The sequence below is a fragment of the Paraburkholderia pallida genome (assembly GCF_004524855.1).
GTDB classification, from domain to species: domain Bacteria; phylum Pseudomonadota; class Gammaproteobacteria; order Burkholderiales; family Burkholderiaceae; genus Paraburkholderia; species Paraburkholderia oxyphila.
The window spans coordinates 1326447-1382913 of record NZ_CP038149.1 but is presented as its reverse complement, the minus strand read 5'-3'; the positions used below and the strand labels follow the sequence as shown (position 1 = coordinate 1382913).

Annotated in this window: 52 protein-coding genes (1 of these 52 running past the window's edge); 29 read left to right on the top strand and 23 right to left on the bottom strand. The window is 64.8% G+C overall.

The genetic code is table 11. From position 1 onward, the window contains the following. Positions 1-76, bottom strand: the 5' portion of a protein-coding gene (locus E1956_RS47400; RefSeq protein WP_256377775.1) for a hypothetical protein. 47 nt of this gene lie to the left of the window's left edge; only the first 76 of its 123 coding nucleotides appear in the window; the start codon lies at positions 74-76; its stop codon lies beyond the left edge, outside the window. 29 nt (positions 77-105) lie between these two features. On the opposite strand from E1956_RS47400, the gene E1956_RS21375 reads away from it, so the two are divergent. Further along, on the top strand, positions 106-684 hold the full coding sequence (locus E1956_RS21375; RefSeq protein ID WP_134752687.1) for an NnrU family protein: 579 nt from the start codon (positions 106-108) through the stop codon (positions 682-684). Positions 685-867: 183 nt separating this feature from the next. On the opposite strand, the gene pcaG is transcribed toward E1956_RS21375, so the two are convergent. Together pcaG and pcaH are read right to left on the bottom strand one after the other, a co-directional pair. Beyond that, positions 868-1458: a protocatechuate 3,4-dioxygenase subunit alpha gene (gene pcaG / locus E1956_RS21370; protein WP_134754704.1), complete on the bottom strand. Its 591-nt coding sequence runs from the start codon at positions 1456-1458 to the stop codon at positions 868-870. Continuing rightward, positions 1458-2162 (bottom strand): protocatechuate 3,4-dioxygenase subunit beta, encoded by a 705-nt coding sequence (gene pcaH, locus E1956_RS21365; protein WP_134752685.1) that lies wholly within the window; start codon positions 2160-2162, stop codon positions 1458-1460. The genes pcaG and pcaH overlap by 1 nt, the downstream gene beginning before the upstream one ends. 132 nt (positions 2163-2294) lie before the next feature. On the opposite strand from pcaH, the gene pcaQ reads away from it, so the two are divergent. Further along, positions 2295-3341 carry a pca operon transcription factor PcaQ gene (gene pcaQ / locus E1956_RS21360; RefSeq protein WP_134752683.1) on the top strand — a complete coding sequence of 349 codons (1047 nt, stop codon included), beginning with the start codon at positions 2295-2297 and terminating at the stop codon, positions 3339-3341. 16 nt (positions 3342-3357) lie between these two features. On the opposite strand, the gene E1956_RS21355 is transcribed toward pcaQ, so the two are convergent. Beyond that, positions 3358-4032 (bottom strand): helix-turn-helix domain-containing protein, encoded by a 675-nt coding sequence (locus E1956_RS21355; RefSeq protein WP_134752681.1) that lies wholly within the window; start codon positions 4030-4032, stop codon positions 3358-3360. 332 nt (positions 4033-4364) lie between these two features. Between E1956_RS21355 and E1956_RS21350 the strand changes: the two genes are divergently transcribed. Together E1956_RS21350 and amaB are read left to right on the top strand one after the other, a co-directional pair. Next, entirely contained in the window at positions 4365-4568 is a 204-nt protein-coding gene (locus tag E1956_RS21350) for a DUF6900 domain-containing protein (RefSeq protein ID WP_134752679.1), read from the top strand. A 282-nt stretch (positions 4569-4850) separates the two neighbouring features. Further along, complete coding sequence (amaB, locus tag E1956_RS21345) at positions 4851-6350, top strand: L-piperidine-6-carboxylate dehydrogenase (protein ID WP_134752677.1); 1500 nt, start codon at positions 4851-4853, stop codon at positions 6348-6350. A gap of 211 nt (positions 6351-6561) precedes the next feature. Here the strand turns inward: amaB and E1956_RS21340 are convergent, their stop codons facing one another. The 4 genes from E1956_RS21340 to E1956_RS21325 form a co-directional block, all read right to left on the bottom strand. Continuing rightward, positions 6562-7068, bottom strand: coding sequence for a metal-dependent hydrolase (locus E1956_RS21340; RefSeq protein WP_134752675.1), 507 nt, complete (start codon positions 7066-7068; stop codon positions 6562-6564). A 105-nt stretch (positions 7069-7173) separates the two neighbouring features. Next, positions 7174-7527 carry a sugar ABC transporter ATPase gene (locus tag E1956_RS21335; RefSeq protein WP_134752673.1) on the bottom strand — a complete coding sequence of 118 codons (354 nt, stop codon included), beginning with the start codon at positions 7525-7527 and terminating at the stop codon, positions 7174-7176. Positions 7528-7914: 387 nt separating this feature from the next. Continuing rightward, positions 7915-9078 carry a porin gene (locus E1956_RS21330; protein ID WP_134752671.1) on the bottom strand — a complete coding sequence of 388 codons (1164 nt, stop codon included), beginning with the start codon at positions 9076-9078 and terminating at the stop codon, positions 7915-7917. Between the two features lie 382 nt (positions 9079-9460). Continuing rightward, on the bottom strand, positions 9461-9817 hold the full coding sequence (locus tag E1956_RS21325) for a hypothetical protein (protein ID WP_134752669.1): 357 nt from the start codon (positions 9815-9817) through the stop codon (positions 9461-9463). Between E1956_RS21325 and E1956_RS21320 the strand changes: the two genes are divergently transcribed. Continuing rightward, positions 9816-10340 (top strand): hypothetical protein, encoded by a 525-nt coding sequence (locus E1956_RS21320; RefSeq protein WP_134752667.1) that lies wholly within the window; start codon positions 9816-9818, stop codon positions 10338-10340. The two genes, E1956_RS21325 and E1956_RS21320, sit on opposite strands and share 2 nt — an antisense overlap. A gap of 67 nt (positions 10341-10407) precedes the next feature. Here E1956_RS21320 and E1956_RS21315 read toward each other — a convergent pair whose 3' ends face one another. Continuing rightward, the gene (locus E1956_RS21315) at positions 10408-10842 is read right to left on the bottom strand and encodes a hypothetical protein (protein WP_134752665.1); all 435 of its coding nucleotides are present in this window, start codon (positions 10840-10842) and stop codon (positions 10408-10410) included. Positions 10843-11072: 230 nt separating this feature from the next. On the opposite strand from E1956_RS21315, the gene E1956_RS21310 reads away from it, so the two are divergent. The 7 genes from E1956_RS21310 to E1956_RS47490 all read left to right on the top strand — a co-directional run bounded on the left by E1956_RS21310 (position 11073) and on the right by E1956_RS47490 (position 19218). Further along, complete coding sequence (locus tag E1956_RS21310; RefSeq protein WP_134752663.1) at positions 11073-11783, top strand: CDP-alcohol phosphatidyltransferase family protein; 711 nt, start codon at positions 11073-11075, stop codon at positions 11781-11783. Beyond that, complete coding sequence (locus E1956_RS21305; RefSeq protein ID WP_134752661.1) at positions 11780-12616, top strand: HalD/BesD family halogenase; 837 nt, start codon at positions 11780-11782, stop codon at positions 12614-12616. Before E1956_RS21310 ends, E1956_RS21305 begins: the two co-directional genes overlap by 4 nt. Further along, entirely contained in the window at positions 12613-13623 is a 1011-nt protein-coding gene (locus E1956_RS21300) for a flippase-like domain-containing protein (protein ID WP_134752659.1), read from the top strand. The genes E1956_RS21305 and E1956_RS21300 overlap by 4 nt, the downstream gene beginning before the upstream one ends. Before the next feature lie 21 nt (positions 13624-13644). Continuing rightward, positions 13645-14424: a phosphocholine cytidylyltransferase family protein gene (locus E1956_RS21295; RefSeq protein WP_134752657.1), complete on the top strand. Its 780-nt coding sequence runs from the start codon at positions 13645-13647 to the stop codon at positions 14422-14424. Positions 14425-14643: 219 nt separating this feature from the next. After that, positions 14644-16047, top strand: a complete 1404-nt coding sequence (locus E1956_RS21290) for an MFS transporter (RefSeq protein WP_134752655.1) — start codon at positions 14644-14646, stop codon at positions 16045-16047. Positions 16048-16214: 167 nt separating this feature from the next. Then, positions 16215-17981 (top strand): gamma-glutamyltransferase, encoded by a 1767-nt coding sequence (gene ggt, locus E1956_RS21285; RefSeq protein ID WP_134752653.1) that lies wholly within the window; start codon positions 16215-16217, stop codon positions 17979-17981. 448 nt (positions 17982-18429) lie between these two features. After that, positions 18430-19218, top strand: a complete 789-nt coding sequence (locus E1956_RS47490) for a helix-turn-helix transcriptional regulator (RefSeq protein WP_134752651.1) — start codon at positions 18430-18432, stop codon at positions 19216-19218. A 72-nt stretch (positions 19219-19290) separates the two neighbouring features. Here E1956_RS47490 and E1956_RS21275 read toward each other — a convergent pair whose 3' ends face one another. From E1956_RS21275 to E1956_RS21265, 3 genes are all read right to left on the bottom strand, one after another. Further along, the gene (locus E1956_RS21275) at positions 19291-19476 is read right to left on the bottom strand and encodes a hypothetical protein (RefSeq protein ID WP_134752649.1); all 186 of its coding nucleotides are present in this window, start codon (positions 19474-19476) and stop codon (positions 19291-19293) included. A gap of 51 nt (positions 19477-19527) precedes the next feature. Next, the gene (locus tag E1956_RS21270) at positions 19528-21231 is read right to left on the bottom strand and encodes an FAD-dependent oxidoreductase (protein WP_134752647.1); all 1704 of its coding nucleotides are present in this window, start codon (positions 21229-21231) and stop codon (positions 19528-19530) included. Between the two features lie 264 nt (positions 21232-21495). Next, positions 21496-22314: a helix-turn-helix transcriptional regulator gene (locus tag E1956_RS21265; protein ID WP_134752645.1), complete on the bottom strand. Its 819-nt coding sequence runs from the start codon at positions 22312-22314 to the stop codon at positions 21496-21498. 258 nt (positions 22315-22572) lie between these two features. Between E1956_RS21265 and E1956_RS21260 the strand changes: the two genes are divergently transcribed. Next, a complete protein-coding gene (locus E1956_RS21260; RefSeq protein ID WP_134752642.1) occupies positions 22573-23598 on the top strand; it encodes a VTT domain-containing protein in 1026 nt (341 codons plus the stop codon). A 78-nt stretch (positions 23599-23676) separates the two neighbouring features. On the opposite strand, the gene E1956_RS21255 is transcribed toward E1956_RS21260, so the two are convergent. The 4 genes from E1956_RS21255 to E1956_RS21245 all read right to left on the bottom strand — a co-directional run bounded on the left by E1956_RS21255 (position 23677) and on the right by E1956_RS21245 (position 28663). Next, positions 23677-25116, bottom strand: coding sequence for an MFS transporter (locus tag E1956_RS21255; protein WP_134752640.1), 1440 nt, complete (start codon positions 25114-25116; stop codon positions 23677-23679). Positions 25117-25392: 276 nt separating this feature from the next. Further along, a complete protein-coding gene (locus E1956_RS46205; protein WP_167760086.1) occupies positions 25393-25569 on the bottom strand; it encodes a hypothetical protein in 177 nt (58 codons plus the stop codon). Between the two features lie 542 nt (positions 25570-26111). Continuing rightward, a complete protein-coding gene (locus tag E1956_RS21250) occupies positions 26112-26813 on the bottom strand; it encodes a carbonic anhydrase (protein ID WP_134752638.1) in 702 nt (233 codons plus the stop codon). Positions 26814-27418: 605 nt separating this feature from the next. Continuing rightward, positions 27419-28663, bottom strand: a complete 1245-nt coding sequence (locus E1956_RS21245; RefSeq protein ID WP_134752636.1) for an MFS transporter — start codon at positions 28661-28663, stop codon at positions 27419-27421. A gap of 114 nt (positions 28664-28777) precedes the next feature. Between E1956_RS21245 and E1956_RS21240 the strand changes: the two genes are divergently transcribed. After that, entirely contained in the window at positions 28778-29659 is an 882-nt protein-coding gene (locus E1956_RS21240) for a LysR substrate-binding domain-containing protein (RefSeq protein WP_134752634.1), read from the top strand. A gap of 562 nt (positions 29660-30221) precedes the next feature. Continuing rightward, on the top strand, positions 30222-30605 hold the full coding sequence (locus tag E1956_RS21235) for a BON domain-containing protein (RefSeq protein WP_134752632.1): 384 nt from the start codon (positions 30222-30224) through the stop codon (positions 30603-30605). A 198-nt stretch (positions 30606-30803) separates the two neighbouring features. Here E1956_RS21235 and E1956_RS21230 read toward each other — a convergent pair whose 3' ends face one another. Beyond that, positions 30804-31757, bottom strand: coding sequence for a LysR family transcriptional regulator (locus E1956_RS21230; RefSeq protein WP_134752630.1), 954 nt, complete (start codon positions 31755-31757; stop codon positions 30804-30806). A 282-nt stretch (positions 31758-32039) separates the two neighbouring features. On the opposite strand from E1956_RS21230, the gene E1956_RS21225 reads away from it, so the two are divergent. Continuing rightward, a complete protein-coding gene (locus tag E1956_RS21225) occupies positions 32040-33566 on the top strand; it encodes a CoA-acylating methylmalonate-semialdehyde dehydrogenase (RefSeq protein WP_134752628.1) in 1527 nt (508 codons plus the stop codon). Positions 33567-33607: 41 nt separating this feature from the next. Next, on the top strand, positions 33608-34498 hold the full coding sequence (gene mmsB, locus E1956_RS21220) for a 3-hydroxyisobutyrate dehydrogenase (protein WP_134752626.1): 891 nt from the start codon (positions 33608-33610) through the stop codon (positions 34496-34498). A gap of 57 nt (positions 34499-34555) precedes the next feature. Here mmsB and E1956_RS21215 read toward each other — a convergent pair whose 3' ends face one another. Further along, positions 34556-35659 (bottom strand): phytoene/squalene synthase family protein, encoded by a 1104-nt coding sequence (locus E1956_RS21215; RefSeq protein WP_134752624.1) that lies wholly within the window; start codon positions 35657-35659, stop codon positions 34556-34558. A gap of 58 nt (positions 35660-35717) precedes the next feature. Here E1956_RS21215 and E1956_RS21210 point away from each other — a divergent pair, with 58 nt between their 5' ends. The 3 genes from E1956_RS21210 (at position 35718) to bamA (ending at position 39633) form a co-directional block, all read left to right on the top strand. Further along, complete coding sequence (locus tag E1956_RS21210; protein WP_134752622.1) at positions 35718-36467, top strand: hypothetical protein; 750 nt, start codon at positions 35718-35720, stop codon at positions 36465-36467. Positions 36468-36796: 329 nt separating this feature from the next. Beyond that, entirely contained in the window at positions 36797-37195 is a 399-nt protein-coding gene (locus E1956_RS21205) for a hypothetical protein (protein ID WP_134752620.1), read from the top strand. Positions 37196-37383: 188 nt separating this feature from the next. After that, positions 37384-39633 (top strand): outer membrane protein assembly factor BamA, encoded by a 2250-nt coding sequence (gene bamA / locus E1956_RS21200; RefSeq protein ID WP_134754702.1) that lies wholly within the window; start codon positions 37384-37386, stop codon positions 39631-39633. Positions 39634-39661: 28 nt separating this feature from the next. Here bamA and E1956_RS21195 read toward each other — a convergent pair whose 3' ends face one another. Next, entirely contained in the window at positions 39662-40612 is a 951-nt protein-coding gene (locus tag E1956_RS21195; RefSeq protein WP_134752618.1) for a LysR substrate-binding domain-containing protein, read from the bottom strand. A gap of 122 nt (positions 40613-40734) precedes the next feature. Here E1956_RS21195 and E1956_RS21190 point away from each other — a divergent pair, with 122 nt between their 5' ends. From E1956_RS21190 to E1956_RS21165, 6 genes are all read left to right on the top strand, one after another. Further along, positions 40735-41910 (top strand): M20 aminoacylase family protein, encoded by a 1176-nt coding sequence (locus E1956_RS21190; protein WP_134752616.1) that lies wholly within the window; start codon positions 40735-40737, stop codon positions 41908-41910. Between the two features lie 94 nt (positions 41911-42004). Beyond that, a complete protein-coding gene (locus E1956_RS21185; RefSeq protein ID WP_134752614.1) occupies positions 42005-43333 on the top strand; it encodes an MFS transporter in 1329 nt (442 codons plus the stop codon). 297 nt (positions 43334-43630) lie between these two features. Continuing rightward, complete coding sequence (locus tag E1956_RS21180) at positions 43631-43984, top strand: hypothetical protein (protein WP_134752612.1); 354 nt, start codon at positions 43631-43633, stop codon at positions 43982-43984. Between the two features lie 384 nt (positions 43985-44368). Continuing rightward, complete coding sequence (locus tag E1956_RS47545; protein ID WP_335929951.1) at positions 44369-45931, top strand: efflux RND transporter periplasmic adaptor subunit; 1563 nt, start codon at positions 44369-44371, stop codon at positions 45929-45931. A 3-nt stretch (positions 45932-45934) separates the two neighbouring features. Beyond that, complete coding sequence (locus E1956_RS21170; RefSeq protein ID WP_134752608.1) at positions 45935-49096, top strand: efflux RND transporter permease subunit; 3162 nt, start codon at positions 45935-45937, stop codon at positions 49094-49096. A 4-nt stretch (positions 49097-49100) separates the two neighbouring features. Next, the gene (locus tag E1956_RS21165) at positions 49101-50546 is read left to right on the top strand and encodes an efflux transporter outer membrane subunit (protein ID WP_232071497.1); all 1446 of its coding nucleotides are present in this window, start codon (positions 49101-49103) and stop codon (positions 50544-50546) included. 9 nt (positions 50547-50555) lie between these two features. On the opposite strand, the gene E1956_RS21160 is transcribed toward E1956_RS21165, so the two are convergent. The 3 genes from E1956_RS21160 to E1956_RS21150 form a co-directional block, all read right to left on the bottom strand. Further along, entirely contained in the window at positions 50556-50921 is a 366-nt protein-coding gene (locus tag E1956_RS21160; RefSeq protein WP_134752606.1) for a hypothetical protein, read from the bottom strand. A gap of 346 nt (positions 50922-51267) precedes the next feature. Continuing rightward, on the bottom strand, positions 51268-51801 hold the full coding sequence (locus tag E1956_RS21155; RefSeq protein WP_134752604.1) for an ankyrin repeat domain-containing protein: 534 nt from the start codon (positions 51799-51801) through the stop codon (positions 51268-51270). Positions 51802-51910: 109 nt separating this feature from the next. Beyond that, a complete protein-coding gene (locus tag E1956_RS21150; RefSeq protein ID WP_134752602.1) occupies positions 51911-53317 on the bottom strand; it encodes a TIGR00366 family protein in 1407 nt (468 codons plus the stop codon). A gap of 326 nt (positions 53318-53643) precedes the next feature. Here E1956_RS21150 and E1956_RS21145 point away from each other — a divergent pair, with 326 nt between their 5' ends. Beyond that, positions 53644-54300, top strand: a complete 657-nt coding sequence (locus E1956_RS21145) for a peroxiredoxin (RefSeq protein ID WP_134752600.1) — start codon at positions 53644-53646, stop codon at positions 54298-54300. 227 nt (positions 54301-54527) lie between these two features. Then, positions 54528-54704 (top strand): hypothetical protein, encoded by a 177-nt coding sequence (locus tag E1956_RS21140; RefSeq protein WP_197732845.1) that lies wholly within the window; start codon positions 54528-54530, stop codon positions 54702-54704. A gap of 60 nt (positions 54705-54764) precedes the next feature. On the opposite strand, the gene E1956_RS21135 is transcribed toward E1956_RS21140, so the two are convergent. Next, the gene (locus E1956_RS21135) at positions 54765-55385 is read right to left on the bottom strand and encodes an alpha/beta fold hydrolase (RefSeq protein ID WP_134752598.1); all 621 of its coding nucleotides are present in this window, start codon (positions 55383-55385) and stop codon (positions 54765-54767) included. Positions 55386-55698: 313 nt separating this feature from the next. On the opposite strand from E1956_RS21135, the gene hutC reads away from it, so the two are divergent. Further along, positions 55699-56421 (top strand): histidine utilization repressor, encoded by a 723-nt coding sequence (hutC, locus tag E1956_RS21130; RefSeq protein WP_134752596.1) that lies wholly within the window; start codon positions 55699-55701, stop codon positions 56419-56421. The last annotated feature ends 46 nt before the right edge of the window (positions 56422-56467 follow it).

Here is a 56467-nt window from a genome sequence, read left to right as displayed (position 1 = left end):
AAAGCGCAGATTCGTCGGAAGATCGTTGATCTTGCCGATTGGCCATGCCGTCCAGTTGCGCCACAATACCGGCCATTGCGCTTATGCCGTGTCCAGGGGGCGAATATGGCGTTACTGGTGCTGGGCCTTGCAATCTTCATTGCCATGCATTCGATCCGCGCCGTAGCCGCGCCATGGCGCGAGGCGCAAATCGAGCGCTTCGGCATGCCGGCATGGCGGGGCTTCTTCGCGCTGTTCTCGCTCCTCGGCCTGTTTTTCATCGTCCGGGGCTACGGGCTCGCGCGGCGCTATCCCGTGCCAATCTGGCTGCCGCCGTCCGGCATGGTGCACGTCACTGCGCTCCTCACCGCGATTGCCTTCGTGATGATTGTGGCCGCCTGCATACCGGGCAATCACATCAAGCGCGCGTTGGGCCAGCCATTCATGTGCGGCGTGGCGCTCTGGGCGTTCGCGCATCTGCTCGCCAACGGCACGCTTCACGCCATCGTCCTGTTCGCCGCATTGCTGGTCTGGGCGCTGCTCAAGCTGCGTGCGGACCGTCGGCGCGATCGCGAGGCCGGCGTCGTCTACGCCCAGGGGACGTTGGCGCGCGATGCGCTGGTCGTCGTGATCGGGCTCATCGCGTGGGACCTGTTTGCGTTCTGGCTGCACGGCATGCTGATCGGGGTGCACCCGCTCGGCTGACGCGATCCGCAAACGCTAAAAAAGAAGCCTGCTCGAGGCAGGCTTCGTCAAGGTACAGCTCGGAGTTCCGCGATCAGATCGCAGTGGTTGCGATCTTAGGGTCCGTTCATGAAAGCTGCGTGAAAGTCGGCGCCAGGCGGGCTGTAGCTGGACCGGCTACATGCGCCGCTGCGCCGCCACGCATCACAGATCGAAGAACACCGTTTCGCGTTCGCCCTGCATGCAGATATCGAAGTGATAGACGATGCTCCCTGCCTGCTCGCTGCGGCGCGCGACCAGCGTGCCGCGACGCGCTTCGGGCACCGCGGAGAGCACCGGGTCGGCGGCATTCGCGGCGGCTTCGTCGTCGAAATAAATGCGCGTGAACGTGTGCGTGAGCATGCCGCGCATCATGACGATCACGTTGATATGCGGTGCTTCGTCTGCCTGCTCGCGTCCCGGCTTCACCGTGCGCACGATGAAGCGCTGCTCCGGATCCGTGCCGGTGCCCACGCGTGCGAAGCCGCGGAAGCCGTTTTCGGCGACCTGTGCGCGTGATGCGGGATAGTGGCCGTTGGCGTCGACCTGCGAGAGCTCCAGCATGGCGTCGAAGACCGGCTTGCCGTCGCCGTCGATCACGCGGCCGATCAGCGTGATGTGCTCGCCGGGCGTTTGCGGGCCGGCCATCTCGGGCGTGAAGAGGCTCTTGAAATCGAAGTCGTATTGCTGCGGGCACAGGCCGTAGGCGAAGTACGGGCCGACGGTTTGCGAAGGCGTTTCTTTGAGTGCCATGATCAACGCTCCGTAGGAGTCTGGTTCGGGCCGCGCAGCACGATGTCGAATTCGTAGCCGAGTGCAAAGCCTTCTTCGGTGGTGTCGAGCGCGAAGCGCGAGATCATGCGATCGCGGGCCTGTTCGGGCGTGCCCTGGAAGATCGGGTCGTAGGCAAGCAGCGGATCGCCGGGGAAATACATCTGCGTGACGAGGCGCGAGCCGAAGTAATCGCCGAACAGCGAGAAGTGAATGTGATTCGGCCGCCACGCGTTGGGGTGATTGCCCCACGGGTACGCACCCGGCTTGATCGTGAGGAAGCGATAACGTCCTTCGTTGTCGGTCAGGCAGCGCCCCGCACCGAGAAAGTTCGGGTCGAGCGGCGCGTCATGCTGGTCCTGCTTGTGAACGTAGCGTCCGGCCGCATTGGCCTGCCAGATTTCGACGAGCGTATTGCGCACCGGCTTGCCGCCGTCGTCCAGCACGCGGCCCGTGACGATGATGCGCTCGCCGAGCGGCTCGCCATTGCGCGCCGCGTTGCGCGTGAGATCGTGGTCGAGCGCGCCGAGATCTTCCGCGCCGTACACGGGTGCACGCAGATTGCGCAATTTTTCCTTTAGTGGAATCAGCGGCAGCGTCGGGCCACGTTTGACCGACGAGCGATACGGCGGATAGACATACGCCGGATGCGAGTCGAAATCGCGCGGCGACAGGAAGGACTCGTCCATGGGGGTGTCTCCTGGCAGGATTGTGAGGGTAGCGGCGCGGCGGACGGTCGCAGCGCACGCATGCCGCCACTTTATCCAAGGCGAAAAGTTATGCAAAATGACGTTTTCTCGCGCTTCGTATAACCAACCGTTATGCAAAACCGGCTTGCGGACTCACGCGTCAAATTTCGCCATCTCCAGTGCTTTCTCGCGGTTGCGCAGTTCGGCAGCGTGCAGCAGGCGGCCGAGAGCCTTTCGATTACCCAGCCGGCGGTTTCGAAGACGATTGCCGAGCTCGAGTCGGCGCTCGGCGTGAAGCTGTTCGAGCGCGGGCGGCACGGAGCGGTCCCCACGCGGGAGGGGCAGCTTTTCATGCCGCACGCGAGCGCGTGTGTGAGCGCGCTGCGCCAGGGCGTTGCGCTGCTTGCGCGCGAAGAGGGGGCGGTGGCGGCAACGCTCGACATCGGCGTGTTGCCGACCGTGGCGACCGCGCTCGTGCCGACTGCGTTGCGGCACTTCGCAGGCGAGTGGCCGCGCGTGAGCGTGCGTCTCATGACGGCGGCCAATGCGGAATTGCTCGAGCGCCTGAAAGCGGGGGCGATCAGTTTCGCGGTCGGGCGGCTCGCGGATCCGGAGCGCATGGTGGGCCTCAGTTTCGAGCAGCTCTACAACGAGCCGATGGCCGTGGTCGTGCGCGCGGGTCATCCGCTCGCGCAAGAGGCCGGATCGGCGCCGCCGCTGGCGCAATTTCCCACCCAGTTTCCGCTCGTGCTGCCGCCGTTCGGGACGCTGATCCGCCAGGCCGCGGACAGTCTGCTGGCGGCGTGGGGAGCGCCGCCGCTCACCTCGTTCGTCGAATTGCTCTCGGTTTCGGTGGGGCGGGCGCTGGCGCTCGAGAACGACGCGGTCTGGTTCGTGCCGTCGGGGGCGGTCGAATACGATCTGCGCGCGGGCACGCTGGTGCGCCTGCCGCTACCGAGCGCGGGCGGCGAGGAGCCCGTCGGCCTGATCCAGCGTACCGACACGCAACCGACGGCCGCCGGGCGTGCGTTGATCGATGCGGTGAGACAGGCGGCGCGCGAGCGCGACGCGGCGATGCATGCGAAACCGGCAGCGAGGCGCGCGCGCCGTCGTCCGGACGCGGCGGCCGTTACCAAGCCCAAGGGGCGGAAAGGGCGCTCAGGTGACACCGAAGCCTGACGCAGCGGCCCGCGCCTCAGGCTGCCGGAAGTTTCTTTTTGGAACGGGGCGGTTTGCTGGGGGGCGGCGCCGGTTCGGCGGCTTCGAACGTGCCCGGCACCGCGGCGCCCGTCGACATCCAGAGCACCACCGCGTCCTCCTTGCTGGTGGAAACGGCAAAGTGGCCGGTGCGGCTGTCGAAGTAGAGGCTGTCACCGGCCCCGAGATGCGTGGGCGTGTAGAGCTCGGTGTGCAGACAGATGCTGCCGCTGATCACATAGATGAATTCTTCGCCCTCGTGGCGCCCCCAGTCGTCGAACGCGTCCACCGAATGGGCCGTGATGCGCACGAGAAACGGCAGCATGGCCTTGTGCGCGAGCTCCGTGGCGAGCAACTCCATCTCGTAGCCGCGATATGCGTGCGGCTTGCCCGCACCGTGGCGCGTGAGCGCACGGCGGCCGCCAAAGTCGAGCTTCGGCGTCGAGCCAAACAGCTCGCCCAGATCGATCTTCAGTCCGGCAACGATTTTCTGCAGGACGTCGAAGGTGGGCGACATCAGCCCGTTTTCGATTTTGGAAAGCGTGGAACGCGACACGCCGCACACGTGGCTCGCGTGCTCGAGCGTCAGGTCGAGGGCAAGGCGGGCGGCGCGGACGCGGCGGCCGAGGTCTGCGGACGACGAAGCCGCCGATTGCGTAAGCGTGGTGTCCATGAGCGTTAGAAGGGCAGGATCGAGTGTTCTGGCACGTTTCCGATCATAGCAAATCGTCGCCTTTAGGAAACATCGGCCAGATGGCTAACGTTCGCGGTCTGCATGCCGAAGCCGTGAAAACGCGTGGGCTCGAATTTCTTCGATTCGAACCATTCAGGGAACCGAATTAACCATCTTTGAAGATTTTCGTGGATCTTGTCGTCGCAGAATCTGTCTTTCAATACAGTAAGAATTCGAATAGAGCCTCGATATGCGTCGCGCGGTCACGCGACGAACCGTATGGCGATCCTTACTATTTGATTTGATGACATACATCAAGTTTGGAGAAGAAAATGCGCGACGAACGTCTCGAACTATTGTTAGCCATATCGCGGAGAACGCTCGGTATCGAAGACTTCGAGTTGACTGGCAAGCCGACCGTGGACTACCACCTGGTGAGTGTGGAAGACGTTGGCCGTGCGCTTGAAGCTGCGTATGACGCGGGGCTGATCGTTGGTCACCGCGTGGGCCGTGCCGAATGCCTCGAAGAGTCCTGAGTGCGGCAAACGGGCGCGAACACTACCGACACGCGTGACTTCCCGCATCGTCACGCGAGTGCCTCACCGTTCCGAATTCCTCAGTCAATGTTTCCGATCGGAAATTCCGGTTCCCGGGCTTTCGCCCAGTGCGCGATAGCACAAAACTGCGACGCGGCGCCCGCCGCCATCGTGTCATGTGGCATGAGGGGCGCGCCGCCTCCTTCGCCTTGCTGCACCATTTTCCCCCGTGTATAGTCAGTCCACCACAGTTTGTTTCTTATCGGAAATAAAGGAACGGTCATGGACGCAGCGCGCATTCTTGCCGATCTCGGCATTTCAGAAGCAGCCAGGTCGGGTGAGATCGAGGTGAGATCGCCGATATCGGGCGAGGTGATCGGGCGGGTGGCAAGCCACTCGGCCGCGGACGTCGATGCCGCGCTGGCCCGCGCACAGGCGGCATTTCTTCAGTGGCGCAATGTGCCGGCACCGCGCCGCGGCGAGCTGGTGCGCTTGCTGGGCGAGCGTCTGCGCGCGCGCAAGGAGGCGCTCGGCAGCCTGGTATCGCTGGAGGCCGGCAAAATCCTTCAGGAGGGGCTGGGCGAAGTCCAAGAGATGATCGACATCTGCGACTTCGCCGTTGGCTTGTCGCGGCAGCTCTATGGTCTGACCATCGCGTCGGAGCGCCCGGGGCATCGCATGGCTGAGAGCTGGCACCCGATGGGCGTGTGCGCCATCATCTCCGCGTTCAATTTTCCCGTCGCCGTCTGGTCCTGGAATGCCGCGCTTGCACTGGTCTGCGGTAATCCCGTGATCTGGAAACCCTCGGAGAAAACGCCGCTCACCGCGCTTGCGGTGCAGAAAATCATGGGCGATGCCGTGCTGGCGTTCGGCGACGCGCCGCAAGGGCTCGTCTCGCTCGTGGTGGGCGGGCGTGACGTTGGCGCGAAGCTCGTGGCCGATCCGCGGGCCGCCATCGTCAGCGCCACCGGCAGCACGGAAATGGGCCGTGCAGTGGGCGTGGCAGTCGCCCAGCGCTTCGGACGCGCGATTCTCGAGCTCGGCGGCAACAACGCAGGGATCGTGACGCCAAGCGCCGACCGCGAACTGGCTTTGCGCGCAATTCTGTTCTCCGCAGTCGGCACGGCCGGGCAGCGCTGCACGTCGCTGCGGCGCCTGTTCGTGCACGAGAGCATCTATGACGCAACGCTCGAGCGGCTCAAGCAGCTCTATGCGAAGGTGCCGATCGGAAATCCGCTCACGGCGGGCACCCTGATGGGGCCGCTCATCGACGCTCACGCGTTCGAGCGCATGCAGGCCGCGCTGGAGCGCGCGCGGGCCGAAGGCGGGGTTGTCACGGGAGGCGAGCGCGTGGCCGTCGATGGCTTGCCAAACGGCTATTACGTGCGGCCCGCGCTGGCGGAGATGCCGGCGCAAAGCGAGATTGTCGTAAAGGAAACCTTTGCGCCGATTCTCTACGTCATGAAATATCGCGACTTCGACGAAGCCGTAGCAGCGAACAATGCGGCCGCGCACGGCTTGTCCTCGTGCGTGTTCACGACGGATCTGCGCGAAGCCGAGCGTTTCCTTTCGGCATCGGGCAGCGATTGCGGTATCGCGAACGTCAATATCGGGCCGAGCGGCGCGGAAATCGGCGGCGCATTCGGCGGCGAGAAGGAAACGGGCGGCGGCCGCGAGTCGGGTTCGGATGCGTGGAAGGGCTATATGCGGCGCGCGACCAATACCGTCAACTATTCGTCGGCACTGCCGCTGGCGCAGGGCATCGATTTTTCGCTCGATTGAGTGCCGCGTCCCGGGCGGTGGCGCGGCACTCGCGCTGTTGCCCGATCCGAAGAATCCGCATCAGGTCGTCACGCATCTCGACAGCCATACCAAAGCGAGGCGCCCCTCATCCATTTACTTTGGATTGCAGATCAAATGGCGCAGCGCAATGCCCGGCGGTTAACCGTTCCCGGAGCACGACCGCGCACCAGGAGCGCATCCGCTGCACGCCTCAGGCGAGCCGGCGCAGCGGCTCGAGCGACCAGCTATGCGGCACGCCATGCACCGCGAAGAACCACGCGGCAACCCACGAAGCCGCCACGACGATCAAATCGCATCGGCCGCTGCGCCACAGGTTCAGTGAGTGGCGACGGACGATCCAGGGCACGCCAAGCGGATTCGGCCAGTCAGCAAACAAGTGGATCAGCCCGCCGCACGCGAAGCCGAATGCCGGCGCGGCAACGGCCAGATGCCCGAGCTCGCGATACGACCACAGCAGCAGGGCAATCCAGCCGACGCCCCAATGCGTGAACGTGCGATGGGTAATCCATAGCCGGCGCTTCTTGCTCCACCACGCAACTTCGAGCCAGTCGGGCGCAGTGCCGCCCGCCACGCCTGCGATGAACGCCAGTGCGGCGTAGAGATGCCAGGGACTGTCCGTCCTGGTGTGCGTGACGATTGCGGCGGCGATGACGCCGGCGGCCCAGCCGGTGGCGTGATGTGCGGTCCCTGATGCCATGAAGCGGTGTAGTGCAAAGTCGAAAGAGGGCGCAATCTTCGCAGATGCGACGGCTTCGTGACAGGGGGCGACGCGCAGAATTTTTACTGCGCGCCGATCGAGACATCAGGTCGTGCAGCGCGCCACGTCGAAGCGCATTTCTTCCTCAGGGGGATCGTTCGAGCTGGACGCGCCGTGCGTCACGCGAATCACCGATCCATAACCGTTCGGCGTGAGCGTGACGAAGTACGATGCGTTCGATCGCGAGCCAATCGCGAGTTCGGTCGCATTGCCCGAATGCGATTCGTATGCGCGCGACAAGCGGTCTTCGAGGCAACTTGCGATCGACGAAGGCGAGCGTGCCGACGACGCGTAGACGATCACGTTGCTATCGGAAGCGGTGTTGGATGGCGACGATCCGCAGGCGGCGACGAGTGCGAGCGGCAGGGCGGCGACAAGGCGTTGCGTGAGGGTATTCATGACATGAGCGTCGTGGCGGATGCCTCGCGAAAAGCAACGCGAAATGCGTTGCGGCGGACATGTTTATGAGTATACGCACGGGTCTGACAGCGCAGGCTCACGCAGAAGTAAAAAGATGCAACAGCGGAAGAGTAAGCGTCCGGCGAGATGGCGCGTCGATCATCGAAGCGATGACCGCGACGAAAGTTGATGATGCGAAATCGAGAAAATTCGGAGCAAGGTCCGGCCAGGGTGCCGGGCAAAGGACACAGGAAAAACGGCGCGCAGGAGGCAAAGAAAAAACGCACATGCGGTCGTGCAGCATGTGCGTTGGATGGCGAGCGGGCCATGCGGCGGATCGCGCCGCCTGTCCGGCGGCTTGCGCCGCGAGGCGCAAGCCGGTGTGCTTTAGAAGCGGTGACGCAGACCGATCGTTGCGGCGACCTGGTTGTTTGTCGTCGAGGGCGACAGCGTGTTGATTGCCGCGACGTTGGCCACCGCCGCGCCGTTCTGAACGCCGAGCGAACCTGAAGCGTGCTGGTACACGCCGGCGAGATAGACGTCGGTGCGCTTGCTGAGCGAGTAGTCGGTGCCGAGCACGACGGTGTGCCACTTCGGGCTCTGATCGCCGGTGCCGGTGCCGGTCACGGTGCCGTCGGTGAACGTGTACGAGCCCACGAACGCGAGCGCCGGGGTCAGGTGGTAGGCGCCGTTGATTTCGTAGTTGTCGAGGTGCAGGTTCAGGCCGCTGATGCCGGCGAGATTCATGCCGCCGCTGCCGAGGCTTTGCAGGCCGTCGATCTGCGAGTGCGACCACACGAAGCCGACTTGCGCCGGGCCGTACGTGTAGTTCGCGCCGACACCGAACGAGCGCTGCAGGCGTGCCGAAATGTTCTGGTCAGCCGAGGCCGCGCCGTTCAGGTTGCCGCCGTAGTTGCCCGAGTTGTTCAGCTGCAGGTAGCCGGCCGCCACATTGAGCGGGCCGTTGTTGTAGGACGCGCCGGCGCTCCACGCGCGGCTGTTGGCAAAGCCGTCGGCCTCGTTCGAGAAGCCATACATGCCGCCGAACTGGAAGCCCGCGTAGTTCGCGCTCGAGTACTTGACCGCGTTCTTGGTCGAGAACGACTGTGCGAAGTTATCGTTGTCGAACGGGTGACCGGCCAGGTTGTTGCCGAAGCCGAGACCGGCTTCCGAGAGCGGCGCCAGGTACTGGTTCATCGAGTCGTACTGGCGGCCGAGGGTGAGCGCGCCGTACTGATCGCTTTGCAGGCCGACGAAGGCTTGACGGTTGAAGCCGTTGTCGCCGTTCTTGTAGCCGCCGTTATTGAGGTTGAAGCCGCTTTCCAACGTGAAGATCGCCTTCAGCCCGCCGCCGAGGTCTTCGGCGCCTTTGAGGCCGAAGTAGTTGTTCGACATCGCGCCGCTGCCCTGCGCCCACAGGCTGTGACCACCCGCATTGTTCGCATAGACAATGCCGGCATCGAGCGAGCCATATAGCGTCACGCTGCTTTGCGCGTGAGCGCTCATTGCGAATGCACCGAGAACGCCAGCGAGGATAAGGGTTTTTTTCATGCTTTTTAACTCCGGACAGTACTTGGGAATCTCACGGAAAACACGTGCCGCAGTGGTTTCCGTGGTCTGAAGATTCGAACGAAGTGTATTCCGGCAATCTCGGCGGCTTGCTTTGTCTGACGCAACAAACCATTTTTGAAATGGAAATAACGAGATTGGCGCTGATAAGTCACTGCGTAGAAAGCATTTTTTAAAAATGACTGAAGATGCGACAAAATGCACCATTCGAGATTATGTTGTGCGAGAGCGACGCCCGCACTGGCATATGTGGCGGGCATGAGGGCCAATACGTGATTTATTATGGGATATTTCCCTCGATTTCTGAAAGGTACTGTTCCAGATTGTGCGGTCTATGGTCGCGTATTCTGACGGTACAATGTGTCTACCCCTTGACCAAGGGTGGTCTTTTTTCATCTGTTTTACGCGGCTCTCGGGCCGCGTTTTTTTTGCCTTCGTCGCTGAATCGATTTTCGTTCGATTTGAGATGTGAAAGATAGTATTTCAAAAAACGAAACGAGACATATCGCCGCATTTGAGCGCGCATGCGGTGCGGATATTTTTCTATATTCGCCCTATTTGAGTCCCGGCTGAATCGCGGCTGAATCCCGGCGATTTCATGGCGAGGCGCAAAGGGTGCCGGCCGGGCCCGGTGACCGCCGGTCGGGTGCTTGCGGTTAAAATCTTGCCCCTGCCCGCGATGCAACGGGCAGTCTCCGCAGAACCCGATGGAAACCGCCATGCCCGATTCTTCTCCCGCCGCCATCCCCGAGGACACTTTTCAGGACCCGAGCGCCGATTCGGCCGAAGTGGTCCAGGAACCGCGCCTGTGGCGCAAGGATGGCTGGACGGCACGCGTCATCAAGAACGAGGACGACGACGGCTGGGCCGTCGAAATGATCAAGGACGGCGAGCCGGAGCCGGCGCTGGTCGGCCCATGGACGATGGGTCGCGACAAGAAGAACCCGAAGCCGCTCGACACCTCGGCGTTCAACACGCTCGTGAAAACCGCTTCCGAGGTGTTGCGTCGCCACGAGCAGCAATTGCACGCGCTGCTGCACAAGCGCGTGGGCCTGAGCACGGGCGACGGCGACATCGACGTGACCCTCGACATCGTGCCCGACGAATACGAGCCCTACGCGCTGCTCACGGCGCTCGACGCGTTTGGCGAGCAGATCGCGCAGGTGCGCGTCGCGCCCAGCTTCAAGCTGAACAAGGCGCGCGCGCAGGCGTGGGCCGAAGGCGGCTTTGGCCGCATCGATTGACTGACGCACACGGTCGCGCAACAGGGCGTGGCCGGGACAGCGAGTCCCGAACGTCCTCTGAGCGCTGTTAGTCCTGCTGGCAGAAGATGGCCGTCAGCAGCGGTCCGGCGTGATAGATGATCGCGGTGTTGCCGGCCGCGTCGGCCGCCGCCTTCACCTTGGCCTGCGTGGCAATGACCACTGCGCCGTAGGCCGAACGGGCGATCGGCTTGCCGTCGCCGGTCCGGAAGAGCGGGTCGTCCTGCTGGAAGCCCACGATCGCGAACACCTTGAAGCCGAAGGCAGTCAGATGCTGGCCGTGCGCCGGCCAGAACGCGTTGATCGAATTGCTTTCGACCTTCATGGGCTTGGCGTCGATCAACTGCTGGTCGATGAGCCCCGAGATGAAGTCGTGTGCCGACTCCTTGCAGGCCAGCGCATCGTCGAGGGCGGCGGCATGGCCGGTGAGCGGCACGAAGGGCAGCGCCGCGAGCAGAAAAGCAGCAAAGGTAAGACGTTTCATTGGAATTCTGACTATGGGCGGCGCTCACGCCGTCGGGTATCCACGCGATGCCTGTCAGGCCGGGGCGAAGCGTTGCACTGTACGCGGGTTCGCGCGAACTTGCTTGCAGGGCCGCATCGGGGGACCGTGACGCGCGGCCCGTACGCCATGCGGCCCCACCACCTTTCAATTTCTCTTCGCCGGCCGGAAAACCTGCAAGTTTTCTGGAAGCCGTATATTATTTCCCGGTTATGACTGGAACAAACAAATCTGCAAAACCGGCTCCGCAAGCGGTGCCGCGACCGCGCACGTGGGACGCGCGCGCGGCGCGCTGGCTCGTCACGCCACTTGTGCGTACCAGCGTCACGCCCAATCATCTGACCACGCTGCGCCTCCTGATCGGCCTCGTTGGCGCCTTCTATCTGGCGCGCGGCGACTTTCTGCACGTCAATATTGGCGCATTTTTGATTGTTTTGTCGAATTTCGTTGATCACACCGATGGTGAGCTCGCGCGAATCAGTGGTAAAACCAGCCGAATCGGCCATTTCTACGATCTCGCCGCCGACGCGATAACGACCGTGCTCCTGTTCCTGGGCATGGGCTACGGGCTCGGCGCCGCAGCGGCTGCCGCCGGTTCCGCCGGGGCTCAATGGCACGTGCCGCCTGTCTTGCTCGGCGGTGTCGCCGGCGTGGCGGTCGCAGTGATCTTCTTTCTGCGCATGCGCATCGAGGAAATGGCCGGCAAGGCCGGCACCCAGCAGGCGTTCGTCGGCGGCTTCGAAACGGAAGACGTGCTCTATCTGTTGCCGCTCGTCACGCTCACCGGGATTGTCTCGCCGTTCGTCGTGGCCGCGTCCATTGGCGCGCCGCTTTTTGCCATTTACGTGGTGCTCGACTACTGGCGCGTCACGCGCCGCGTGAGGCCAGCCAAGGAAACCAGTCAGGTCTGGATCAGCAGATGAGTGTGCAAGCAGAAGAAGAACAAGTCGCCGCCAATATGCGTGCCGCCGGCGCGCAGTCGGCTGCTCAGTCGGGCGAGCCCGATGTCGCGATCGGCTGCGCGCTGGGCAAGCTGGACTCGGACCTGCTGCGCGGCGAATACGTGGATCAGGGCTCGTTCCTCTACCTCTCCGATTTCCTGCCTCCCGAGGCGACGCAGCGGCTCATCGACGCCGCTAACGCGCTGATGCCCGAGGTCAATCGCAATTTCATCCCGGGCCACAAGGCCGGCGGCAGCGTGAGCCGTCACACGATCGACCGCTTGCAGCCGTATATCGCCGAGCTGTACCGCTCGCCGAAGCTCATCGCGTGGCTCGAAAAGATCACGGGCGACCGGCTCCAGCTTTCGCCGGAAGACGATCCGCACGCGTACGCGCTCTATTACTACACGCGCGCCGGCGATCACATCGGCTGGCATTACGACACCTCCTATTACGACGGTCGCCGCTATACCGTGCTGTTCGGCGTCATCGACGACTCCTCGTGCATCCTCGACTACGAGCTGCACACGCGCGACGCGAGCAAGGCCGACGAGCCGGGTGCCGTGCAATATCCGCCGGGCGCACTCGTGCTGTTCGATGGCGACAAGCTGCGCCACCGCGTCACGCCGAGCCGCGAGGGCGAAGTGCGCGTCTCGCTCACGTTCGAATACGTGACGAACCCGAACATGCGTCCGTGGCGGCGCTTCATCTCGAACATGAAGGACGCGATCGCCTACTTTGGCTTTCGCCAGGTGTTCCGCAAGGCGCTCCAGTCCGCGCGGGCGGGCGGCGGCAAGGCCGGAGAGTCGGTGTGAGTCGTGCCGCCATTTTGCTGTTGTCGATCGGCACGGCACTGTTCATTGCGCTGCTCGCCTGGCAGGGTCTAGGCTCGGTGACGGGCGCACTCGCGGCGGCAGGCTGGGGGCTCGTGCTGGTCGCCGCCTTCCACCTTGTGCCGCTCGCACTCGATGCGGGCGCGATCGCCGTGCTGTTTCGCAAGAGTGAGCCGGTCGGCCAGCGCGATGCGCTGCTCGCACGCTGGAGCGGCGAGTCCGTGAACAGCCTGCTGCCGGCGGGGCAGATCGGCGGTCCCGTTGTCATGGTGCGCCAGCTCGCACAGCGTGGCATGTCCATGCGCGACGCGGCGGCGGCCATCACGGTGAGCACGACGCTGCAGGCGCTCGCGCAGATCGTCTTCGCGGTGTTCGGCATCGCGCTCTTTTCCGTCTATGCCGCCAACGGCGCGCCGCGCGATCTCGGCGTGGCCGCGCTGATCGCCACCGGCGTGCTTGCCGCCCTGATCGGCCTTTTCTACGTCGCGCAGCGCCGCGGGCTGTTCGGCCGCGTGCTGCGGCTCGCCTCGAAAGTGTTCGGCAAGCGCGACTGGTCCTCGCTCACCACGCGCGCCGACGCCATCGACGACGCCGTGAAGGCGCTCTATGCCGATCGCGCCCGCGTGGCGGCCAGCTTCGCGCTGAGCTTCGTGGGCTGGCTCGTAGGCATCGTGGAAGTGTGGCTCGCGCTGCGCTTTCTCGGCCATCCCGTCGGCTGGGTCGATGCCCTGCTGCTCGAAAGCATCGGCCAGGCCATTCGCGGCGCGGCCTTTGCCATTCCCGGCTCGCTCGGCGTGCAGGAGGGCGGCTATCTGCTGCTCGCGCCGCTCGTCGGCCTGCCGCCTGAGGCGGCACTCGCGCTCTCGCTCGCCAAGCGCGCGCGAGAGATCGTGCTCGGTCTGCCGGGCCTGCTGTATCTGCATATCAGCGAACGTAGCTGGCAACGCAGGCGCGCCGTGCGCGTGCCCGCTGTCGAAATCGCCGATTGACCTTTTTCTCCCAAGGAACGCATGCGCGCCATCATTCTCGCGGCAGGCCTCGGCCTGCGCCTTCAGCAACCGGCTGGAGAACAGTTTCCGAAATGTCTGCTGCAATTCGAGGGCGTGACGCTGCTCGAACGCCATCTGCAGATGCTCGAGTCGGCGGGCGTTACCGAGGTCGTGCTCGCGCTCGGCTTCCAGCCGGAACTGGTCGAGGCCGAGCTCAAGCGCATCGGCTGGCCGCATGAGGTCGAGGTGGTGCTCAATCCGCGCTTCGACCTGGGCAGCGTGCTCACGGTGCATCGCACGGCCGAAGCGCTCACGCGCGGAGGCGACGTGCTGCTGATGGACGCCGACGTGCTCTACGACGAGCGCGTGTTCGCGCCGCTCGTGGCGGGCGAGGCGCCGGCCAACCGCCTGTTGATCGACCGCGACTTCGAGGCCGGCGACGAGCCCGTGAAGCTGTGCCTGCGCGATGGCGTGCCTGTCGAGCTGCGCAAGCAGCTTGCGGTCGGGCTGCAGTACGACACGATCGGCGAATCGGTTGGCTTCTTCCGCCTGAACGAAACGACGGCGCGCCGCTTTGCGCAGATCGTCGAGGGCTATGTCGATACGGATCGAGCGAACATGCCGCACGAAGAAGCGCTGCGCGATTTGCTGCTCGAACGCGGCAGCGAGTTCGAGACCGCGGACGTGACTGGCGCGCCGTGGATCGAAATCGACTTCCCGAATGACGTGACGCGCGCCACGGAACAGGTGCTCCCGCAACTGGCGCCGGTCGTGAGCCGCGTGAAGCAGACCGCGGTTTGATGGTGGTCTGAGCCGCGGTTTTCGCCGCTGCCATGAGAGGGCCGTGAAGCCCGTCGCCGCGCGAGTGCGGTGGCGGGCTTCGCGGCCCTTGTGCTTGTTGCGGTGCTCACCGCGTATTTTTGTGCGCCGCTTCATCTGTTGCGGCCTCACCGTTTTCGGCAACACGGTGCCATAATGGCAGCTTTACGCCATCAGCCACGCTGACTGTCGTTCCTGCCCATGCCCCTTGCTCTCGGCACTTTCATCGTTCCGCTCATCGTCGCGTGCTCGATGTTCATGGAGAACGTGGACGCGACGGTCATCGTCACAGCGCTGCCCGCGATGGCCCGCGATCTCGGCCAGAGCCCCATCACCCTCAAACTCGCCGTCACGAGCTATGTGATCGGGCTGGGTGTGTTCATTCCGATATGCGGCTGGGTGGCCGACCGCTTTGGCTCGCGCAACGTGTTTCGCACAGCCATCGGCATCTTCATGGCGGGCTCGCTGCTGTGCGCCGCCTCCAGGTCGCTCGAAATGTTCGTGGCGGCGCGCTTCGTGCAAGGTATCGGCGGCGCGATGATGGTGCCGGTGGGCCGCATCATCATCTTTCGCTCGCTGCCCAAGTCGGACTTCATTCGCGCGGTCAACTATCTCACCGTGCCGGCCCTGCTCGGTCCCGTGATGGGCCCGCCGCTCGGCGGCTTCATCACGACGTATCTGCACTGGCGGCTGATTTTCTTCGTCAACATTCCGATTGGCCTGCTCGGCATCTGGCTCGCGAACCGGCACATCGCGAACATGCACGAGGAGCATCCGGGACCACTGGACTGGTTCGGCTTCATCCTCTCCGCGGGCGGCGCTTCGCTCTTCATGCTCGGGCTTTCGTTCGTGGGCGGCGAGCTGGTTTCCAATGGGAAAGCCGTGACGATGTGCGTGGTGGGCGCGCTCTTGCTCGCCGCGTACTGGCTCTACGCGCAACGCGCAGAACGGCCCGTTCTCGATCTGAAATTTTTGCGCATCCCGAGTTTCAACGCGAGCGTGGCGGGCGGGTCGCTGTTTCGCATCGGGCTCGGCGCCGTGCCGTTTCTGCTGCCGCTTACGCTGCAGGAAGGGCTCGGCATGACGGCGTTCGTTTCGGGCGCAATCACCTGCGCTTCGGCGTTCGGCTCGATCTTCATGAAGTCGATCGTTTCGCACGTGCTCGGCCGCTTCGGCTTTCGCCGCACCTTGATCGTCAACGCCGCGCTGGCGGGCGTGTCCATTGCCATATATGGGCTGTTCACTCCGGGCACGCCGGTATGGCTGATCTGGCTCGTGGTGCTATTGGGCGGCGTGTTTCCTTCGCTGCAGTTCAGTGGCCTGAACTCGCTCGCTTACGCCGATATCCCCACCAAGGAGATTGGGCGCGCGACGAGCGTCGCCAGCGTGATCCAGCAGGTTTCGCTGGGGCTCGGCGTGACCATCGCCGGGATCGTGCTGCAGGTTTCGCATCGGATACAGGGACACTCGACCATCGTGTGGTCGGACTTCTGGCCGGCGTTCTTCGCCGTGGCACTTTTCTCCGTGGCCTCGATTCCGGTGACGATGCGTCTGCCCGCCAATGCAGGCGAGGAAATTGCGCGTGGAAGACGCGGACCCAACTGATCTGCCCGTGCGACTTCGCTTGCGTTTTTTTCGTGAAAGGCATTGGCGGCAGGCCTGATCGCAATCGTTTGTGTGGCGTGCTATAAGCGCAACAACCCGACTGAAAGTCGCTTGAATTGCCGGGTTGCAAGCTGGTTCTCGATGAATCAAATCATGGAGGTGACTGAATGAAGTTGGTCAATAGAACGAAAATTTCCGCCGTTGCTTTCGCAATCGTTTCGCTTTCCACGCTGTCCGCAGGCTTTCTCGAAGCCACGCCCGCATTCGCGAAGGACACGCAGCAACGCCCCGCTATCCTGAATGCATCGGCCGTTGCCGTGGCCGATAAATACGCGGCCGACGCCGCCGAGCAGATCTTCAAGGAAGGCGGCAATGCCGTCGATGCGGCGGTCGCCATTGCCTTCTCGCTGGCCGTCACGTATCCCGAAGCGGGTAACATCGGCGGTGGCGGCTTCATGACGCTGTATGTGAACGGCAAGCCGTACTTCCTCGACTATCGCGAGCGCGCGCCGCTGGCCGCCACGCGCAACATGTACCTCGACGACAAGGGCAACGTGATCGAGGGCAAGAGCCTCTACGGCTACGACGCCGTGGGCGTGCCGGGCACCGTCGAGGGCATGTGGGAAGCCCAGCGCCGCTTCGGCAAGCTGCAATGGAAGCAGGTGCTCCAGCCCGCGATCAAGTACGCGCGCGACGGCTTCGTCGTGGACGAGCAACTTGCGAAGCGCCGCGAAGAAGCGTCGAAGGAATTCGGCGGCAAGACCAATTTCGACCAGTACTTTGCCGCGATGAAGGAGGGCGCGACGTTCAAGCAGCCCGATCTCGCCAATGTGCTGACGCGCATCGCGAACCAGGGCGCGAAGGACTTCTACGACGGCAAGACCGCCGACCTGATCGCGACGGCGATGAAGGGCAACGGCCTCATTACGAAGCGCGATCTGCAGGAGTACAAGGCAGTCTGGCGTCAGCCGGTGGAGGCCAGCTGGAACGGCTATGAGGTGATCACCGCGCCGCCGCCGAGCTCGGGCGGCGTGGGCCTCGTGCAGCTGCTCAAGATGAAGGCGATGCTCGCGCCGGAGTTCAAGGACGTGCCGCTGAATTCGCCGGAATACATCCATCTGATCGCCGAGATCGAAAAACGTGTGTTCGCCGACCGCGCACAGTATCTCGGCGACCCCGACTTCTACAAGGTGCCAGTCGAGCAGCTCACTGCCGACGCCTATCTTGCCAAACGCGCCGCCGAAGTGGATCCCGTGAAGCTTTCTGACACGAAGAGCGTGCAGCCGGGCCTCGGCACTTCGATGCCGCAGATGGCGGACGAGCCGCACGGCAACAAGATGCCCGAGAAGGCGGAGACGACGCACTTCTCGGTGGTCGACAAGTGGGGTAACGCCGTGTCGAACACCTATACGATCAACGGCTACTTCGGCTCGGGCGTGGTGGTGCCGGGCGCGGGCATCGTGCTGAACGACGAAATGGACGACTTCTCGTCCAAGCCCGGCGTGCCGAACATGTTCGGTGTGGTGGGCAGCGATGCGAATGCGATTGCGCCGAAGAAGCGTCCGCTTTCGTCGATGACGCCCACGATCCTCACGAAGGACGGCAAGGTGGCGCTCGTGATCGGCACGCCGGGCGGCTCGCGCATCTTCACGTCGATCTTCCAGGTCATCAACAATATCTACGACTTCAAGATGCCGCTGAAGGACGCGGTTGCCGCGATGCGCTTCCACCATCAACTGCTGCCGCCCAATACGATTTTCTGGGAGCCGTACCAGCCGATCGACGGCGATCTCGCGAAGAAGGTCGAGGCCAGGGGCTATGTGCTCAAGGGCCAGGACTTCAGCGGCGACATTCAGGCGATCCGTATCGATGGCGATACGCCGGAGGCGGCGGCCGATCCGCGCGGACGTGGTGTGACGCGTGTGGTGCAGTGAGCTGGGACGCAGGTGTCGGTAGAGTTTGCCGGCTCTTGCGCTCCAATGTTGCGAATTGGGTTGCCGATAAGAAAAAAATGCCGACCCAGTTTTCCCAAATTTGGGTCGGCGCGCGGCGCTTCAGGCGCATGCGTGTCAAGTTCGCATCCGATGAACGTTTGCAGGCGTTTTGTCCTCTTTAATGAGGATTCGGTGGCCTGGATCGTCGCGTAGTATGCAAATTCCGGCGGCGTGAAAACCCAGCCGGCGTGTGTTTTCCTGGGCGGCCCTGGCCGCCCGTTTTTCTTTTCAGGACTCGTTGTGTGCGCGCGGGTTTTCTTGAATGGGTGGGGCACGCTAACTGCGCTCTAATGGTTGGCGGCTGCCCGGATGTCTGCGCACGCAACGGCAACGGGCCTGGCCCGGAGGCGACACAGGCGCTTTTCAACCATGATCCATCACGCCGCGCATGCAACTCACAAGCCGCGAACTGGCGTTGCTCGCTGACGTCTTCAAGCTGCTGGCCGACCGCACCTTGCCGGAGGACGTCCTGCGGTTCGAAGTGGGGCGGCGCATGCTCGATCTGCTGCGCGCGGACTACATGGGGTCCTACGTCTGGGATGCCGTGCAGGGCGCGTTCGTGCATCGCGTGGCCATCAACATGTCCGCGGACAATCTCGGCGATTACGAACGCTACTTCCAGTTTTGCGATCCACTCATGCCGTCATTGCAGAACCGTCGTGAGGCGGTGCGCGTGACCGATGTGGTGCCGCACGACGTGCTCGCGCGCACCGAGTTCTTCAATGATTTCCTGCGCCGTGATGGCCTGTACTGGGGCTTGAACCTGTTCGCCTGGGACGGCGACGAGAACATCGGCGATCTGCGGATCTGGCGCGGCAAACACCGGGAGAATTTTTCCGATCATGAACTTGCCTTGCTCGAACTGATCCGGCCGGCCTTCACCGCGGCCCTCGCGCGCTCGCGCAGCGAAGCCGGCCTGACGAAGGCGACTGATGCGCCCGTGGTGGTCACGCCGGAGGAGATGGTGCAATCGGGCGACGATCTGCTCGGGCGTCTCACGCCTCGCGAGCGTGAGGTGGTCGTCCTCGCGGCCGAGGGGCTGCTGGACAAGGAGATCGCGCAGCGGCTCGGCATTTCCTATACGACCGTGCGTACGCACCTCGATCGTTCGTTTCAGAAACTCGGCATCAACAATCGTTCGCGGCTCGCGCGGCTCGTGCAGTTGTCGCGGCGCTGAGCGAGCCGGCGCATTGCGTATCGGCAACGGGACGTGCCTGCGCTTGCAGAGGGTCCCGTTTTTTCCCATGCCTTATTGCGGCATCGACATGCCCTCGCGGGCCGCGTCGATCAGGTCGACCGAGGTCTCGGCGTTGCCGATCCGCTCCATCGCGAGCAGCGCGAAACGCGCGAGGAAGAGCGGGGCGTTGGCCTCGCCCAGCTCGGTCATGGTCTTGCACAGCCGTGTGTAGACCATGTCGAGTTCGCTGTCTGTCATGACGTTCTCCAGTGCGGGTTGCATCGTTTTCGGTTGTGCGCGCAACGCGCCTCAGGCACGCATTGCGTGATCGAGGGCGTCCAGCGCGCGTTGTGCCAGCGTGTCGCCGGCGCCTTGCCAGCGGCCGAGCACGTGGCCGTCGGGGCGCACGAGATAGAGCGTGTCCGCCGCGGCGCCGTATATCGGGAAGAGCCGGCCCGTGTGGTCCCAGCCGCAGCGGCGCGTCACGTCGGCAGGCGCGTGCTGCGTGAGCGGCACGAGCGCGAACGGCACGTTGCGCGAGGCGAACGCCGTCTCGAGCGCGTCGATGGCGGACGGCACCGCACCGTTTGCGCTGAAATAGAGCGCCGTGAAGCGTGGTCCGGCGAGATCGGTCAGATGGCCCTCGCGCATTGCGCCGCGATCGAAGATCGACACTGGGCATTCGGGCAGCACCGCACCGGGCGCCGGGCCGCTCGCGAGCGTATCGGAAACCGCGTTCAGCGGCGAGGCCGTATAGGCAATCGCCGAGGTCTGGCGCGGGTTGATGAGCGAGCGCACGCCGGGATGCGCGAGTGCGAGACTCAGCACGGCGGTGCGCATCAACTCGAATGCGAACGACGGCGGCGCCATGAATTCCGTGCTCTTCGTGCCGTAGCTCAGGTTCTCGTGCGCCGCGAATACGCGCTCGTCGGAGTAGCTGTCGAGCAGCCGCGCGCCTGCGCGCCCTTGCACCACCCAGGCGAGTTTCCACGCGAGGTTGTCGGCGTCGTCGATGCCCGAATTCGCGCCGCGCACGCCGAATATCGGCACGAGGTGCGCCGCGTCGCCCGCGAACAGCACGCGGCCGTGGCGATAGCGTTCGAGCGTGAGGGCGTTGGCCTTGTAGATCGTGATCCAGACGGGCGACCACGGCGCAGTCTCGCCCATCATGTCCAGCAGGCTTTGCACGCGGGGCATCACGTTTTCGGGCTTGACGGCTTCGTCGGCGTCCTCGCCGTCGCGCAGCTGATAGTCGATGCGCCAGACGTTGTCGGGTTGCTTGTGCACGAGCACGGTCGAGCCCGGGTTCGAGGCCGGGTCGAAGTAGGCAAGGCGCTCGGTCGGGCGCTCGCTGTCGAGCAGGATGTCGACGATCACGTAGCGGCCCTCGTAGCTCGTTCCGGTGAGCTTCAGGCGCAGCGCGTCGCGAACCGTGCTGCGCCCGCCGTCCGCGGCGACGAGCCAGTCGGTCTGGGTCTCGTATTCGCCTGCGGGCGTTGCGAGCGTGAGCGTTGCACCGTGCGCGTCCTGCTGCACGGCCGTCACGCGGGTGCGCCAGCGAATCTCGATCAGGTCGGCATGCCGTTCGGCCGCGTCGAGCAGGAACTGCTCGATGTGGTACTGGGCGAGGTTCACCATCGGCGGCAGCTTCTGGTTCTCGTCCTGCGGCATCGTGAAGTGCAGCACCTCGTCGTTGCGATAGAAGCTGCGTCCGCCGGTCCACGGCAGGCCCTTCGCGAGAAAGCCGTCGAGCGCGCCGAGACGCTCGATGATCTCGAGGCTGCGTCGTGAAATGCAGATCGCGCGGCTGCCGTAGCAGACCGATTCGTCAGCCTCGATCAGCACCGAGCGCACGCCGTGCTTCGCGAGCCCCAACGCAATGGCGAAGCCGACCGGGCCGCCGCCGACGATCATGACAGGGTGCCGCGCTGGTTCGCGGCCGTCGACGAGTTCGGGCAGGCGGGCTTCGTAGTGCCGTGCCTCGAACGGATAAGGCTTGAATTCGGTGCTCATGATGCGGCGCCTCCGTGCGTGGCGGGGCCGTTGCCGATCGGGGAATGGGCGAAACGAGGCATGAGGGAATACGTCTCCGATTGGAAATTTTTTCTCGCGCACCATGGAAGGGGCGCCGCGCGGGGCAGCCGCGCTATCGGGGCCCGGCGGGGCCCGGCGACGATGCATGCAGTATGGAGCGTGGCAGGCGCAGCGCTGTCCTCATTTTGGGTACAGCGTGCCGGCGGGCGCTGCGGGCGCAGCGCGCGGTGACGCGTTCGGCCCTCAGGCCTTGTCGTTGGCGAGGCAGAGCGCGAAAAGCTGGCGCTGGCTGGAGATGCCAAGGCGCTGATACGCGCGCTTCTGATAAGTCACGACGCTGCTGGGCTTGACGCCCATGCATTCGGCAATCTCAACGGCGCTTCTGCCTTCCAGCACGCCGCGCAGCGCATCGAGCTCGCGCTTCGAAAGCGCCGGGCACAGGCCGCGCAGGCGCGCGAGCATCATTTGCGGAATGCCCATCTGGCTCTGGCCGCGCAGCGCGTAGTGATGCCTGGTGGCCTCGCCGATCAACGGCGCGAGCGACTCGACCAGCTCGACTTCGGCCGGCTGGAAATTGCCGGCATCGCGCTCGCGATAGAGATTCACCGAAAGCCAGATGTCGGCGGCGGGCTGCAGCAGCAACGAGAGCCGATCGGAAACATTGGGCGTGGCGTAGCACGCTTGCCGGTAGCCGTCGTGCGCGATGTCCTCGCTCGATTGCCAGTGCAGCACCAGTGACGAACCCGGCTTGTTCGCCGCGTCGCCGCCGACGATCTGCTGATTGCCGTCGAGTGCGTAGAAGAGCCGTGAATACGTGTCGGCGACGTCACGCAGGAACCGGCCGCCGCGATGATCGGCGACCGAGACGGTGCGCGGGCGGTTGCCGAATTCGTACGCGAACACCGTGCATTGCGACACCGAGGTGGCCGGCCCGAGCATGTTGAGGACCTCGGTGGCGAGCGCGTTGGTGTCGTCGCGGCCAATCGCGGAGATGAGGCTGGTGACGCGAGACAGGTCGAATTGGCCCGTTTGTCTCGGTCGGTCAAGACGCCAGTGACGCATGTTTCTGAAGGGAAAACGGCTGAAATCGGCTGCTACGGCAGGACGACCCAGAGTAGCACCGATTCGTACGCGTGCGTAAGCCTTCCAGAACGCCAACCGCACGTGAAAAGGGCCGGTTCGACGCCTGTCGCCATGGGTGAGCCGGCAGTAAGGCAGCAAGCAAGAACCCGTCCAGTTAGGGTAATCTCTATATTTCGTGCTGCATGTGCACAAAAATTTCCTTTCCGATCAAAACGTCTTCGCGCAGGAAATCCCGATATGTGGACGCTTCCCACCGCCATACCCCCCGATTTCGGTACCGGGGCGGTATTTTTCAGCGTGCTCGTGACGCAGCTCGGCGTGCCGGTTCCCGCCGCGCCGGTGCTGATACTGGCGGGCACGATGGCGGCGGGCGGCGAGGCGTCGTATGGGAGTCTGCTGCTGGCGGCGATCGTCGCCACCTTGTTCGCCGATTCGCTCTGGTTCACGGCGGGCCGCATGCGCGGTCGTCGCCTGCTCAATTCGCTAGTGCGCTTCTCGCTTTCTCTCGATACGACGATTCGTGTCGCGCGCAATGTGTTCGAGCGCCACGGCGCGCCCATTCTCGCGGTGGCGAAGTTCGTGCCCGGCCTGGGGCTCATGTCCGCGCCGCTGCTTGGCACGACCTCGATGGACGTGCGGCTCTTTCTGCTCTGGGATGCGGTAGGGGCAACGCTGTGGGCCGGCACGTGGCTGATCGGCGGCGCCGCCATGCACGCACAAATTGCCCGCTTCGCGATGTTCGTGCGCGCCAACGGCTGGACCATTTTCGACGTGCTCGCACTGGCGGGCCTGCTGTTTCTCGCCTGGCGCTGGGTGCGCCGCATGCAGTTGCGCCGCTGGCTGGCCACTCATCGCATCTCGCCCGATCAACTCGACGAGATGATGAAATCGCTCGCGCCACCCATCGTGTTCGATGCGCGGCCGCAAAGCGTGCGCGAAAAGGAGGCCTGGCGCATTCCGGGCGCGCGGCCGCTCAATCTCGATTCGAGTGAAGCGCTGGCGCCCGAACTGCTCGCACGGCCGATCGTGGTGTATTGCGTGTGCCCGAACGAGGCGACGGCCAAGCGCATCGTGAGCCAACTGCGCAGCAAGCACATCAATCATGCTCACGCGCTCAAGGGCGGCCTCGACGCGTGGGAGCGCCACGGCTATCCCGTCGAGCCGCTTTCTTCGGAATTCCATGCCGCGCATGCGCGCGAGAATGAGGAATACGAAGCCGTCGCTGAACAGGAGTTCACGGTTCGGGCCAGCATTCCAGAGTAATTCGCTTACGCTTCGTCGCGGCGCGTTGCGTCGGTTCCGCCGCAGCGGGCCGGCGCATCGTGTGCATCGGCCGTGCCGTCAGGCGCGCTGGCGGCGCGAGCCGCCGCCCACGTTCTGTCCCGCGTCGCGCGCCATCTGTGCATAGCCCCAGATCGAAAGCAGCGTGAGCACGCCTGCGCTCAGAAACGCCAGGCGGAAATCGTCGAGCGTGAACGCACGGCCGCTCGATTCGCCGTTGACGCTTGCCGCGACGCGCAGCGCGAGCGCGCCAAACGCAATCCCGAGTCCGTTGGTCATTTGCGCTGCCGCGCTCCACAGCGTGCTGGCCGCGCTCATTTGCGGCTGCGCGACGTCGGCGTAAGCCAGCGTCGCGAGCGTCGAGAACTGCATCGAGCGCGTGACGCCGTACACGAAGATCACGATCAGCACGATGGCGAGCGGCGCTTCGGGCGTGAGCATGCCGCACGCGATCATCGAGGCGCCGGCAAGCGCCACGTCGACCATCGCGACGAGCCGGAAGCCCCAGCGCTCGAGAATGCGCGTCGTGAGCGCTTTCATGCCCAGATTGCCCAGCGCGCTCGCGAGCAGCAGCAGGCCCGACTTGAAGGCCGAGAGACCGAAGCCGATCTGGAACAGCAGCGGCATCAAGTAGGGCGCCGCGCCAATGCCGATGCGTGTGATCGAGCCCGTCACGACCGTGACCGAGAAAGTCGGAATCGAAAGGCTGGAAACGTCCACGAGCGGATGCGGATGGCGTTTCGCATGAAAGAACGCGATGGCGCCGATCAGCACGCCGGCACCCACGAGGGCCGCTCCGCGCCACGGGCTCGAGCCCACCTGGCTCGCGAGTTCCGCGCCGTAGAGGATGGCCGTGAGCGCCGCGCCGCTCAGCACGAGCCCGACGACATCGAGCGGCCGGCGCTGTTCGCCGCGCAGATTCGGCACCACGGCCGCGATGGCCGCGAGCACGGCCAGGCCGAAAGGGATGTTGAGCAGGAAGATCCAGCGCCACGACGCATAGGTCGTAATGAAGCCGCCCACCGGCGGCCCGACCACCGGGGCCGCAATGGCCGGCCAGGTGATGGTGGAGATCGCCTGCATCAGGCGGCTCTTGTCGGTGCTGCGCACGACGATCATGCGGCCCACCGGCACCATCATGGCGCCGCCGATGCCTTGCAGCACGCGCGCGGCGACGAATTCCCAGAGATTCTGCGAGATGCCGCAGAGCACCGAGGCGAAGGTGAATGTCACCACCGCGCCGAAGAACACGGTGCGCGAGCCGCAACGGTCGGCCACCCAGCCGCTTGCCGGGATGAAGATGGCGAGCGCGAGCATGTACGCGGTCACGCCGAGACTGAGGCTATTCGGCCCGATGCCGAACGAGTGCGCCATTTGCGGCAGCGCCGTGGCGATCACGGTGGTGTCGAGGTACTCCATGAAGAACGTCGCCGCGACGATGTAGGGCAGCCAGCCGACTGACGCTGCGCCTGGCGGCTTGTTGCGAGCATCGTCGTTCATCGCGCTGCCTCGTGGCAGGGCTGGAAGCGCGGCATGGGGGGTGAGGGGCGGAGCGAAGGGCGCATCATGAGGCGGTCGGCGGGCAAGTTTCCGATCGGAATGTCGTGGACCGGAAGGTTGCAGCGCGCGGTCCACGGGAAAGGCCACAGTTTCCGATAGGAAAGCGCATCTGTACAGCGGCGTTCGTGCTCCGCATCGGCGTGACGTGCGGCAGGGCGCGCCCGTTGGCCGATGGGCGCGCCGCTGCCTGGGCCCCTGCCCGGTGAGGTCGCGCGGCTAGTTCGTATCGGTGGAGCGGAGGATTTCCGCGGCCCCGAGATGAATGGCCAGCGCGAAGAAGTCGCGCTCGGCCAGATTCGCGGCTTTGGCGATGGCAAGCGCGCGGTGATGGTCGTGCGGATGCAGGAGCAGCTTGACTTCGACTTTGGCGGGCGGTTTGAGGGCGGATTCCATGACATGACTCCTTCGGTATTCGGGCAATTGCGGGCTTTCGGCCCATCGCGGGTGCGTAAGCCCTTTACCGGTCGCCGGTGCGCAAGCGCGCGAGCCGCTGGTCGTCGCGCATGTGGCTGCGAACGAGGCGGCGCCAGACGTGGAGTGGGCCTGAGTAGCCAGCCGCGCCTCGTGCGGGCGCGACGGCGGGATGCGCGTGCCGGGCGTCAGCGCGGCGCGGGCGATCGTCCTTCGACTGCGAAAGTTCTGCGGATGAAACGGGAATGAGGCAAGACGGACGGCGGATACGGCAGGCAAGCGAACTGCATGAGCAAGCAACCTCCGGAATTTTTCTTCTGATGCGGCAGGGCGCCGCGGGTACCACGGGCGCAAGTATAGTCACGTCCCGTATCAGGGTAAATACCTGGTTGATGCGGCAGACTCAAATCTTTGTTGCGAAATTTGAGGCAATCCAGCGCAAATACCGGACGACGCCTCGTCGGCGTGGTCCGGTTCATCGGTATTGCGCGGGATGAATGGAAGGCTGGGCGGCCTGGAGCGCCTTAGCCCGTGGTGTCTTTGAGCAGCCGGGTGCGCGCCGAGCCGAGCGATTCGAAGCGGCCATGCGTGTCGTCGAAAACGGAAATCGTGCCGTGGCCGATGTCGTACACCCAGCCTTGCAGCTGGAGCTGGCCTTGCGCCACGCGAGCCGCCACCGCCGGATGGGTGCGCAGGTGCGTGAGCTGCAGGCGAACATTTTCCTCGACGAGCGCCTGCACGACCTGATTTTCGTTCAGCCCGCGCGTTTGCACGACGCTGCGCGCCGCCTCGGCGTTGCGCAGCCACGCTTGCACCGTGGGCATGTCCGCCGTGGATTCGGGGCCGGCGGCGAGCCCCTTCATTGCGCCGCAGTCGGTGTGGCCGCACAGCACGATCTGCCGCACATTTAGCGCGAGCACGGCGAATTCGACCACGGCCGAGACGCCACCGAGCATTTCCCCGTAGGCCGGCACGATATTGCCGATGTTGCGGCAGACGAACAGCTCGCCAGGGCGCGTTTGTGTGATCAATTCGGGCGAGACGCGCGAATCCGCACAGGTGATGAACAGCGTGTGCGGCGACTGGCTGTGGGCAAGACTGCGGAACAGCTCCTTGTCGCCCGGAAACACGTTACGAGCGAACTCATCCACGCCGTTGAGGAGGTGCAGCAGATCGCAGCCGCACGATTCGGAGTGGACGTCGTGCGAGTGAGTATGGTCTGGCATGGATGTTTCTCTCTTTATCATGAATCGATACATTCGAATGGCAGCAGCGGAAGTTTACGCCGAGTCACGTCCGGCTGCCGCGTTTCGGTTCGGAAAGTTCCGTCCGAACGACCGTTTTCCCGTTTTCCGATCGTCACATTCGCGTGCGAGCGGACATCTGCGCGTAAAACACGGCATCTCGCGCGAGATTGCCGCGCGGCACCGGCCTGCCAGTCTTCAATACTTATTTTCTCACGCGCAAGGCGCGGGTCATGCAGCGTCGAGCCTGAATATCGGGCTGCGGTGCGCTGCGCCTTGTGCCTTGTTCGTCATGCGACCGGCCAGTCGGTTGGCCTGGCTCGCGCGAGTGCTCTGGTGAGCGCTGCGTAGCCCCCGCGAGCCATGGTGAGGTCCGAAGACATGCGCCCACCAGGGCTGGCGGGGCAGGATTGTACTCGACGCCAAAATATCTGGGGGGCGGCAGAGAAATGCGGGAAGCGCATGTCCCGGAGGCGGACGGCGCAAGCGGCCTGGTGGGCCGATTCCGCACCGCCGGTATTTATTTCGGAGGTCGAATTGATGGGGCTGCCCACGGAAGCAGGCCGACGCTCGCGCTTCGAGGCGCCTCAGGACTCCACGGCGTGGCGTGCGGCTCCGGCGCGCCGGCTGGGCATGAAATACCACACGCCGGCGAGCACTTGCAGCACGATCAGGCCGGTCCACACCGCTTGATGCGCGACGACGGGGTAGTGGCCGTCCACGGCGCTCCAGTGGCCGAGCGCCGCGCCGATCGCGATCTGCGCGATGAAGATGCCGATGAAGATGACGAGCGTGAACGTGGTGTTGACGCGGCCGATCAGGCGCGGGGGAAAGTACTCGGCGAGCACGGCATAAGTGAGGATGCCGGTGCTGCCCAGCGCGCCATACGCGGCCCACAGGAACGCGGCGGGCAGCGGCACGCGGGCCGCGAGCAGCACCTGGACGAGCACGAAGAGCCCCATCGTCACGCCGGAAAAGCGGGCGACACTGACGCCGTATTGCTCGAAGGTCCGCGCGAGCGCACCGAAGCCGATGTTGCCGACGATGAACGCGCCGCCGAGCACGGAAACGAGCGTGGCCGCGCGCGAGGCCACGTCGGTCGTGCCGGCGGGCGCCATGTCGCGCAGGAACGCGCCCACCCATAGCGACTGCATCGCGTAGAACACGATCTGCGTGAAGGCGGAGAAGGTCGCGGATTTCCAGAACGCATGGCTGCGCAGGATGTGCGCGGTGCCCTTGAACTGCTCGAGCACGCTCGCCTGGTGGTGCGTGTCGCGCGTGCGCGGGCCGCCGATCCAGATGATGGCGGCGACGGCCGCGGTCAACACGGCGAGTCCGACGCTGACGCTGCGCCACGGCGCCATCGTGAGCAGCCACGAGAGCGGGGCGCCGACCGCCACGCCGCCGAGGCCGCCCACGGCCATCACGAGTCCGTTGACGAGCGTGAGCTGGGCGACCGGGAAGTGCTGGGCGGTGGCCTTGAACGCGCCGCCGAGGCACACCGACACGCCCACACCAACCAGCAGACGCCCCACCATCATCGCGGCCATGCTGTGCGAAAGGCCGAACACGAGTGCGCCGGCAGCGGCCACCAGCATCACGCACGCGGTCACGCGGCGCGGGCCGAAGTGGTCGAGCAGCACGCCGGCGGGGATCTGGGCGCCCGCGAAGCCGAGGAAATAGACGCTCGTGAGCGTGCCCAGGTCGGTCGGGCTGAGACCCATTTCGTGCGTCAGGAATGGCGCGAAGCCAAGATTGACGCCGCGAAAAAGATACGAAACGAAATAGCCGAGCGCGAAAACGGCGAATACGCGCAATCTCAGTGCGGTCATGATGCGAGCGAGACCCGAAAGCGGATCGAATGTCTGGGTCCCGATTATTGGCGAGAAGACGGTCGCGAGGCCAGCGAGAGATTTCAGCCGCAATTGTGAGTAGAATTTGACGTCATGTCACGACCGCTCCCTCCCTTGCAGGCCCTGCGCGCGCTAGAAGCGGCGGCGCGCCGGCGCAGTTTCAGCCGCGCGGCGGAAGAATTGCATTTGACGCACAGTGCGGTCAGCCATCATCTGCGGGCACTCGAAGCGGAGCTCGGCGTCGAGCTGTTTCGCCGTGCGGGCAGCCGCATGATCCCCACGGCGGCCGGCGCGCAGCTTGCCGACCGCGTGCGGCGCAGCCTCGAAGGCCTGCGCGAAGCGCTCGACGCCACACGTCCGGGCGTGAGCGGCGTGACGCGGCTCGAACTGAGCGTGATGTCCGATTTCGCCTCGGTCTGGCTGATTCCGCGTCTGGGCGACTTCTACGACCGCCATCCCAACGTCGATCTGTCGTTGCGCATGCATGTCGACGTCACGCCGCCCGATCCCTATCCGTTCGATATCGGCATCTGGCACAGGCGCGTGGAAGAGCCGGGTTTTCAGATCCGCAAGCTGCTCGACGACCAGGTGGTGGCCGTCTGCAGTCCCGCTCTGCTCGCGCGCTACCCGGCGTTTCGTATCGAAGATCTCGCCTCCATGCCGTTGCTGCGTTTCTCGCGCCGCTCGTGGCTCGACTTCTTCGAGGCGGCCGGTGTGGCGGGAGACGAGCCCGAGCGCGGGCCGGTCTTCGACGACGCCGGCCTCCTGCTGCAGGCCACGGTGGCGGGGCAAGGGGTGGCCACCGCGCGGCTGCAGCTCGCGCGCGACTTCATCGATCGCGGCGAGCTGGTGCAGTTGGGGCAGGTGCGCATTCCGGCATCGCTGGACTATTACTTCACGTGGCGCGAGGGCCATCCGCGCGAAGCGGCCATCCAGCAGTTCTACCGCTGGGTGAAAGCCCAGCTCGTCAATTGACCGGCGCTATTTCCTCTCATCAGTAAATGCGGGTAAAACCTGTGTTCGCGCCTGTCAACGGCCGCATAGCGACATGCGTTGCTCGTCGATATGGACGCACAATGCTGCACGAGTCCAATCGGCGAATTGTGGGTGAATGCGGTTGTTATTCACGGCGCATGCACCGGATTGGCTCATTTTCCGAAATGATTGCGTCGGCCGTACATGAGGGGAATGGGTTTGCTATAAGTGCTATTGAATAGCATTCCTTGATCCGGGCGTGATCCCGGGGGAGTGCCGGCGGGTGAAGCAGCGTGCCGGTGCGGGTGGCAGGGTCTGTTGGGCAGCCCCCGTGAATCCTCTGCGCATTGAGCTGAAGTGGAGGTAAAGTGCATTCGTGCGAAATGGTGGCAGCGACACCTTTCACATCAAGTTTGAAATAAATGGAGTATCGTTACTCCCCAATGCGATCTCCGAGGCGAGATCAACCGCATTGGCAGCGTCTGTTTACCGGTAGTGAATGGTGTGTAGTGCAACGGTCCCGCGAGGACCATCAAAAAACTGTGACAACAGGAGAAACCGCATGAAGGCTATTCAGGCGTTCAAACTGGCAGCCGGCACGATGCTGGTCGCCGCCTCGCTCCACGTGTACGCGCAAGACGCAGCAAGCGCGCCCACCCCGGGGGCGACCGAAGCCGCCAAGAGCCAGGCCCAGCAGTCGAAGGCGCAGTACAAGTCGGCCAAGGCAGCCAACCGTGCGCTTTCGCGCAAGGTGCGCGCGGCGCTCGCGAAGGACAAGGACATCAGCGTGGCCAACATCACCGTGCGCGCCAAGGACGGCGCCGTCATCCTGCAAGGCACGGTGCCGGAGCAAGGCCAGGTCGACCACGCCACGGAAGTGGCGAAGGGCGTCGCTGGCGTGACCTCGGTCAAGAATGCGCTGACGATCCGCCCGGTCGGGACCTGATCGCCGGCATGCGACGCGTGCCCGTCGCCTCGTGCGGCTGGCCGGTGTCGTGTGAACCGCGCCGGGAATGCGTCAGTAACGGGCGTGGCCCGGTCCGGGGTCAGCCGAACTGGCCTGGCCCGGGTTCAGTCTGGAAGCCGCACATGCAATCCGCGAACAGGATTGCATGTGCGGCTTTTATTGGCGCCCCCGGTGCACTCAGGGATCGATGTAGTGCATTTGCTGCGACTCGCCCATCAGGAGCGCATGGTTCGCTTCGGCGGCCGCACGCAGATAGTCCCAGAGCGACGTGATGCGCCGCAGTTTGCGCAGATCTTCGCGGCTGCATAGCCAGAAGTGCCGCGTCACGACGATCTCTTCGGGCAGGATCGTCACGAGCCGCGGGTCGGGCTCGGCCATGAAGCACGGCAGTATGGCGAGCGCGCTGCCTTGCAGCGCGGCATGATACTGCGCGATCACGCTCGTGCTGCACAGACTGGCCGTGACATTGGGCGCGGTGCGTTCGAGGTAGAGCAGCTCATGGCTGAAGGCGAGATCGGCGACATAGCTAATGAACGCGTGATGGCGCAAGTCCGCCGCCGTCCGAATGGGCGCGTGCCGTGCGAGATACTCCGGCGTTCCATATAAGCGCAGGCGATAGTCGCACAGCTTCGTGTAGACGTACTGGCCGCGCTCGGGGCGCTCGAGCATGATCGCGAGATCGGCTTCGCGCTTCGAGAGGCTCACGAAATGCGGGACCGGCAGCAGATCGATCAACATGTCGGGGTGCTTGCCGGTGAAGCGCGCCAGTTGCGGCGCAAGAAAGAAGCAGCCGAACCCCTCGGTCGATCCCACCCTCACGTGGCCCGAGAGCGATTTCGCGCCGAGCGCGAACTGCTCGCTCGCCGACTGCACCGTGCTTTCGATGGTGTCCGCATAGGCCAGCAGGCGCTGGCCTTCGGCGGTCAACACGAAGCCGCCCGAGCGCGATTTGTCGAACAGCACCGTGCCCAGCGCCGCCTCCAGCTCGCGCACGCGGCGCGCCACCGTGGTGTGGTCGACGCCGAGGCGCCGTGCCGCGCCGCTGGCGCGCTGCGTGCGCGCCACCTCCAGGAAATAGCGTAAATCGTCCCAGTTCAGCGTCTCCATCGGTCTCGTTGTGTTTTTTTGCATATCGGATGGGCTTTTTCGTGTCTATACCGTGGATATTCGAATAACTATACTCGGTTCAAGACCTCTGCAAGACGCGGTCGTCTATAACATGGATGGAGACACACGATGCTCATGCAGTCGACCCCTGAAGGGGCGGACAAGGCTGGCTTTCCCACGCGCGACTCCATTCCCGGCACGCATGCCGATGCGCTCGCATCACGGCTGGCGCCTCCGTCAATTAGATCGTAATCCTGCATATCCGGCTCAGGCCGGCCCGTTCAGCCCTTTCAGAGAGAGTTCAAGATGAACGCAGTCACCCAGGCATCCAACGCTCATGTCTCGACCGTCAAGCTGCTGATCGACGGCGAGTTCGTCGAATCGAAGACCAGCGAATGGCGCGACATCGTCAATCCGGCCACGCAGGAAGTGCTGGCGCGCGTGCCGTTCGCGACCGTCGAGGAAGTCGACAAGGCCGTCCAGAGTGCGCATGCCGCGTTCGCGACCTGGAAGAACACGCCAATCGGCACGCGCGTGCGCATCATGCTCAAGCTGCAGGCGCTGATTCGCGAGAACATGTCGCGCATTGCGCAGACGCTCACGGCCGAGCAGGGCAAGACGCTGCCCGATGCGGAAGGCGATATCTTCCGCGGCCTCGAAGTGGTCGAGCACGCGTGCTCGATCGGCACGCTGCAACAAGGCGCGTTCGCGGAGAACGTGGCCGGCGGGGTGGACACCTATACGCTGCAGCAGCCGCTGGGCGTATGCGCGGGCATCACGCCGTTCAATTTCCCCGCGATGATTCCGCTGTGGATGTTCCCGATGGCGATCGTCTGCGGCAACACCTTCGTGCTCAAGCCCTCCGAGCAGGATCCGCTTTCCACGATGCAGCTCGTCGAGCTGGCCGTTGAGGCCGGCATTCCCGCAGGGGTGCTAAACGTCGTGCACGGCGGCAAGGAAGTCGTCGATGCGATCTGCTCGCATCCGCTCATCAAGGCGATTTCGTTCGTGGGCTCGACGGCCGTGGGCACGCATGTCTATCGCCTCGGCAGCGAGCACGGCAAGCGCGTGCAGTCGATGATGGGCGCGAAGAACCACGCGGTCGTGCTGCCCGACGCCAACCGCGAGCAGGCGCTCAACGCGCTCGTGGGCGCGGCGTTCGGCGCGGCGGGCCAGCGCTGCATGGCCACTTCGGTGGTGGTGCTCGTGGGCGAGGCGCAGCAATGGGTGCCCGAGCTCGTGGAGAAAGCGAAGGAACTCAAGGTCAACGCCGGCAAAGAGCCGAAGACCGATGTGGGCCCCGTTGTCTCTCGCGCCGCGAAGACCCGCATTCTGGGCCTGATCGACTCGGGCGTGAAGCAGGGCGCCACGCTCGCGCTCGACGGCCGCGACGTGAAGGTGCCGGGCTACGAGAGCGGCAACTTCGTCGGCCCGACGGTGTTCACGGACGTGAAGACCGACATGGACATCTATACGCACGAGATCTTCGGGCCGGTGCTCGTGGTGCTGACCGCGAACACACTCGATGAGGCGATTGCCATCGTCAACGCGAATCCGTTCGGCAATGGCGTGGGCCTCTTCACGCAAAGCGGCGCGGCGGCGCGCAAGTTCCAGAACGAGATCGATATCGGCCAGGTCGGCATCAATATTCCGATTCCGGTGCCGGTGCCGCATTTCAGCTTTACGGGCTCGCGCGGCTCGAAGCTCGGCGACCTCGGTCCGTACGGCAAGCAAGTCGTGCAGTTCTACACGCAGACCAAGACCGTCACTGCGCGTTGGTTCGACGACGCCACGATCAACACCGGCGTGAACACGACGATCAACCTGCACTGAAGCGCCGCCGCGCCTGACTAACCATAAAGGGAGAATCGCTCATGAAAATCGGTTTCATCGGCCTCGGCCACATGGGCGCGCCCATGGCGCTCAATCTGATCAAGGCGGGGCACGCGCTCACCGTGTTCGATCTGAGCGCCGAGGCGATGCAGATGCTCGCCGACGCGGGCGCGACGCGGGCCGCAACGCCGAAGGCGGCCGCCACGGGCGCCGAATGGGTGGTCACGATGCTGCCCGCGGCGGCGCACGTGCGCACCGTGCTCAGCGCCGAAGACGGCGTGCTGGCGGGCATCGCGAAGGGCGTGACGATCATCGATTCGAGCACGATCGATCCGGCGAGCGCGAGGGAGTTCGGCAAGCTGGCCGCTGCAAACGGCAACGCGTTCGTGGATGCGCCGGTGTCGGGCGGCACGGGCGGCGCGGCGGCGGGCACGCTCACGTTCATGGTGGGCGGCAGCGCCGCGCTCTATGAAAGCGTGAAGCCCGTGCTCTCCGGCATGGGCAAGAACATCGTCCATTGCGGCGAGACGGGCACGGGGCAGGTGGCGAAGATCTGCAACAACCTCGTGCTCGGCGTCACCATGGCGGGCGTGGCGGAAGCGATGGCGCTGGGCGAGGCGCTCGGGATCGACTCGAAGGTGCTGGGCGGGATCATGAATACGTCCACGGGCCGCTGCTGGAGCTCGGACACGTATAACCCGTTCCCGGGCGTGATCGAGACGGCGCCTTCGTCGCGCGGCTACACGGGCGGCTTCGGCACGGACCTGATGCTCAAGGACATGGGCCTCGCCACCGACGCCGCGAAGAGCGTGCGCCAGCCCGCGTATATGGGTGCGCTCGCGCAGCAGCTTTATCAGGCGATGAGCAGCCGCGGCGACGGCAAGCTCGACTTCTCGGCCATCATCAAGCTGTATCGCGGCGAGAAGGGCTAAAGCGGCTCGCCGCGTAGTGTCACGGCGCGTGCGCTCAACAGCACGCGCCGTTTTCTTTCAGATCCTCTCGATTGCGTTCATGCGCGTTTCGATACGCGCGAGCAGCCGCTTGAACCATCGGTTGAGTAGCGCATTGGACGGCGCCATGAGCGTCGAGCACGCGAGAATGCGATAGACGTCGTTGCGCGTGAGCTTGGAAGGCCGCGCGGGATCGAGCCAGTCTTCATTGCCGACCAGTAGCTCCAGCGTCTCGAGGCCGATGAGGATCGGCCAGAGGCACGCGAGCCGCAGACGCACGGACAAGCGCGGCAGCGCGAACGTATAGTCGATGGCCGCGCGGAAGTGATCGAGGGCGATGCGCACGAGCCCGAACATCAGTGGCCGGGCGCGTGCGGACGTGCCGGGGTGGAGCAGGTCCTCCGGCGTCAGGCCCGCTTGCGCGAGCATCGTTGCGGGCAGGTAGCAGCGGCCGATGCGCAGGTCCTTGCCGCAATCGCGCAGCACGTTCACCATTTGCAGCGCCTTGCCGAAGCGCACGCCGCGCTGGTACATGGTCTCGCGCAGCGCAGGGGCGAGCGTGCCGGGCAGATGCATATAGGTCATCCTGGTCCAGAACTCGCCCACGCAGCCCGCAACGAGGTAGGTATAGCGGTCGAGCGCGTCCCAGGTGCCGAGCGCGGCCACCTTGCCCGAGCGTTCGTCGGGGAAGGTGTTCAGATCGAATTCCATGCCCTCCGTGAGCGTCGTGACGATCTCGCGCACGGCCGTGCGGTCCGCTTCGTCGAGTTGTGCCAGCACGTCGAGCGCGCCGCCGAGCGATTCGAGCAGCAGCTTCTCGTCCGATTGCGTCTGCTGGCCCGCGACTTCGCCGGCGATGCGTTGCAAGGCGTCGTCGTGCGCCGCGGCTGGGGACGTGCCTGGCGACGCGCCACCCGGGGCCGTGCCATTGACGCGCTCGCGCAGCGCGAGCAGCAGCGCCAGCCGCTGGGGCGGCGGGATCAGCGAGGTGTCGGCAATGGTGTCGGCGGCGCGTGCGAGCAGGTAGGCCTCCCCCACGGGATCGCGCATCCCGGCGGGCAGCACGCGCATCGTGAGGTAGAACGAGCGGGAAACGCCTTTGAGCAACGGACCGAGCAGGAAAGCCCGATTAGAATTCTGCATGTCGGTTGGGGAGTGAAACGGCAGCCGCATTGTAGCGTGGACCAGAAAAGGGGGACCGGTGAGACCCGATCGTGCGTTCTTCGACTTGCAGGTCCGCTTTGCCGAGGGCGTCGCGCGCGTCGCGGGCATGCCGCTCGAAAAGGCCTTGCTCGACTGCACCAATCTCTATGTGCGCTTCGGGGCCGGGCGTGAATTCGATGCGGCCCATCCGCTCTGGGCCGCATATCTGCAGGGCGTGCGTGCCTGCACGGACTCGCGCGAGCTGGGCGACTGGACGTGGCATTTCTATCGGGATTGCCCGGCCCACCTGGCCGCACCGCCCATTGTTGCCGCGTTTGGCTGCTTTGCATGGGCGCGGGACGCGCACGGCGGCGTGCGGTTGCATTTCAACGCTCACGGCGTGGGCGATGCGGCCGTGTCGCCGCTCGCTGCGCGCGAGGCGCCGCGCAGGCGGGCCGAATTGCGCCAGCTATTCGAGCATGTTCGCACGCACGTGGGCGGCAACGATCCAGTCGTGCATGGCACCTCGTGGCTCTACAACCTTCCTGCGTACCAACGTCTCTTTCCTCCCTCCTATCTTGCGAGCGCGCGGGCCGTCGAGCGGCTGCGCGCGATGTCTCTCTGGGGCCAATTTCTTGACCGGCATGGCCAGTTGCGTCACGACGCAGCGCGCGACTTACTCACGCGGCTCGCTGAAACACGCGATGCCGGCGCGATCGGCCAGTGCTTTGCGCTGCGCGCGATCGCCGTTCAGGCACCCGCGAGCGTGTTCCATGAGCATGGGTTGGCTACCGGCCACCCACGCTGAAACGATCCGTATCGCGCCGATGGGGCACACAAGAAGCTTACGGTCCGACATGGTCCCATGAGCCACTGTTCATGCGATTGTCTGCGTGCTGTCAGGCTTCGTAATCGACTCGTTTACCGTGTGTTTCTCGATCCGCGATGGCGAACGAGTCGAAATGGGCAACTGAAAGGCGGCAAGCCACCCGATGCAGGCCGTCTCGGCCGCGCGGGACAAGGCGCAGCGCAGGCGCGGCAATATTGATGAAAGTAATGCACGTAACACCCGAGTAACTGCGCGCCATCCCGTGCCGTCTAGACTCCGCCGATGCTTTTCGTCACGGAGCGCCGTCCATGTCCACGTCTACGTCACTTGCCATCGATTCGCTGCGCGGTTTCGAGTTGAGCGCGGACGGCCAGTATCTGATGGTCAACGGCAATCAGCCGGACAGCGTGGCCTTGCACTGCTCGGTCATGCACGAGTTGCTGGCCGCGCTCTCCAACGCGATTGGCCGCTCCGAGCGCATCCGCCACAAGGCCGCGAGCGTGAAGTTCGCGATGCCCTGCGAGGCGTGGGAAGTCGGGCGCGAGTCGGGCGCGGTGCAGCATCTGGTGATGAGCTTTCGCCTGCCAGGCGGCGCCGAGCTTTCGTTTCGTCTGCACCCGGCGCAGGCGGCGCAAATGACCGAGGTGCTTTCGCTCGCCACGGGGCTCGCGACGCCGCGGTGGCCGGGCAGGGCGCGCATGCAATAGCGCAGCCCGTGCGCGGTTTGCCGCGCCATCTTTCAAAAAGTGCGAACGCCGTTTGCCGCGTCTCGCTTGTGGCGTCGCGCACGGCTGCGCGTCGTTTCCCGTTGGCCTTTTTCCCGAACTCCTGCATGACGGTATCCACCACTACGCGCTACGCACGCGCGCTGACTTTCGCCAGCTTCAGTCTTGGCATGGCCGCCACCGCGTATGCCACCGAGCCTTTCGTGGTGCAGGACATCCGCATCGACGGGCTGACGCGCATCGAGCCCGGCACCGTGTTCGCGTATCTGCCGATCAAGCAGGGCGACACCTTCACCGACGACAAGGCCTCCGAAGCGATTCGCGCGCTCTACGCCACCGGCTTTTTCAGCGACGTGCGCATTGCCACCGAAGGCAGCACGGTCGTCGTGCAGGTGCAGGAGCGGCCGGCCATCGGCACCATCGATTTCGCGGGCATTCACGAGTTCGACAAGGACAACCTCACCAAGGCCCTCAAGTCGGTTGGGCTCTCGCCGGGTCTCAGCTACGACAAGGCGCTCGTCGACAAGGCCGAGCAGGAGCTCAAGCGCCAATACCTCACGCGCGGCTACTATGCCGCCGAAGTCACCACGACGGTCACGCCGATCGACCGCAACCGCGTGGGCCTGCTGTTTTCGGTGGTCGAAGGACCGAGCGCGAAGATCCGCCAGATCAACTTCATCGGCAACAAGGTGTTCAGCGAGGGCACGCTGCGCGACGAAATGCAGCTCTCCACGCCGAACTGGTTCTCGTGGTACACGAAGAACGACCTGTACTCGAAGGAAAAGCTCACCGGCGACCTCGAGAACGTGCGGACCTACTATCTCGACCGTGGCTACCTGGAGTTCAATATCGACTCCACCCAGGTGTCGCTCTCGCCCGACAAGAAGGACATGTATCTGACCGTGTCGATACATGAGGGCGAGCCCTATACGATCTCGGGCGTGAGTCTCGCGGGCAATCTGCTCGACCGCGAAGCGGAGCTCAAGAAGCTGATTGGCGTGAAGCCCGGGCAGCGTTTTTCCGCGCAGAAGCTCAAGGACACGACGAAGGCGCTCGTCGACAAGCTCGGCGAATATGGTTATGCCTTCGCGACCGTCAACGCCGAGCCGCAGATCGATCAGCAGAACCATACGGTGAACCTCACCTTGCAGGTCGACCCGGGGCGCCGCGTGTACGTGCGCCGCATCAACGTGATTGGCAACACGCGCACGCGCGACGAAGTCGTGCGCCGCGAAATGCGCCAGCTCGAAAGCTCGTGGTTCGATTCGAACCGCCTCGCGCTCTCGAAGGACCGCATCAACCGGCTCGGCTATTTCACCGACGTCGACGTCACGACGGTGCCGGTGGAAGGCACGCAGGACGAAGTGGATATTGACGTGAAGGTCACCGAGAAGCCCACCGGCACGATCTCGCTGGGCGTGGGCTACGGCTCGGGCGAGGGCCCCATCATCTCGGCGGGCATCTCGCAGGACAACGTGTTCGGCTCCGGCACCAGCCTCTCGCTGAACGTCAATACCGCCACCACTTATCGCACGCTCTCGGTCACGCAGATCGATCCGTATTTCACGATCGACGGGATCAAGCGCATCACCGACGTCTACTATCGCACGACCGAGCCGCTCTACTATTCAAGCACGAACGACACGAGCTTTCGCATCATCTCGTACGGCGCGGACACGAAGTTCGGCATTCCGTTTTCCGAGACCGACATGGTGTACTTCGGTCTCGGCATCGAGCAGGATCGTCTGGACATCGACGCGAACACGCCGCAGACGTACAAGGACTATGTGAACGATTTCGGGCGTGTCTCGAATACGGTGCCGTTCACGGTGGGCTGGTCGCGCGACAACCGCGACAGCGCGCTCGTGCCGAGCCGCGGCTACTTCGCCCAGGCCAACGCCGAGTACGGCACGCCCATCGGCACGGAGTACTACAAGGCCGATGCGCAAATGCAGTACTACTACTCGTTTTCGCGCGGCTTCGTGCTGGGGCTGAATTTTCAGGGCGGCTACGGCAACGGGCTCGGCGGCAAGCCGTATCCGATCTTCAAGAATTACTACGCGGGCGGCATCGGCTCGGTGCGGGGCTACGAGTCGGGTTCGCTGGGCCCGCGCGACGCCTCCACGGGCGACCCGATCGGCGGCTCGAAAATGGTGGTCGGCAATATCGAGCTGACGTTCCCGCTGCCGGGCACGGGCTACGACCGCACGCTGCGCGTCTTCACGTTCGTGGACGGCGGCAACGTCTGGGGCACCGAAGGCAACAGCACCGGCGCGAACGGGCTGCGCTACAGCTACGGCGCAGGCCTCGAATGGATCTCGCCGATCGGCCCGCTCAAGCTCGACCTCGGCTTCCCGATCGTCAAGCACGCGGGCGACCAGTACCAGAAGTTCCAGTTCCAGATCGGCACGTCGTTCTAGGCGGGGCCTGCGAGCCCGCCCGGGCGCTTCAGATCAGCAATTCGAGCGAGTGATAGAGCCGGCGCCGCTCGGGGTCCTGGGAGGATTCGCCCGCGCGGATCGCCTCCTTCAGGCAGGTGAGAAAGCATTCGGCGGCGGCGGAGAGCGGCACGCCGCGCCGCGCGACCACGCTCACCACGGTGCGGTCCACTTCCTCCTGAAGCGCAAGGGCGCGCAGGTTGTCGCGCGCGAAGCGCGTCTCCACGAGCGGCCAGGGAAAGATGCTCGCCATGTCGGTGTTCATGATGAGCCCCATGGCCACGATGAACGAGTGCGCGAGATGGACGGTGCGCGGCAGCGGCAGGCCGTGGCGGCGGAAGACGTCGTCGGTGACCATCTCCTTGCTGGCCGGATCCCAGTTGAGCAGCCATTCGCAGTCCTGCAGATCCTTGAGCGTTTGCGCGTGCTCGAGCGGATGGCCCTTGCGCACCACCACGGCCGATTCGGTGGCGAAGATCGGAGTCTGCGTGAATTCGGCATGCAGCGAGGCGAGGCCGGGCTTGCCGAGCGAGAAGTCGAGCGTGCCGTCGCGCAGGCGCGGCATCACGATATTGAGCAGTCCCTCATAAAACTCCAGTTGCATCCCGGGCATGCGCTCGCGAAAGCGCGTCACCGCGTCGGGCAGGAACGAGAGCGCGAGCCAGGGCGTCACGCCGATCGAGAGCTTGCCGCCGCCGTGGCCGCGCCGCGCGTCGAGCTCGTCCTGGGCGCGCGACATCTGGTGCACGATCGCCCGCGCGTGCACGAGCAGCGCCTGGCCGGCGTCGGTGAACGCAATGCCGTTCGCGTTGCGGGTCACGAGCGCGATCTGCTGCTCCGCTTCGAGCTCGCGCACCGCCTTGGTGGCGGCCGCCGGCGAAATGCCGAGCGCGCGCGCCGCCGCGCGGATGCTGCCGGTGTCGGCCATGGCGACGAGCGCCCGGAACTGGTGGAACTTCATAAGGGGAAACCCGGATGAGAACCTGCGGTTGGCGGGCTAACCATTTTAGGACTGTCGGGAACAAAACGGCGTCATTATCCTGAACCTCATGCAATCAATGGCTTGAACGCAGGAGACGACGGATGAACACCATGGCGATCCCCACCGCAATCGCAGATATCGAAGAGGAAATGATCGCGTTGCGCCACGCGATCCACGCGCACCCGGAGCTCGGTTTCGAGGAGTTCGTGACGAGCGATCTCGTCGCTGAGCGGCTCACCGAATGGGGCTACGAAGTGCATCGCGGGCTGGGCGGCACGGGCGTCGTGGGCACGCTGAAGGTGGGGACGGGCAAGCAGCGCCTCGGCCTGCGCGCCGACATGGACGCGCTGCCCATCCAGGAAGATACGGGGCTCGATTACGCGAGCCGCGTCCCCGGCAAGATGCACGCGTGCGGCCACGACGGCCACACGGCCATGCTGCTCGCGGCGGCCAAGCACCTCGCGCAGTCGCGTTCGTTCGACGGCACGCTCCATCTCATTTTTCAGCCCGCCGAAGAAGGCCTTGGCGGCGCCAAGCGCATGCTCGACGAAGGTCTCTTCGAGCGCTTCCCCTGCGACGCCGTCTTCGCCATGCACAACATGCCGGGCTTCCCCACCGGCAAGCTCGGCTTCCGCCCGGGGCCGTTCATGGCGTCGTCGGACACGGTGATCATCGACATCGACGGGCGCGGCGGCCATGGTGCAGTGCCGCACAAGGCCATCGACCCCGTGGTGGTGTGCGCGAACGTGGTGCTCGCGCTGCAGACCATCGTGTCGCGCAACGTGCCGCCGCTCGACATGGCGATCGTCACGGTGGGCGCGATTCACGCGGGCGAGGCGCCCAACGTGATTCCGCAGACCGCGCAGATGCGGCTCTCGGTGCGCGCGCTGCGCCCCGAAGTGCGCGACCTGCTCGAAGAGCGCATCAAGACGCTCGTGCACGCGCAGGCGAGCGCTTACGGCGCCACCGCGCGGATCGACTACCAGCGCCGCTACCCGGTGCTCGTGAACGACGCGGGCATGACATCGTTTGCGCAAGAAGTCGCGCGCGACTGGCTGGGTGAAGACGGCCTCATCGAGGAACTCCCGCCGCTCACCGGCAGCGAGGACTTCTCGTTCCTGCTCGAGCAGTGCGCGGGCAGTTATTTGATCATCGGCAATGGCGACGGCGAAGGCGGCTGCATGGTCCACAACCCCGGTTACGATTTCAACGACGATTGTCTCGCGACGGGCGCCGCGTACTGGGTGAAGCTCGCCGAGCGCTTCTTGCGCGCCTGAGCATGGCCAGCGCCTGAGACGCATTCGATCAAAACATCCGCTTTGCATGGAACGGGACCCAGTGCTCTGCACCCGGCCTGGTAGGAGACCCACGATGAACGCCACCCCGCTGCAACCCCAGGTGAATGCCGACGCGCATGGCCACACGCGCGCATCGCGCGCGAAAGCCATCGCCGCGATCACGCTCGGCAACGGCCTGGAGTTTTTCGACTTCACGGTCTACAGCTTTTTTGCGACGACGATCGGCGCGCTGTTCTTTCCGGTGCACGGCGCGCTGAATCAACTGCTGCTCGCGGTGGGCAGCTTCGGCGTGGGTTTCATCGTGCGGCCGCTGGGTGGCGTGATGATCGGCGCGTTCGCCGACCGCGCGGGCCGCAAGGCGGCCATGACGCTCACGCTGTGGCTCATGGCGCTCGGCTCCGCGATGATTGCGTTCGCACCCACCTACGCGCAGATCGGCCTTGCGGCGCCTGCCCTGATCGTGCTCGCGCGGCTCGTGCAGGGCTTCGCGGTGGGCGGCGAAGTGGGCGCCTCGACGACGATGCTGCTCGAATACGCCGACGACCGCACGCGCGGCTTCTACGGTAGCTGGCAGTTCGTGAGCCAGGGGCTCAACGTGGTCTGCGGCGCGCTGCTCGGCGTGGCGCTCTCGTCGGCGCTCACGCCCGCGGCGCTGCAGAGCTGGGGCTGGCGCGTGCCGTTCGTGATCGGCATGCTGGTCGTGCCGGTGGGCGTCTATATCCGCCGCCATCTCGACGAAACGCTCGAGCATGCCGAAGCCGTGGACATGGCCGCGCCGGTCACCGAGACGGCGCGTCCGCTGCGCGAGATCTTCTCGCGTCATCGGGCGGCGCTCGTCGCGGGTGTCGTCACGACCATTGGCGGTACGGCGGCGAACTATATCGTGCTGTTCTACATGTCCACCTACGCGATCAAGATCCTCGGCCTGCCGATGTCGGTAGGCATGAGCGCGGCGCTCGTGGCCGCGCTCGTCACGGCCGCGTGCTCGCCGTTCGCCGGCATCCTGTCCGACCGCCTGGGCCGCAAGCGGGTGCTCGGCTACTCGCGCGTGCTGCTGATCGCGGTGATCTATCCGGCATTCATGCTGATCCACGCCGTGCCCACGGTGCCGGCCGTGCTCGCCGTGGTGGCCGTGCTGGGCGCCATCGTCGCGTTCACCGCGGTGCCCAACATCGTGATGCTGCCCGAGCTGTTCCCGCAGTCGATCCGCGTGACGGGCATGTCCATCGTCTATTGCGTGGGCGTCTCGATCTTCGGCGGCTTCGCGCAGTTCTTCGCTACGTGGCTCATTCAAGTGCTTGGCGACCCGCTCGCCCCGGCGTGGTATCTGATCGGCTGCGGAGTCGTCTCGCTGCTGGCCTTGCCGCTGATCCGCGAACCGGCGGGCCGGGCGCTCGACTGAGGCGGGCTTGACCGGCCGATTCACAGGCCAGCGTGGTCGGCCAAAACAGCAGGCCGAAGCAGCAGGCCGAAGCAGCAGGCCGAAGCAGCAGGCCGAAGCAGCAGGCCGAAGCAGCAGGCCGAAGCAGCAGGCCAAAGTAACAGGCCAAAATAACAGCCCAATACGGCCGCGCGGCGCGCTACAGGTTTTTAGCGTGCGCCGCGCCTATCTTTACGCGGCGTTTGCATGCCGCTCCCTAGAATCGATCCATGTTCAACAAGACGCGCGTCGTGCCTGGGGGCGGCGCGCACCGCACACATGGCCTCGCTCCTCCCGCATCATCCCGCTTCCCCCCCGGCATCCATGCCGATTGCGCCGCGCCTCGGCATGGACAGGCGTCGCACGGCGCCGCGCCTTGTCACCGTGCAAATGATCGTGCGCGTCGCCACGCGCGACGCGCAGCTCGCGCGCAGTGTGCTGCACGCGATGCTCGGTCATGCATTGGGCATCCACACCATCGACATCGACCGCCGTCGCGACCTCGCCTGCCTCCATGTCGAGCTCGAACGCGCACGCGTGCCGGAAGCCATGGCACTGCTGATCCGCACGCTGCCGGGCGCCGAGTTCGGGACCGTCAGGCGGCTCGAGCGAAGCCGCCAGGCCAGGGCATAGGGTGGTGCGAGCCGCCCATCGAAGGGCTTCGACTGTTTGCAATACGATCCTTTTGATTTGTTGCTGCGCATGCAACTATCTGCGTAATTATTTCGCGATACGTATCGAGTATTGATGGCCGGCAAAAATGCGTGGTTTGCCGGCCAACTTGATCGTGCACTTTAGGGAATCACTGTAAGATTTTGCTCCGAACTTCCAGGCGTCGCAGCACATCCGGCGTGACCGGATTCGCCTCGAGTTCGTCGGTCCAGCGTAGATCGTCGATAACGGAGAAAAAGCATGACAAGCGGAAATCGGATGGCACGTTTGTGCTTGTCCTTGGGTTTGGTGGTTGGGGCTGCTGCGTGCCATGACAAGACGCCTGTTGCGTCGGCGCGGCCACCTGTGAATGTCGACGTTATCAACGTCGCGCTGCGCGACGTGCCTGTGGTATTCGACTACGTGGGGCAGACCGAAAGCTCGCAGCAGGTCGAGATTCGCGCCCGCGTCAACGGCTTTCTTGAAAAGCGCATCTACGAAGAAGGCTCGATGGTCCATCAAGGGGACGTGATGTTCCAGATGGACCGCAAGCCGTTCCAGGCCGCGCTGGATGCCGCGCACGCCGAGTACGCGCAACAGAAGGCGCGGCTCGATGTGGCGCAGGCCAACCTCAACCGGGTGCGCCCGCTGGCTGCCAAGAACGCGCTGAGCCAGAAGGATCTCGACGACTCCATCGGCCAGCAGCAGGCCGCCGCCGCCGCGCTCGAACAGGCCCGCGCGAATGTCACGAGCGCGAGCCTGAATCTCGGCTATACCACCATCACGGCGCCCGTCACAGGCCTGTCGAGCTTTGCGAAGAAGCAGGATGGCTCGTATATCGACGCCAGCAACAGCCTGCTCACCTACGTGGCGAAGCTCGATCCAATGTGGATCAACTTCTCGCTCTCCGAGAACGAGATGCTGAGCCTGCGCACGCAGACCAAAAACGGCTCGCTCAAGGTGCCGGGGATCGGCGAGCTCGAGGCGGTGATCGTGCTGGCCGATGGCAGCGTCTTTCCCGCCCGTGGCCATATCAAATTTGCCGATGCTTCGCTCAGCGAAGAAACCGGCACCTATCTGATTCGCGCCGAAGTGCCGAACCCGAAGGGCAGCTTGCGGCCGGGGCAGTTCGTGCGCATCAAGCTGTTGGGCGCGCAACGCGCGAACGCGGTGGCGGTGCCGCAAGTCGCGGTCCAGCAAGGGCCGCGCGGCGCCTACGTATGGACCGTGGACAAGGACGACAAGGCGCAGCAGCGCGCGGTCGAGACGGGCGAATGGAACGGCAACGACTGGGTGATCAGCTCGGGGCTGCACGCGGGCGATCACGTGGTGATCGACAACACGCTCAAGCTGATGCCGGGCGCGCCGGTCAAGGCGAACCTGGTGGCCACGCCCTCCGATGACGTGAATGTCGGCGGCCAGAGCGCCGCAGCCGATGCCGGCGCTGCAAGCGCTGAGAGCGCCGGCAACGGCGGCAACGGCGGCAACGGCGGCAACGGCGCGGGCGGGCAGGCAAACGGCGGAAACACCGCAAACGCGAAGGCAAGCGCAGGAGCGGGCGCAGGCACGGCGACCCAGGCGCCGGCGCCCACCGCGACTGCGGCCGGCCCCACGCCGCTTTACTTCGCACCGGGCAGCGCGAGCCTCGACGCGCAATCGGCCACGGCGCTGGCCGCGGTAGCCCAGCAACTGAGCGCGTCGCCCACTACGCAAGTCGTGATTTCCGGCTATACCGATTCGAGCGGCTCCTACGCCCAGAACGAGCGCCTTGCCCGCGAGCGCGCCGCGACGGTGCGCGCGGCGCTGATCGTCGCGGGCGTGCAGAACGCGCGCATCGACATGCGCAAGCCCGCGAAGATCGTGGCCGCCGATCCGCCCGAAAAGTCCCGCCGCGTGGACGTGACGCTCTCTCCCGCAGCGGGAGGTTGAGCGATGAAGTTCTCTCACTTCTTTATCGACCGGCCGATCTTCGCGTCGGTCTTGTCGATCATCATTGTCGTGGCCGGCTTCGTGGCCATGTTCAATCTGCCGATCGCGCAGTTTCCCGACATCGCGCCGCCGCAGATCACGGTGAGCGCGACCTATCCCGGCGCGAGCGCCGACATCGTCGCGCAGAACGTCGCCGCGCCGATCGAGCAGCAGGTCAACGGCGCCGACAACATGATGTACATGAGTTCGTCGAGCTCCTCGACGGGCAACATGACGCTCACCGCGTACTTCAACATCGGCACCGACCCGTCGCTCGCCCAGGTGGACGTGCAGAACCGCGTGAACCTTGCGCTGCCCACACTGCCCGACGCGGTCACTGCGCAGGGCGTCTCGGTGCAGAAGCGTTCGTCGGCGTTCATGATGGTGATTGCCATCTATTCGCCGGACAACACCTTCGACCAGCAGTACGTGGCGAACTACGCGAACGTCTACGTGCTCGACGCGATCAAGCGCCTGCCCGGCGCGAACCAGTCGGCGATTCTCGGCTCGGCCGACTATGCGATGCGCGTGTGGGTCAAGCCGGACCGCATGGCCAAGCTCGGCATCACCGTGGCCGACGTGCAGAACGCCATCAGCGGGCAGAACCAGCAGTTTTCGGCCGGCCGCCTCGGCCAGTCGCCAACCAACGGGCCGGTGCTGCAAACCTTCCCGGTGGCGACCAAGGGGCGTCTGACCGAGCCCGCCGATTTCGACAACATCATCCTGCGCGCGAAGTCGGGCGACGCGGCGATCGTGCGCATCAAGGACATCGGCCATACCGAGCTGGGCGCCAAGGATTACTCGATGCGCGGCCGCTACAACGGCAAGACGGCCACGCTGATCGCGGTCTACCAGCAGCCGGGCGCCAATGCGCTGCAGGTGTCCAAGCAGGTGCGCGCGACCCTCGACGAGCTGAACAAGAGCTTCCCACCCGGCCTCAAATATGAAATCGCGCTCGACACGACCGAGTTCGTGCACGAGTCGATCATCGAGGTGGTGAAGACACTGCGCGACGCCGTGATCCTCGTGATTCTGGTGGTGTTCGTGTTCCTGCAGAGCTTCCGCGCCACGCTGGTGCCGATTCTCGCGGTGCCGGTGTCGATCATCGGCGCGTTCATCGGCATGATGGCGTTCGGCTTCTCGGTGAACATGCTCACGCTGTTCGGCATGGTGCTGGCGATCGGTATCGTCGTGGACGACGCGATCGTCGTGATCGAGAACGTCGAGCGCAACATGACCGAGTTCAAGCTTCCGCCCAAGGAGGCGGCCAAGCGCGCGATGGACGAGGTGAGCGGACCGGTGGTGGCCATTGTGCTCGTGCTGCTGGCCGTGTTCATTCCGGTGGCCTTCCTCTCGGGCATCACGGGGCAGCTCTACAAGCAGTTCGCCGTGACCATCGCGGTTTCGGTGGTGCTCTCGGGCATCTGCGCGCTCACGCTCTCGCCCGCGCTCGCCGCCATCCTGCTCAAGCCGGGCGAGCACCGGAAGAACCGCTTCTTCACGTGGTTCAACGAGCGCTTCGAGCGGCTCACCAACGGCTATGGCACGGCGGTGCAGTCGGTGATCCGCCGCGTCATGCTCTCGGTGATGCTGATCGTCGTAATGTGCCTCGCCACCGGCTTGCTCTTCAAGAAGATCCCGACCTCGTTCGTGCCGGTCGAGGACCAGGGCTATCTGCTGGGCGCCGTCATCTTGCCCGATGCCGCGAGCCTCGACCGCACCGGAGATCTTTCGAAGCGCGCCGAAGACTGGTTCAGCAAGCAGCCGGCCGTGAAGGCCGTGGCCGCGCCGATCGGCTACAGCCTGATCGACTCGCAGTACAAGGCCAACGCGGGCACGTTGTTCGTGACGCTCAAGGACTTCGGCGATCGCGGCAAGGACGGCACGGCCGCGGACCTCATCACGGCCGCCAACAAGGCGTTCGCCGGCTTCAAGGACGGCGTGGTGATCCCGCTGAACCCGCCATCGATTCCGGGCCTCGGGACCACGGGCGGCTTCGAATTCTGGGCGCAGAGCACCGGCGACGGCAGCTACCAGCAGCTCGAACAGAAGGTGCGCGAGATCATTGCGAAGGCGCGCCAGAATCCGGCGCTGCGCGGCGTCAATTCGACCATCGACACGAACTCGCGGCAGTTGCTCGTGGAGGTGGACCGCGAGCGCGCCGAATCGCAGGGCGTCGCGGTGCAGGACGTCTACTCGGCACTGCAGACGATGTTCGGCTCCTCGTACGTGAGCCAGTTCCCGAAGGGCAGCCGCCTGTTCCAGGTGATCGTGCAGGCCGAGCCGCAATACCGCACCCAGCCGGACGACATCCAGCAGCTCTACGTGCGTAACCGCTCCGGCGACATGGTGCCCATCAAGGCCGTCACGACCTACAAGTTCGTGAACGGCGCGGACATCGTCAACCGCTTCAACAACTTTCCGGCCGCCAAGATCACCGGCGACGCCGCGCCTGGCCACAGCTCGGGCGAAGCGATCGCGGCGATGGAGCAGATCGCGAAGGAGGTGCTCGGCGACGGCTACAGCTACGCGTGGAGCGGCCAGGCCTACGAAGAAAAGACGGCCGGCTCGACCGCGGGCCTGGTGTTTGGCTTCGCACTGCTGATGGTGTTCCTGATCCTGGCCGCGCAGTATGAAAAGTGGTCGCTGCCGATCGGCGTGCTGCTCGCCGTGCCGTTCGCGGTGTTCGGGGCGCTCATCGGCATTCTGATACGCGGGATGGAAGACGATGTGTACTTCCAGATCGGCTTGACCGTGCTGATCGCGCTCGCGGCGAAGAACGCCATTCTGATCTTCGAGTTCGCCGTGGAAATGCGCGAGAAGGAAGGCATGTCGCCGTATGAGGCGGCGCTGCACGCCGCGAAGCTGCGTCTGCGGCCGATCATCATGACTTCGCTCGCCTTCATTCTGGGCTGCGTGCCGCTCGCCATCGCGAGCGGGGCGTCGGCGGCGAGCCGCCGCTCGCTCGGCACGGGCGTGATCTTCGGCATGCTCGGCGCCACGCTGATCGCGCTCTTCTTCATTCCGATGTTCTTCTGGGGCCTCGAAACGCTCTCGTCGCGCAAGAAGCCCAGAGCCGAACCGGAATTGCCGCCGCCGGCGGCGCCTCCCGCACAGGAGGGTTGAAGCCATGAGCCCGAACATGAAGCGTGCATTGAAACCCATCGTGCTGGCTGCGAGCACGGTCTGGCTCGCGGCCTGCGCGGTCGGCCCCGACTATCACCGGCCCGCGGTGGAAACGCCGTCGACTTACCGCTTCGCGGCGCCCGACGCCGAGGTGGTCGATACGTCGCTCGACTGGTGGAAGCAGTTCAACGACCCCGTCCTCGACGATCTGGTCACGAAGGCGCTCGCGCAGAACAAGGATCTCGGCATTGCCGCGGCGCGTGTCGAAGAGTATTACGGCCGCTACGTCGTCGCGCGCTCGGGGCTGTTCCCGCAGGTCGGCGTGAATTTCGGCGCCTCGCGCAGCCGCGGCGTGCCCGCACCCGGCTTTCCGCCGCTGGTCGGCAACCAGGTGCAGCTCCAGGGCGTGGCGTCGTGGGAGCTCGACCTGTTCGGACGCCTGCGGCGCCTGACGGAAGCCGCGCGCGCCGATTATCTCGGCACCCAGTCGGCGCAGCAGGCCACGCGGATTGCGCTGATCGCCAATGTGGCGACGAGCTATCTGCAACTGCGCGACCTCGACAATCAACTGACGATTGCGCAGGAGACGCTCAAGAGCCGCGACGGCACCGTCAAGCTGTTCGAAGAGCGTTTTGCGGGCGGGATGGTGTCACAACTGCAGCTGAGCCAGGCGCGCTCCGAATTCGAATCCGCCCAGGCGTCGCTCTATTCGATCCAGCAGCAGATCGGGCAGCAGGAGGACGCGATTTCCTTGCTGCTCGGCCAGAACCCGGGGCCGATTCCGCGCGGCAAGTCGATCTCGCAGCTCTCCGTGCCCACGATTCCGGCGGGCTTGCCGTCGTCGTTGCTGGAGCGGCGGCCCGACATTCAGCAGGCGGAGCAGACGCTCATTGCGGCGAATGCCCAGATTGGCGCGGCCCGTGCGCAGTATTTCCCGGAGATCTCGCTCACGGGCATGTTCGGCGCGGCCAGCACGGCGCTTTCGGGACTCTGGACCGGGCCTGCGCGCGTATGGTCCTTTGCGGGTGCGATCTCGCAGCCGATCTTCGAAGGCGGCGCGATCGCAGGCTCCGTGCATTCGGCGGAAGCGGCGCACCAGGAGGCGCTGCTGAGCTACGAGCAGACCATTCAGCAGGCATTCGCGGATGTGGAGAACGCGCTCGTTGGCGCCGCGCGCACGAACGATCAACTCGGCGCCACCACGCGCCAGGTGGACGCGCTGACGCAGTACACGTCCCTTGCGCGCGATCTCTACGAGGGCGGCTATACGAGTTATCTGGAAGTGCTCGACGCCGAGCGCAGCCTGTTCGCGGCACAGATTCAGCAATCGCAATTGCAGGATCAGCGGCTCTCGGAGATCGTGAGCCTGTACAAGGCGCTCGGCTATGGCTGGACGCCGCAAGCGCCGGCGGGTACCAACACGGCCGCCCAGCCCGCGCCGCAGTCTTGACGCTGAAAGTCAGTCGGGGGAGCTACGGTCTGCGAGCGCAAGCTCGCAGTCCTTCAGCACCTGCATGACGAGCTTGGCCTGATAGTTGAGGTCGTCTGTGTCGAGGATTTCCTCGACGGCGTCGCGCGCCCAGGTGGCGTCGACGAACCATGCGTGCTGCTTGGCGATTTCCTGGGCCATGGCGGTGAGCCGCGCGATGGCGAGCCAGTCGGCTTCGCGCGCGTGGCGGTCGAGCCACTTGTGCGCCGCCTGCACGTGAAAGGCCGCATTGGGCCATGTTTCGTTGAGGTAGTACGCTCCGAGGCTCCCGCAGGTGAGCCAGCAGAGCAGTTCCACACGGTCGCGTGGGCTCAGATGGTGGCGTACATCACTCATGGCGACGCTCGCGAAGGTGACAGAGTTCGATTGACGGGCACATGCGCGTTACGACTCCGGTATCCAGACAATATCACGGGATGCTTAAGCTCGCCGGAGCAAACCATGTGCCGCATACGCGGGCTACGGGAATAGCGTCGCCTGGCGGCGCGTGGTATGCAAACCAGGACTGATACCAGGGCGGCAACGGTCGGCCGCCGGGGTGCTGCGGAGCGCGAATGAAGCGTGCGGGCAGCGTCATTCACGGCGCATGCATGCGTCCTGTGCGAGCTGAATCATTGTCTCGCGGCGCGGGCTTGAGCCTGTGTGCGTTAGCGCCGGTTATTGGCGCGAACAGGCTCTAGCCCTATATCGTCTTGCCGCTCGCGCGCGCAAGACGCGCGGCGCAGTCGGTGGCGCCCATGCCGTTCGCGACGTCGAACGCCGTGTTGCCGGCGCCGTCGCGGGCATTCGGGCTGGCGCCGCGCGCCAGCAATTGCTCGACGATCTCCACGTGGTTGAACATGGCCGCGACCATGAGCGCGGTGCGCCCGTCGGGCGATGCGCCTTCCACATCGGCACCGTTATCGAGCAAGGCGCCGACCACCTCGGCATAGCCCTTGAACGCGGCGCCGGCGAGCGGCGTCTGGCCGTTGTCGTTGCGCAGGTCGGGGTCGGCGCCGCGCTGGATCAGGGCGCGGACCGCATTGGCGTGGCCGTGATAGCTCGCCAGCATTACGAGGCTGTCGCCTTTCTCGTTGCGCAGATTGGGCGGCAGGCCCTGGTCGATCAGCGACGCGAGCGTCGCGGCCTCGCCGCGGCGGGCCGTATCGAAGACTTCGCGCGCGAACTCGACGAGGCGCGGATCGGTATCTGCGGATGGCGGAACGTTTGCGGTCACGGCAGACTCCTTCGCAGGGGCCGGGCGGTGCGCCCGGCAAGGTCGTCTGCCATTGTCGCCGATTCGCGCAGGCGGCGCTCGGCGATGGCGGCCGCGCCGCCGGGGGCAATCAGGGCACGAGCCAGAGCGCGGCGGCGTAGATGACCAGCGAGACCGCGAACGTCACCGCGGTATAGCCCATCACGCGCTGGATGCGGATGCCCGCGATCGCGACGATCGGCACCGCCCAGAACGGCTGCAGCATGTTCGAGACGTTCTCCGCCATCGCGACACCCATCGCCGTGCGCGGCACCGAGGCGTGCAGACTCAGCGCGGCGGGCAGCACGAACGGCCCTTGCACGGCCCAGTGGCCGCCCGCGCTCGGCACCAGCAGCGTGATGATGAGCGAGCTCAGGTAGCTCCAGATCGGCAGCGATGCCGCCGTGGCGATCGTGACGAAGGCCTTGGCGATCATCGAGGCGAGGCCGGTGCCCTTCATGATGCCCATGATGCCGCCGTACACGGGGTATTGCAGCAGCATCGAGCCGGTCTGGCGCGCGGCGCGGCGGATGGCGTTCGCATAGGCGATGGGCGTGCGCTGCAGCGCGAGTCCGATCAGCAGGAAAATCAGGATCGTGGTGTTGATGTCGAGATCGAAGCCCTTGGCGCGCCACTCCGTCGCCAGATAGCCCACGCCCAGCACGAGCAGCAGCAGCGTGCCGAGCATCGACTGCTCGAGCCGCGTGGCGAACGTGGGGGTGTCGCCGCTCACGCGCGCGTGAGGGTCGTCGCTGGGGGCGGCGTCTTCGCTCTCGGCGGCCTGGCTGAAGGGCACGACATCCTCGGCCTTCGGGTGCATGCGGATGAAGATGAACGTCATCGCGACCACCACGAGCACCGTGGGCACGAACACGAACGGCGCGAACACGGTTTGCGAGAGCGGCACGACCTGGCCGGTGGCTTTCTCGACCAGATTGAGCGCGTTGCCGTGCGAAGCCTGGGAAAGCGCGATCGAGCTGGAGAGACCGCTATTGCAGATCGACCACGCCGAGTAGCTGCCGGCCACGAGCCATGCAAAATCGACCTTCACGCGCCGCGCGATCTCGCGCGAGAGCAGGGCGCCGACGATCAGGCCCAGCCCCCAGTTCAGCCACGCAGCGATGGCCACGACCGGGAACACCAGCAGCGCGGCGCGCGCGGGCGTCTGGGCTCCGGCGGCGAGCGCGCGCAGGCCGCGCTGCACGATGGGGGCTTCGGCAATGGCGTATCCGGTCGCGAGAATCAGGATCATCTGCAACGCGAAGCCGAGGATGCCGAAGGTGCCCTCGTACCAGGCGCTCAGCAGCGTCGGAATATGGCCTTGCGGGGCGATCGCGAGCGCGAGCACCGCGACGAAGGCGGTCAGGCAGATCGAGAGGACGAACGGGTCCGGCATGACCCGCTCAAAAACGTAGACGAGAGCGGCAACGACGCCGCGTCCGCTGGAAGCGCGCGCCGGTGCGTCGACGCGGTTGTCCTGATGACTGTCTCTTTTCATGCTGTTATTGCTCTCGCAACGTGTGTCTGCTGGCTGGCTCGTTCTTGTTATCTCGTGTTCGCAATAAGAACACAGTTTCGTTAATCGAACCGGCCAATAGTCGCTTTATGCAACGTGAATGTCAAGCTGCAATATCGTGCTTATGCAGTATTTTTTACACCAAATGCCCTCGTGTTGAATGGAAGTTGAAAGCATTCGGCATGAAAAACAAATCGTAAACTTGGCCGCTGGACTTCCTAAAATGCAACAGCGTGCAGCAATTCAGTGCGCCGCGTACGACGCAATGGAAGGACTCTGCAGTGCAACCACATACATGGAGGCTGGAGATGACGATTCGTCTAGGAGAGGATGCACCCGATTTCACGGCTGAAACGACCGAAGGCACGATCCGGTTTCACGAATGGATCGGCGATCATTGGGCCATTCTGTTCTCTCATCCGAAGGATTTCACGCCCGTCTGCACGACGGAACTCGGCTACATGGCCCGGCTCAAGCCCGAGTTCGACAAGCGCAATACGCGCATCATCGGCCTGAGCGTGGACCCGGTGAGCGACCATCAAAAGTGGGTCAAGGACATCGAGGAAACGCAGGGCAGCGCGGTCAACTATCCGCTGATCGGGGACTCGGACCTGACCATCGCCAAGCTCTACGACATGATTCACCCGAACGCGAGCGGCGGCGGCCCGCGCACGGCGGTCGACAACGCCACGGTGCGCTCGGTGTTCATCGTCGGGCCGGACAAGAAGGTGAAGGCCATGCTCGTCTATCCGATGAGCTCGGGCCGCAACTTCGACGAAGTGCTGCGCTTGCTCGACTCGCTGCAGTTGACCGCGAAGCATACGGTGGCCACGCCCGTGAACTGGGAACCCGGCGACGACGTGATCATCCCGACTTCGGTATCGGACGACGCGGCGAAGCAAAAGTATCCGCAGGGCTTCAAGACGCTCAAGCCGTATCTGCGCACGGTGGCGCAGCCGAAGTAGCGCAGCGGGAGTCATGGGGTGCGACTGGGCCATCGCGGGCTGGTCGCACCAAAGAATGCGGCGCACACGCGTGCGCCGTGAACGACAGGCGTTGCAAGCTTAATGCGGAGCGGTCTCCACATTAAATTCGTACTACTGGTTAATTTTCGCATCAGCGGAACGTCGCGGGCGCCTGGTCGACGCAGGACAACAGCATCCCCGCGCTGCTCGCGCGAGGCGTGGTGTTCATGACTTGCCATAACGCCGTCCGGGAGCTGGCGGAGACACTGCACGCAGCGGGCAGCAACCCCGGGAAGCTCGCGATCGATGCGCTGGCCGCCGATCTGACCAACCATGTCATTCCGGAAGCCATCGTGGCGCCCGTGCTCGAGTTTCAGCAGACGGGCTTTCACTACGCGCACTGAGCGCATTTAGCACGCTGAGCACATTGAGCGCGTGCTGGGGGCGTTGCTGCCGTGCGAAGACTACGCGATGGCGTCCGCCTGCAGAAACTCGTCGACGAGCGGGGCCAGTACGCGTGCATGCGCGCATGCGAGATCGTGGCCGCCGTTGCTCACCACATCGAGCTCCGAGTTCGGCAGCAATTCGAGCAGCTTTTCGCCAACGCTGAGCGGGCTGATCGGGTCGGCGTCGCCCCACAGCAGCATGACGGGTTGCTGGACATACGCTAGCTCGCCCGTGAGGTCCTCGCGCAGCGTCACGAACCAGTCCGGCAAGTGCGGATTTTGTGCGACGAATTCCTCGCGCCAGTCGTGCGCGCCGAGCGCCTGCGTGTCGAGGCCGCCGGAGGTGGCGGCCAGCACGAGATGCGTGACGAGGGCAGGCTTGGCCAGCGCGGCGCGCAAGGCCAGCACACCGCCCATCGACTGGGCGATCAGCGCGGTTGGCTTGTCGATCTGCTGCACGACCTTGCGCACGAGATCTTCGAAATTCTCGACTTCGGGGTCCTTGGGTTCGTCGCCGAAACCCGGGTAAGCGAGAAAGCGACGCTCGGCCGGATGCTCGAGCTGGTCCGCGAGCGGCTGCCAGAATGCGGGATTACCCGAGGCGCCGGGCAGGAACAGGAGTTGGGTGGGAGCGTTCAAGTTGAATGGCCTGCAGCGTGCGTGTCTCGCGACCCCTGCGATGCGCCGGTTCATGCGCCACTGCGCGCGCTGTTTCGTTGATTGGGAGCCGTCGATCTTAGCATGGGACCCGGCTCGCGCCGGGCCGTGTGTGGCGCTTCGGGCAAGACTTTCAGCACAGCGCATTGTGGACGGTACAATGTGGCCGGCCCCAGGTTGTCTAGCCTAACCTGGCTGGGCCTGACCGGCCGTACCTGACCGGCCGTACCAGAGGTACCCGAGCGTCACGCTCGTACGAGGCCGAAAGCCGGGCAGGGTGCCCGCCCATTTCCTGATGACGACCATGCAAAACAAGCCGGCTCGCGGCACGCCACTGCCCGCATACGAACAAATCAAGCGCCACGTCCTCGCACAGATCGAAAGCGGCGCACTCAAGCCGGGTGACGTCGTGCCTTCCGAAACGGAGATGGTCAAGGAGTTCGGCGTCGCGCGCATGACCGTTTCGCGCGCGCTGCGCGAGCTCATGGCCGAAGGCGTGTTGAACCGCGTGCGCGGCTCGGGCACCTATGTCGCGCCGCGCCAGTACGAATCGACGGTCCTGCAGATCCGCAATATCGCCGACGAAATTGCTGCGCGCGGGCATCGTCATACGGCGCGCGTGCTCGCGCTGGAAGCTAGCGACGATCCGAATGCTGTGGCCGCGCTCGAGCTCGGCACGGGGCCGGTGTTTCATTCGCGCATCGTGCACAACGAGGAGGGCGAGCCGATCCAGTACGAGGACCGCTACGTGAATCCCGAGGTGTTTCCCGAGTATCTCGAGCAGGATTTCACGGTCGAAACGCCGAATCACTATATGGTGCGTCTCGCGCCCATTCAGCGTGCGGAGTTCCGCATTTACGCGCAAAAGCCCGACGCGCACGTGCGCCAGCATCTCGCTATGGAGATTGGTGAGCCTTGTTTGCTGTTGTTGCGGCGGACCTGGGTTGGTAAGGATGTCGCTACTTCGGTGCGGCTTTGGCATCCGGCTTCGCGGTTTCATCTGGCTGGGACCGTTTGAAGCGGTTTTTTTTGTGGTTATCCTGGCGGATGGCGCGGTAACTTGT

Bases quoted from the DNA above. Each gene is read 5' to 3' on its own strand.
- E1956_RS21375 (WP_134752687.1), top strand. From the start codon at position 106: ATGGCGTTACTGGTGCTGGGCCTTGCAATCTTCATTGCCATGCATTCG.
- pcaH (WP_134752685.1), bottom strand. From the start codon at position 2,162: ATGGACGAGTCCTTCCTGTCGCCGCGCGATTTCGACTCGCATCCGGCG.
- pcaQ (WP_134752683.1), top strand. From the start codon at position 2,295: ATGCAAAACCGGCTTGCGGACTCACGCGTCAAATTTCGCCATCTCCAG.
- E1956_RS21355 (WP_134752681.1), bottom strand. From the start codon at position 4,032: ATGGACACCACGCTTACGCAATCGGCGGCTTCGTCGTCCGCAGACCTC.
- E1956_RS21350 (WP_134752679.1), top strand. From the start codon at position 4,365: ATGCGCGACGAACGTCTCGAACTATTGTTAGCCATATCGCGGAGAACG.
- amaB (WP_134752677.1), top strand. From the start codon at position 4,851: ATGGACGCAGCGCGCATTCTTGCCGATCTCGGCATTTCAGAAGCAGCC.
- E1956_RS21340 (WP_134752675.1), bottom strand. From the start codon at position 7,068: ATGGCATCAGGGACCGCACATCACGCCACCGGCTGGGCCGCCGGCGTC.
- E1956_RS21335 (WP_134752673.1), bottom strand. From the start codon at position 7,527: ATGAATACCCTCACGCAACGCCTTGTCGCCGCCCTGCCGCTCGCACTC.
- E1956_RS21330 (WP_134752671.1), bottom strand. From the start codon at position 9,078: ATGAAAAAAACCCTTATCCTCGCTGGCGTTCTCGGTGCATTCGCAATG.
- E1956_RS21320 (WP_134752667.1), top strand. From the start codon at position 9,816: ATGCCCGATTCTTCTCCCGCCGCCATCCCCGAGGACACTTTTCAGGAC.
- E1956_RS21325 (WP_134752669.1), bottom strand. From the start codon at position 9,817: ATGGCGGTTTCCATCGGGTTCTGCGGAGACTGCCCGTTGCATCGCGGG.
- E1956_RS21315 (WP_134752665.1), bottom strand. From the start codon at position 10,842: ATGAAACGTCTTACCTTTGCTGCTTTTCTGCTCGCGGCGCTGCCCTTC.
- E1956_RS21310 (WP_134752663.1), top strand. From the start codon at position 11,073: ATGACTGGAACAAACAAATCTGCAAAACCGGCTCCGCAAGCGGTGCCG.
- E1956_RS21305 (WP_134752661.1), top strand. From the start codon at position 11,780: ATGAGTGTGCAAGCAGAAGAAGAACAAGTCGCCGCCAATATGCGTGCC.
- E1956_RS21295 (WP_134752657.1), top strand. From the start codon at position 13,645: ATGCGCGCCATCATTCTCGCGGCAGGCCTCGGCCTGCGCCTTCAGCAA.
- E1956_RS21290 (WP_134752655.1), top strand. From the start codon at position 14,644: ATGCCCCTTGCTCTCGGCACTTTCATCGTTCCGCTCATCGTCGCGTGC.
- ggt (WP_134752653.1), top strand. From the start codon at position 16,215: ATGAAGTTGGTCAATAGAACGAAAATTTCCGCCGTTGCTTTCGCAATC.
- E1956_RS47490 (WP_134752651.1), top strand. From the start codon at position 18,430: ATGCAACTCACAAGCCGCGAACTGGCGTTGCTCGCTGACGTCTTCAAG.
- E1956_RS21275 (WP_134752649.1), bottom strand. From the start codon at position 19,476: ATGACAGACAGCGAACTCGACATGGTCTACACACGGCTGTGCAAGACC.
- E1956_RS21270 (WP_134752647.1), bottom strand. From the start codon at position 21,231: ATGAGCACCGAATTCAAGCCTTATCCGTTCGAGGCACGGCACTACGAA.
- E1956_RS21265 (WP_134752645.1), bottom strand. From the start codon at position 22,314: ATGCGTCACTGGCGTCTTGACCGACCGAGACAAACGGGCCAATTCGAC.
- E1956_RS21260 (WP_134752642.1), top strand. From the start codon at position 22,573: ATGTGGACGCTTCCCACCGCCATACCCCCCGATTTCGGTACCGGGGCG.
- E1956_RS21255 (WP_134752640.1), bottom strand. From the start codon at position 25,116: ATGAACGACGATGCTCGCAACAAGCCGCCAGGCGCAGCGTCAGTCGGC.
- E1956_RS46205 (WP_167760086.1), bottom strand. From the start codon at position 25,569: ATGGAATCCGCCCTCAAACCGCCCGCCAAAGTCGAAGTCAAGCTGCTC.
- E1956_RS21250 (WP_134752638.1), bottom strand. From the start codon at position 26,813: ATGCCAGACCATACTCACTCGCACGACGTCCACTCCGAATCGTGCGGC.
- E1956_RS21245 (WP_134752636.1), bottom strand. From the start codon at position 28,663: ATGACCGCACTGAGATTGCGCGTATTCGCCGTTTTCGCGCTCGGCTAT.
- E1956_RS21240 (WP_134752634.1), top strand. From the start codon at position 28,778: ATGTCACGACCGCTCCCTCCCTTGCAGGCCCTGCGCGCGCTAGAAGCG.
- E1956_RS21235 (WP_134752632.1), top strand. From the start codon at position 30,222: ATGAAGGCTATTCAGGCGTTCAAACTGGCAGCCGGCACGATGCTGGTC.
- E1956_RS21230 (WP_134752630.1), bottom strand. From the start codon at position 31,757: ATGCAAAAAAACACAACGAGACCGATGGAGACGCTGAACTGGGACGAT.
- E1956_RS21225 (WP_134752628.1), top strand. From the start codon at position 32,040: ATGAACGCAGTCACCCAGGCATCCAACGCTCATGTCTCGACCGTCAAG.
- mmsB (WP_134752626.1), top strand. From the start codon at position 33,608: ATGAAAATCGGTTTCATCGGCCTCGGCCACATGGGCGCGCCCATGGCG.
- E1956_RS21215 (WP_134752624.1), bottom strand. From the start codon at position 35,659: ATGCAGAATTCTAATCGGGCTTTCCTGCTCGGTCCGTTGCTCAAAGGC.
- E1956_RS21205 (WP_134752620.1), top strand. From the start codon at position 36,797: ATGTCCACGTCTACGTCACTTGCCATCGATTCGCTGCGCGGTTTCGAG.
- bamA (WP_134754702.1), top strand. From the start codon at position 37,384: ATGGCCGCCACCGCGTATGCCACCGAGCCTTTCGTGGTGCAGGACATC.
- E1956_RS21195 (WP_134752618.1), bottom strand. From the start codon at position 40,612: ATGAAGTTCCACCAGTTCCGGGCGCTCGTCGCCATGGCCGACACCGGC.
- E1956_RS21190 (WP_134752616.1), top strand. From the start codon at position 40,735: ATGAACACCATGGCGATCCCCACCGCAATCGCAGATATCGAAGAGGAA.
- E1956_RS21185 (WP_134752614.1), top strand. From the start codon at position 42,005: ATGAACGCCACCCCGCTGCAACCCCAGGTGAATGCCGACGCGCATGGC.
- E1956_RS21180 (WP_134752612.1), top strand. From the start codon at position 43,631: ATGGCCTCGCTCCTCCCGCATCATCCCGCTTCCCCCCCGGCATCCATG.
- E1956_RS21170 (WP_134752608.1), top strand. From the start codon at position 45,935: ATGAAGTTCTCTCACTTCTTTATCGACCGGCCGATCTTCGCGTCGGTC.
- E1956_RS21165 (WP_232071497.1), top strand. From the start codon at position 49,101: ATGAGCCCGAACATGAAGCGTGCATTGAAACCCATCGTGCTGGCTGCG.
- E1956_RS21160 (WP_134752606.1), bottom strand. From the start codon at position 50,921: ATGAGTGATGTACGCCACCATCTGAGCCCACGCGACCGTGTGGAACTG.
- E1956_RS21150 (WP_134752602.1), bottom strand. From the start codon at position 53,317: ATGAAAAGAGACAGTCATCAGGACAACCGCGTCGACGCACCGGCGCGC.
- E1956_RS21145 (WP_134752600.1), top strand. From the start codon at position 53,644: ATGACGATTCGTCTAGGAGAGGATGCACCCGATTTCACGGCTGAAACG.
- E1956_RS21140 (WP_197732845.1), top strand. From the start codon at position 54,528: ATGACTTGCCATAACGCCGTCCGGGAGCTGGCGGAGACACTGCACGCA.
- hutC (WP_134752596.1), top strand. From the start codon at position 55,699: ATGACGACCATGCAAAACAAGCCGGCTCGCGGCACGCCACTGCCCGCA.